Origin of the sequence: Streptomyces sp. MUM 203J (assembly GCF_022414595.1) — a bacterium.
GTDB lineage: Bacteria > Actinomycetota > Actinomycetes > Streptomycetales > Streptomycetaceae > Streptomyces.
The window spans coordinates 1-50189 of record NZ_JADWYO010000047.1 but is presented as its reverse complement, the minus strand read 5'-3'; the positions used below and the strand labels follow the sequence as shown (position 1 = coordinate 50189).

Below are 50189 nucleotides of genomic sequence, written 5' to 3'. Positions count from 1 at the left end.
CGACATCCTTCCCACCTGCCCTGTAGGGCAAGCCAGTTCAGATGTCACCCGATCGTGCATCAGACCCGCCTGGTCACGCGTGAGTTTGATGATCACTGGTTCTTCGTCCACATGGTGACCGTACAGCCGAGGTCGGAAGAGTGGCTCTGGACTGGAGTTGCTCTGGAGCGAGCGACCTACAGACGTCACCCGCGTCCGGCATGACGATTCCAGCCACGGACGTCAGTGCCGGTTGGTCGGAACCTCGTAGACGATCTCGCAGAGGGCGGCGGGCACAACAATGTCAGCGGTCTCCACGGGCTGCCCCTGGTCGCTGTAGTAGGTCCGCCGAATGTGTGTGACGAGCGCGGCTTTCGTAATCCCGAGGAGCGATGCTTCCTCGGCGGTCGCTTGCCGCGGCTCGGGCTGCTCCACGGCATGGCTGATGGTGACGCCAATCTGGGCCATCCGGTTCACGACGCCAGTCCCGGCGTGAGGCCCGCCCTCGGGAAGGACAACGAGAGTGCCGCCAGTGAGGTCATACGGCTCCCAACTCGTCGACAACTGCACGGGCCGACCGTCGGCAAGGAACTCGTACACCGTTCGGACGCACGGGTCACCCTCGGCGATGCCGAGCCGCGCCGCGATCTCCGCCGGCGCCGGAACCTTGGCCTCGGTCCGACTCTCCCAGTCACCCTGCTTGCCCAAGGCCTTCATGTCGGCCCGGAACGGCGAACCGCCACCCTGCTCGCGCGCTGACGAGCGGACTACACGCACACGCTGACGGGGCTCCGCGACGTACGTTCCGGATCCCGTCCGCCCCTCCAGGACCCCTTGGGAGATCAGCAGTTCCTGCGCCCGACGGACGACGTTCTCGCCGACGCCGCACTCCTGGCCGATCTGGGCACGCGAGGGGAGCCGGTCTCCGGGCTCCCACTCGTGCTCCGCGATCCTCCGCCGGAGTTCGTCAGCGATGCGGATATACGGCGGCTGCTGCTCAGGCATATGGAAAATCTAGTCCACTAGCCCTAATCTAGTTAACTAACTTCACGCAACGTGATCCCTTGGCGACGGAGGCTCTCCTGTGCCCGCTTCGGCAGCAAGCGCGGAAGACATCGCCGCCAGGTTGTCCACCCTCGGACTCACCACGCGCGTGGAGGAGCACGCCTGTCACACGTGGATCGAAGCGGAGGTGCCGGAATCGCTCCCCGCCGAAACATGGCGGGAGGCCTTGGAAGTGGTGACGGAGGCCGATCGATTCGGACTCCAGGCCAGCAGCTTAAACGGCCGCACCTTATGGGCCGCCATACACAGAACGGTCCCCGCGACGGGCGATGTCCGGGGACCTGGCCATCAGCGATAGGAGCTGATCAGCGTGTTGAACCGTATCTGCCGCGCAGTTGGGCGCACCAGAGTGCGCCCCTTAGGGCCGCCGCACCTTGTGCCGCCGGAGGTCTACTGATGCGAGCGAAAGCCGCCCCCTACCGATCGAGCTCGTGTCGGATCGGCACGCACCACGAGTGCGCGCAGTCCTCGCCCTCCCTGGCACCGGTCGGCGTCCCCGTGATCTACGAGGCGTGTAACTGCCCCTGCCACCCGGCGGCCGACCGGAAAGCGCCGAAGGAGGCGACCCCATGAGGAGCTGGACGCCGAGCGGCGCGCTGGCCTCCAACGTCGAGATCACCTCGGCCAACGTCCAGCGGGGCGACGTCATCCAGATTGGCGGCCAGCCGTGCCGCGTGGCCGACCTCATCCAACTTCCGGGCGGTGCAAAGCGCCTCCTCTTCGAGTCGGGCGAACTGCTGACCATGCACTCCCGAACCCGGCTCATCGCCCTGAGGATGCAGAGAGTTGGTGATCAGCGCCGTGGCCTCTCGCCGTCACGTCATCGCCGATGACCTCAGGGCCCAGATCTCAACCGGCCGCATCAAGGCCGGCGACCGCCTCCCCTCCGAAGCTCAACTCGCCGCCCGCTACACGGTTAGCACGCCGACCCTGCGGAGCGCCCTCGCGCTCCTCCAGGCCGAAGGCCTCGTCGAAAAGGTCCATGGCAAGGGCAACTTCGTTCGTCCCCCTCTTCGCAGGATCACGTACCTCGGCGGCGCCCCGACATTGCCGACTCCGGGCTTGCAGATCAGCGTCCGCACCACCAAAATCCGGGCGCGCGGCCACTTGCCCGTCTTGCTGCGGGTGCCCGCTGGCAGTCCCCTCACCGAATTCCAGTGTCTGAGTCACGACGGAACCTCGCCGCACAGCCTGTCCCGCGTCTACATCCCTCGCGATCTGGCGCCGGCTGTCATACCCGACGAGTCGACCTGGCCCACAACCGTGGCGACGCCACTGGCCGAGGTCGAGGAGAGACTCTGCGCTCGCCTCCCCACCCCGGTGGAAGCGGCAACCCTCCGAATCAGCCCGACCCTCGCCGTTCTGGCGATCACCCGCGTAGCGACCGACACCGCCGGCCGCGTCGTCGAGGCCGCGCTCCTGGCTCTCCCCGGCGACCGCGCGGAAGCCGTCTTCACCACCCACCACACGCCCGAAGACAGAAGGGCCGAAGGATGACGCCCCACAACGAGCTCCGACTCCTCCCATGGTCGGGCCCCGACGGCAAGCCCTGCTTCCTGAGCACCGACGGCACCGACAGCCCCTTGTCCCGCTTGGCCGACCGCACCGAAGCCGCCCAACTCGACATCGCCGCCGAGCTCCTGGAGCACGCCCATGAGGTACTCGCCGACGAGTCGTCGACCCCGGAAGAACTCCGTCTCGTAGCGTCAGACCTCACCGGCGCCCTGCGAGACGCACTCCGCGTAGCCGCAAGCCGCGGCCACCGCCTCCCGACGCCGGGCACCTCCGACCACGGAGACAGCAACGAGGTCCCCGACCTGCCGGCAGGCGCCTTCGGCTAACAGCCGCGCGCCACAACGACACGAAGCCCCGGGCCAAAGCCCGGGGCTTCGCGCACACGGCTCCGGAGGCCGCGTGTACTAAGCACGTCTCTGCCGGTCAGGGGACTGTCGGCCACCGCATGACACGAAGTCGTCCACGAATAGGCCACGTCCCCGCCAGCAACGTTGAGCGCCGAGGGCACCCGGCCGTCGCCCCGCATGCCCTCTTGTGGCACTCGCTGGTCCGTCTCAGTCGGTGAGGAACCTCCGCACGGTGATGCCAAGTGTGGCTGTGCCCAGGAATGCGGCGCCCCCTGCGCCGAGAGCCCCGGGGACCTGCGTGCCAGTGATCCAGAAGAGACCAGTTACAGCGAAGCCGATCGCCAGGGCACCAACCATGATGATCGCTGCCCACAGCCCACGCTGAGACGTGTCGTTGTTGCGCATATGAGTCCAATCGCCTTCATAACAGTCGTTAGAGGGAGCCTCCCCTGCCTCTGAGGTAGAGGCTGACAGGAGCAAAACTCCAGGTCAAACGGCATGACTTGCCATAGTGCAGGACTCCACAGCCATTTGTGTCGACGCTTAGTGCATGATGTGGCAGATTGAATCTTTCTCTGTACAGCAGTGCTCTGACCGTTGCACCGGAAGGCTATAAGGAAGAACAGCAGCACCCCCGTAACACCAGGACCCCCGCACCCCTGTTTCTCCTGCAAGAAGGCAAAAGATCATGGAAATGGACGAGTCGCGCGCTGCGGCAGTGCGCGAACTACGGATGGTGGCAAGCAAGTCACAGCGGACCGGGAACGTGCCCTTCCCGCCTGACTTCGTCATCGCTAAGGAGGGGCAAGACCGTCGCCCGCCGCTGGCTCGGATGATCCAGGGGGGCCAGGGCGGATCCGTGCGGCTGAGCCTCTATCTGTGCATCACGATGATGGCGACGAAGGAACCCTTCAACCTCAGGAAGCCGCCGACGCCGAAAGCGTGGGCGCGGATGCTGAACCTTGATCCACGGAAGGGTGATCGTCGCGTACAGCGCAACCTGAAGTGGCTTGCCGAGAACGATTTCATCAAGTTGGAGCCACGCTGGGGAGGCCCCGCAGAGATTAGGTTGCTGAGCGCTGCCGGCAATGGGCGTGAGTACGTCCGCCCCATCGAACAGAAGGAGAACCGGGGCCGGTATGTCGGGATTCCGGCCGAGTTCTGGACGCAGGGCTGGATCTTGGAGCTGACGCCGACAGCGGTAGCTCTCCTGCTCGTCCTCAGAGAGGCATTGGGCAAGCAAGAGGAGCCGCAGTACATCCCGACGGATAGGCAGCGGCGTTACGGCCTCTCCCCGGACACGTGGACCAAGGCCAACAAGGAGCTGCAGCGCCACGGACTGCTGACGGTCGCTCGGGAGATCCAAGGGAGCACATACGACTATGACAGGTGGAGGAACAGCTACCTGCTGGACCTCGATCGACTGAAGGAACCCCCCGAGGTCCCGTGACCTAGCGGTGCTGCCGACATGGCCGGGAGGCGCGGTCGCGTGTGGCGCCCCCGTCGACAGACCGCACCCGCACCGCGGCGAGAAACACCCCATCTTGCCGTACCGCCACCCCAGGGCGAAAACCGCGTGCTCCTGGGCCCACTACCTGGGGCTGACCTGCTGCCGCTCCCCCGCCCTCCCGTCGTCGTCTGTCACCGTTGGTCCGCCCTGAGCACCCCCGAACGGCCCCCAGACGGCCCGAGGACGGCCCCGCTTCCCCTGCCCACCACTCACCCCGGCTCCCATCCCGTATGCCGTCGACCCACACGTATGTGGAGCGGGCGCGGGTCCTGGCGTCCAGGTGGAGCGCCCCACTGGACGAACGACCTGGACGCCAGGGCTCGTGTCTGCTCGGCTCTGCCTGGGTCGATGGCATGCGGGATGGGAGCCTCCCTGCGCCCGCCACGACGTGCCCGCACCCGCAAGCGGCGCCCCCTCCATCCCGGCGTCGTTGCGCCCCCGCCGGAGGCATCGTTCTGACGTGCACCGGAACAGCCACCAGCACCAGCGCGGTCCTCCTCAGCCGCCACCGATCACCGGTCGCCGCGAACCGCAGTCGGGCAGTGGACCACCAACATCATGGATCTATCGCCGTAGCCTCAATCAGAAGGTAACTGTTCCGTCACTCTCCCTTCATGGCTGCCACCAGTGTCCGACGATGACGTGCAGGACTACACCACCGCACGTTCTTGGGGAACTATGCGCCAGACCAACATCGCTGTCGCAGCCATCAGTGCCGTCAGCCTCGTCCTCACAGGTTGTGGCAGCAATGGAAGCGTGTCAGACGCCAAGCCGCAGGCCGACAAGGAGATCACGCAGAGCAAGGCCCCTGCCACACCCACACCCACACCCACTGAAGAGGAGACACCCGAGGGGCCCTCGGTGTATGAGATCGGAGAGACAGCGCAGTGGGGTACGGACGACATGTCAACCACTGGTGACACAACCGTTGCCAGCTGGCGTCAGCCCGTTTCCAGTGTTGGCTCAGCTGCGGAGGTGAGCGGCGAACAAAGCTACGTGTGGGGCGCACTCGATATCAAAGTGTGCACCGGGAGGGGAGAGGTGTGGTCCTCACATACCGACTGGACCTTGGCTTACGAGGACGGCAGCCGCGTAGAACCTTCGTCGTTGACGTGGGGAGATTTCCCGAAGCCTGAGTTCCCGACCGAGACAAAGGTTCGAGCTGGCGATTGCGTGCGAGGCAAGTTGGTGTTTCCTGTACCTGGCAATCAGAAGCCCGAGCGAGCTCTGTACACCCCAAACGGCGACGGAGCGAGTATTGCGGAGTGGAAGGTCACCTCTCACTAGCCCGGGGTGACCGGGCCTGATGCTTGCATTTGAGAGGTCAGTGGAGCGGCTTTGGGCGGGAGGTGAAGCCGTGGAACCGACCAGCCTCAGCCGCAGAGGGGTTCTCCCACCATCAACCTGAGCCGGGAGGCGTGCGGGACGGCGGCCGGGCTGGAGCGGGGCGGAGACAGGAGCGGCGGCCCGGACGACGGGCCGCACGCGCCGCGCCGTGCGCGGCGAGTGCCTTGATGAAGTAGAGAAAGTCTTACCGCGCCGACTACTGGCGCTCAGCTTGGAACTGGTCGAGCAAGGTGAAGAACAGCTCAATGCCTGACGTGCTAGCAGTTTCGGCTTCGCGCTCGATCTCTACTGCCCAACCCGGCGGAGAGAGGCTGCCGTTCCGCTGGCCAAGCCAAGTGTCGAACGGGGATACATCTCCTGGAGTCCAGAAGGGGAAGTCCTCTTCGGAGTTGTACACCGCCATGGCCACCCTGTAGCCGGCGAGCATGGCGCCCAGGTGCTCAAGGAACCGTGCCGAACCCATCCTTCAGGACGGAGGCGGACCTGGCGCAGGAAGTCGTAGACGTTCTCGAACTTGTCCAGCCGCTTCGGCTCCGTCACGCGGACTTCTCCAGAAGGCGCCGCCCATCGTGGCTTCGGACGTGGGGGCCGTTTCCGTCCAGGGCGTCCAGGAGGCGGATCGCGTAGACCTCGGCCATTCGCTCCTCGACCTCGGCCGGCGTCAGCCAGTCGACTGCGGTGGACTCATCTGAGGTTCGCTCGGTGCCGCCGGAGGGCTTGCAGCGGAAGACCAGGGCGACGATGCCGCGGGTGGTGTTCTTGTAGACGCCGGTCAGCTCGTCCACCTCGACGTGGATGCCCGTCTCCTCCAGGACTTCGCGGGCTACGCCCGCTTCCGGTGCCTCGGTGAGTTCGAGGACTCCGCCCGGGAGTTCCCATGTGCCGTTGTCCGCTCGACGGATGGCCAGGAGGCGGCCGTCTTCGCGCACTACCGCTCCGGCCACGGACACCGAGTGGAGTGGCGTTGACTTTGTTCCCGCGCTCCCGTTACTCATGTACAGGAGCATATGAGAGTGGGTAGGACTGTGGGAACTCCAGCAGGAGCTGGCAGGGCCGTACCTCGGTACGTGCAGATCGCGGACGAGATTGTCCAGCAGATCCGCTCCGGCGTCCTCAAGGCCGGCGACATGGTTCCGAGTGAGTCAGAGCTCGTCGAGCGGTACGGGGTTGCTGGGGGGACTATTCGGAAGGCCATGGTCGAGGTTCGGGCCAGCGGGCTCGTCGAGACCCGTCACGGCAAGGGCTCGATCGTGAAGGACCGGCCTCCCGTACGGCTTCGGTCTTCGGATCGGTTCCGCGCTTCTCATCGGCGGGGCGGCAAGGCTGCCTACCTCGCCGAGTCCGAGCAGTCCGGTGCCACGGCCAAGGTGAGCGTCCTCTTCATCGGGCCTATGGAGGCGCCGGCGGACATCGCTGAGCGGCTTGGTGTCGACGTGGGGACGCAGGTGCTTGCGCGGCGGCGGCTGTACTTCCGGAACGGGACGCCCGTGGAGACCGCCTCGTCGTACCTGCCATGGGACGTGGTGAAGGACATCCCCGAGCTGTTCGCCGAGAACCCCGGCCCCGGTGGCATCTACGCCCGGCTCGAAGACCACGGCCACAGCTTCGCCGAGTTCGTGGAGACCCTTCAGGCTCGGCCAGCCGCGAAGGCGGAGGCGTCCGAGTTGGCTCTGAGCCCTGGCGCCCCCGTGATTCAGCTGGTGCGGGACGCGGTGACTACGAAGGGTCGCGTCGTGGAGGTCTGCGACACCCTCATGGCCGCTGACCAGTTCGTCTTCCAGTACCGGATCCCCGCGACCGACTGACGCTCGCTCAACTCCCCTCAACCCGCTGCGGATTCTTTCCGTGGCGGGTTGACTCATATATAGGAGTGATGCACTCTTCTTCATGTCACTCCTATACAGGAGTGGATGAGTCCAGCCTCTATAGAGGAGCGATCCACTGTGCGTCAGATCCCCGTCGACACCTCCGCCGCGATGGTGATGGTGGCCCAGCCCCCGGCCCCGAAGATCGCCAACCGCCAGACCGGCGAGATCGCCACCGACCGGGACACCGGTGCCCCGCTGATGACGGTCGACGTCATGTTCGTGATGGACGGCAACGCCGAGATCCTCAACCTGACTGTGCCCAAGACCGGCATCTCCGAGGAGCTGTCCATGGGCACCCCGGTCGCCCTGACCGGCGTCGTCGCCCGGCCGTGGGAGAACGAGTTCAACGGCCAGAAGCGCCACGGCATCAGCTTCCGCGCCGTCGCCGTCACCTCGCTCGCCGCCGCGAAGGTCGGCTGACCCATGACCGCCTTAACGGTCACCCTCGCACTGGTCGCCACGGCCGCACTGCTGCTGCGGTGGCAGCGTCCGGCCTGGTACTGGATGAGCTTCGGCGTCATCTTCGCCATGGTGCGGATCCTCGCCCGGTACGCGTCGGTCATGGACGCGTGCGGGCTGACCGTCCCGCCCTCGCGCTGGCGCCTGGCGCTGGCCAGGATGACCGGCCGGCCCATCCCCGACTCGCGGGCACCCCGGATCCTGCGACTGCGGCCGACACGTACCGGGCTCGTACTGCGAGTGAAGCTGCGCCCCGGTCAGGACGCCTTCGACTTCTCCGCCGCCTCAGACCGGCTACGGCACTCGTTCGTCATGCAGAACGTCACCGCCCGAGAGATCCGCTCGGGTGTGGTCGAACTGCGGATGACCGGTTACGACGTCCTCAAGCGGGTGCAGATGCCCGCGGCTGCCCGTGCTGGGGTGATGCGTGTTCCGGTCGCCATGCGGGAGGACGGAGAGGTCTACTACCGCGACTACCGCCAGACCCCGCACGCGCTGAACGTCGGTGCCACACAGTCCGGGAAGTCCGTCTACCAGCGCAATCTTGTTGCCGCGCTCGCTGCGCTGGACGTCGCCTTGGTCGGGATCGACTGCAAGCAAGGCGTTGAACTCGCCCCGCTCGCCCGGCGGTTCACTGCCCTGGGCGACAACCCTGACGCCGCCGCCGACCTCCTCGACGCCTTGGTCGAGCACATGGAGGACGTCTACCAACTGATTCGCCGCGAGCAGAGATTGAGTGCGGATCTACCGGATGCAGAGATCACGGCCGACATCTGGGACCTGCCCGATCACCTGCGACCGACCCCGATCGTGCTCCTGGTCGATGAGGTCGCCGAACTCGCCCTCTACGCCACGAAGGACGAAGAGAAGCGGCGAGATCGAATCATCAGCTCCCTCGTCCGGCTCGCCCAGCTCGGCCGCGCCGCCGGCATCTACCTGGAGATCTGCGGACAGCGCTTCGGCTCCGAGCTCGGCAAGGGCATCACCATGCTCCGTGCCCAGCTCACCGGCCGCACCGCCCACCGCGTCAACGACGAGACCTCCGCCAACATGGCCTTCGGCGACATCGCCCCGGACGCCGTCCTCGCCACGGTCCAGATCCGCACCGACCGGCCCGGCACCGCTGTCGCCGGCGACTCCTCCGGTGGGTGGGTCCGCATCCGCACTCCCCACCTCACGCTCCGGCGGGCCGTGAACATCGCGAACTCCCACGCCCACCGCACGCCCGAGATCCCCGCACTGGACGCCTTCCGGCCCGTCCTGCCGCCCCTGGGCAAAGCCGCGGCGTCCTCGACCGTCACGGCTCCCGCGATCGCCTGAATCCCCTCGCTCCACGGCGGCGTGACCGCATCACGCCAGGTCCCTACCCCGCCCATGCCCGAAACCGGAAGGAGGACCCCCCGATGCGTCCCATCCGCCGACCGGACGCCGTCCTCGTACAAGCCGTGATCGCCGGCGCCCTGTCCTTCGCTCATCTCCACGACCTGGCTGCGGCTGCCGGACAGTCCGGTTGGAAGGCTTGGGCCTATCCGGTCTCCGTGGATCTCCTGCTCGTCGCCGCCTGGCATCGGCTGCGGACCTCGCGGGCCGCCGGTGTGCCTGCCCGCTCGGCCTGGACGTGGTTCATGGTCGCCCTGGCCGCCTCGCTCGGCGCGAACGTCGCCACCGCCGGTCTCCTCGACCTCGGCCACGTTCCCGCCTGGCTGCGCATCCTCGTCGCGGGCTGGCCCGCCCTCGCGTTCCTCGGCGGCACGCTCCTCGTCCACTCCCCCGGGCATCCGGTGGCACCGGTCGAACTCGACACGGCCACCGAGGAGCCCTCGGCCGTGGAAGCCGTCATCGAGCGAAATGACGTAGCCGAACCGGAGCCGGAGCCTGCCACCGCACCGACCCTCCCTTCCCCAGAGCCGGTCCCAGAACCTGCACCGGAGCCCGAACCCGCCCCCGCGGCCGTACCGCCCGCCCTTGTCGCTCACGCCCGAAAGGTCGCCGACGACTACCGCGCCCGCACCGGCTACCCGATCGACGCCGACACCCTGCGCGCCCGCCTCGGCGTCCCGCCCCTGATGGCCAACGCCATCGCCGCCCAACTCACCTGAGAAGGAGATCGACCATGCGCGACTCGACCCGGCACGCCCTGGAGCGCGCCGCCGAACTGACGCGGAACAACCGCCTGTTGGAAGCCATGGCCACCGCCGAGCCGGTGATCACCGCCGCCGACGAGTACGAGTCGGCCGAGATCCGTCAGTGGCTCATCGACCACGCCGACGACTTCACCGGCGAGGCCTGAGCGATGGCCGCTCGCGACCACTTCCACTCCGTGATGCGGATCGGTCCGGTGCAGATCGGCACACACCGCGACCGCCACGGCCGCACCAAGTACGCCGCCGTGTGCACGTCCGACGGCTGCGGCTGGTCCACCGAGTACTCCAGTTCCTCGGCCGCCCAGCTCGCCGCCCGAACCCACCGCTGCAAGCCCCGCTGACCTCGAAGGAGTCCCGCGTCATGGACGTTCCGCTCTGGCTCGCCCTGATCGTCGTGGGCGCCCTCGGCATCAAGCTCATCCGCCCGCCCTGGTGGCTCGTCGCCGTGATCCTCCTCGGCGGCTACCTCCTCGCCGACAGCGTCCTCGCCCCGCTCATCGACAACACGATCAGCAAGTAGGGAGAACCGTCATGTTCCAGCCGCGCATCCCGGTCAACCCGCTTCCGACCGGCATCGTCACCCCGCTCGTCCAGCCGACCGTCACCGCCGACATCGCGCCCCGCCACACCGCCGATCCGGTGGCCTGCAACCACCACGCCCCGGCCCCTGCACACGTCCTGGCGACGTCTTCGGCCCTGCGCCTCACCCCGGCTGGCCTGGCTGTCGTAGTTGTCGGCGGCGCCGGAACCGTCCTCGTCGTCGGCACGGTCCTGGTCTCCATGCTCCTCGCCGTCGCCATCAGCGCCGCGTCGGTCGCCGTCTGCGCCGTCGTCCTGCGCTCGCTCCTCAACGGCCAGCGCCGACAGCGCTAGTCGTCGAACTCGAAGCCCGATGCCTCCGCACGGGCAATGATGTCGCGGACTGCCTCAGGGCTCGTGATGACGGCTCCAAGGGCAGCCTTGAGTCGTGCGAGGTCGCTCGGACTCCCGACCGCGCAGAACATGCCGCCCTCGCTGTCGAAGTCGAGGTCCTCGGCAATGTCCGGCCAGGCGAACTGCACGAGACCTTCCCAGAAGTACCCGTTCGGCTCATGCCCGGCGGCAGCTACGGCGTCATCGGCAGCCAAGCCGCCAGCGTTCAAGGTCAGCGAGTGCTCGCCGTCGAAGTCATGCAGGTTGATCGTCACGGCGTGATCCTCGCCCCGCCCTCTGACAGAGCTACCGATCCCTCGGGCCGCCTCATCCGGTCCCTCCCTCTGCCGGTCCGGTGGGCCTCTCCGGTCACCGCACTAGCCAGCTTCCGGGCGGCTCAACCGCCAAGTCTCCGCCGCCCGGAAGCCCCGCCCCTACCCAGTTCGCAGAACCAGAAGGAAGCACTCCATGATGACCGTCCCAGCCGCCTCGTCGGCGGGGTTCGACACCTCCACCCTGAGCGACATACTCCGAGTGGCCGGGTCCCCTAGCTTCGACCGTTGGCGCGAGCAGATCCACCGCACCGGCGGCTGCTCCCACCCCATCCACCTCCAGGGCTGGACCCTCACCCGGGACAAGACCACCGGCGAGACCCTCCACCGGTACTCCACCGACACCGAACCGGACGCCCGACTCCGGATCGCCTGCGGCAACCGCCGGGCCTCCCGCTGCCCCGCCTGCGCGTGGACCTACGCGGGCGACACCTACCACCTCATCCGCGCTGGCCTCGCCGGTGACAACGCCCGGGACATCCCCACCACCGTCCGCGAACACCCCCGCGTCTTCCTCACCCTCACCGCCCCGTCCTTCGGACCGGTCCACAACCGCCCCGGCACCCGGCCCTGCCGCTGCGGCATCCGCCACGCCGAGGACGACGCCGCCCTCGGCACGCCGCTCGACCCCGAGTCGTACGACTACGCCGCCGCCGTCCTCTTCAACAACCACGCCGGGCAGCTCTGGCAGAGGTTCACGAACCGTCTCCGCCGGGAGATCGCCGCCGCGGCCGGCCTCTCGCAGCGGGAGCTCAAGGCGGTCGCCCGGATCTCGTACGGGAAGGTCGCCGAGTTCCAGAAGAGGGGCGCCGTCCACTTCCACGCCGTCGTCCGCATCGACGGCCCGGACGGCCCCGACTCCCCGCCGCCGTCGTGGGCGACCACCGAGCACCTCACCAACGCCATCCGCGCCGCCGCCACCCACGCGTACACGACTGTCACCGTCCCCGCTGCCGGCAACCAGTCCACCCGCCGCCTCCGCTGGGGCAGCCAGCTCGACATCCGGCCCGTGAAGGCGTTCGGGGATGGCTCCGACATCACCGAGCAGGCCGTCGCCTCCTACATCGCCAAGTACGCCACCAAGGCCGCAGAGACCACCGGCAGCCTCGACCGCCGAATCGGCAACCGTGAGGCCCTGGTCCTCCTCGGCGTCCCCGACCACACCCGCCGCCTCGTCGAAGCCTGCTTCGACCTCGATCCGCTCTACCCCGACCGCCGGCTCCTGGCCTGGGCCCACATGCTCGGCTTCCGGGGGCACTTCTCCACCAAGTCCCGCCAGTACTCCACCACCCTGAGCGAACTCCGCCAAACCCGCGCCGACTACCGCGCCGCCCAGGAGCGCACCGCCCGCGGCCTGGACGACATCGAGCCGGACACCGTTCTCGTCCTCACCTCTTGGACGTACGCCGGCCAGGGCCACTCCCCCGGGGAGGCCGTCCTCGCCGCCTCCATCGCCCGGGACATCCAGCTCAATCGCGAAACCGCCCGCGAAGCCCTGCGCGACCAACTCGCCCTGGAAGGAGCAACCGCATGACTGACCGACTGCTGACCGTAGGCCAGGCCGCCGAACTCCTCGGCACCACCGAGAGGTTCCCGCGCCGGCTCATCGCCGAGCGCCGGATCGTCTTCGTCAAGGTGGGGCGGCATGTCCGCATTCCTGAGCGGGCCTTGGAGGAATTCGTCGCTGCTCACACCGTCCAGCCGATCACCACTCGTCGCCGATTTGCGGCGGTGGCCTGATGGCGAACAGCAAAGGCAAGCGCCGCCGCTTCGGTGCCGTGCGTAAGCTGCCGTCAGGACGATTCCAGGCTCGCTATCAGGGGCCCGACGGGCTGACGCGATCGGCTCCCGAGACGTTCGCCTCGCAGACCGATGCCGATCGGTGGCTCGTCCGCAAGGAAGCGGAGATCATCGACGGCAAGTGGAAGAACCCGGACGACAAGGTTCTCTTCGGGGTGTACGCGGATGCCTGGTTCAAGGAACGCGACTACGCGGCGACCACCCGCGAACGCAACGGCAGCGCGCTGCGCCTCCACATCCTGCCGACCTTCGCGGACTTGGCCCTGAGTGAGATCACGACGCCCCAGATCCGCCGCTGGCGTGCGGTACTCCTGGAGTCCGGTGTCGGTGAGCCGACCGTGGCCAAGGCTTATCAGATGCTCCGAGCCATCCTGAACACCGCGGTCGACGACGAGGTGATCCAGCGAAACCCCTGCCGGATCAAGGGCGCCGGGGCGGCCAAGACAGCCGAGCGACCTTTCCTCGAAGTCACCGAGGTCTTCCAGATCGCCGACGCTGTGCCGGCGCGTTTCCGGGTGCTCATCCTCCTGGCAGCCTTCACCGGTCTCCGCTTTGGGGAGCTGGCCGCGCTCCAGCGCCATGACATCGACCTCGACCGGCGAACCGTCGCCGTACGGCGCGCTCTGGCCGAGACCCGGACGGACGGCATCGTGGTGAAGACGCCCAAGAGCGCGGCGGGCGTGCGCACCGTGGCCTTCCCGGCCTCGCTGGCGGAGAGCTTGGCCACGCATCTCGCCGTCTACGTCAAGCCGGGTCGTGACGGGCTGCTCTTCACCGGGGCACGCGGTGGCCTGCTACGCAGGAACAACTTCCGCCGCCTGTGGCTCCAGGCTCTGAAGACCACCGGCCTCGGAGACGTCCACTTCCACGATCTGCGCCACACCGGGAACACCCTCGCCGCGACCGGCGGCGCCACGACGCGTGAGCTGATGCAGCGGATGGGGCACTCGTCGGTGCGGGCCGCGCTGATCTATCAGCACCTGGTGAACGGGCGTGACCACGCCATCGCCGCTCACGTCGACGAGCAGATCAGGAAGGTCCGGCCGGCCGAGTCCGGCGACGACCCATCTGGCACGTAACTGGCGCGACGCCTCTCCCCTGCCCCTGCGGCCGGGGAAAGAACAAGGCCCAGGTTCCCGGTTCAGTACCGGTGACCTGGGCCTTTGTCTATCTACCTGCTGGTGGGCGCGGACGGTTTCGAACCGCCGACATCTGCTTTGTAAGAGCAGCGCTCTACCCCTGAGCTACGCACCCGTGGAAGGAGTCAACAGCGTACATGGCGCACGGGTGGGGTTCGCAAACCGCGGGCGGGGAGGGGGTGGCCTCCGTCGCGGCGCGCGAACGGAACCGCTCTGTTGTTCGTCGTACCTGGTGGGAGAATGGACGCGGCCCGATGGGTCGGCGCGGACACGTACGGTGACGGGGAGCGGATGTGACGAGCGGGGCCGGTGGCGGTGGGCGGCGCTGGTTCGGGGGCGGGCGCGCCGAGAGCCAGCGGGCCGAGGCGCAGGCCGCGAAGGACGCGGCGGCGGCGGCCTTCTACGAGCTGGACACCGCCCAGCGGGGCCTGAGGATCTCCATCGAGACGATCACCGCCGTGGACGGCTCGCCCCCGGCGCGCCGTGCGGTGGAGGAGTTCACCGCGCTCGGGCACCGTATCGACGAGGTGAGCCACGCGTACATCACGGCCGTCGACTCCTACGACCTGGACCGCGACGGCCTGGACTCGTCCGTCGCCGCACGCGCGCGGACGGAGCTGACGCGGGCGCGCGACGAGCTGGTGCGGGTGCAGGGAGAGCTGGAGCGGTTCGAGCAGCGGCTCACCCCACTGCTGGACAAGGCCGAGACGCAGCTCGCCCGGCTGGCCCCGGCGGTCGAGCGGGCCCGCGCCGCGCTGCTCGGCGCCAGCAACGCGCTGGACACGGCCCGCGCCGCCGGGCTGCGCGCCGAGGATCTGGCCGCCCGGCTCGCCGCCCTCGGGCCCGAGCTGACCCTGCTCAACCAGGGCGCCGGGCGGCACGGCGTGCAGGAGACCCTGCACCGCGCCGACCGGGTGGTGCGGGACGCCGAGGTCATACGGGTGGAGGCGGAGCGGCTGCCGGAGCAGGCGGCCGAGACGGACAGACGGCTGGTGTCCCTCCGTACCCGCGCGCAGGCCCTCGCCCACCGGGCGGCGTCCGTCGAGCCGGTGCTCAGCGAGCTGCGCCGCCGGTTCAGCGCCGCCTGCTGGCAGGACCTCCAGCCGGTCCCGGCGCGGGCCGCCGAGAACGTGCGGCGCGCGGAGGAGAAGCTGGCGGAGGCCGCGCGGGCGCGCGCCGAGCAGCGCTGGGCCGACGCGACGGCGCTGCTCGCGACCGTACGGGCGTTGCTCAACGCGACGGACGAGGACGTGTCGGCCGCCGGTGAGCGGCTGCGGCGGCTGGACGCGGTCGCGAAGGACCCGCAGCAGGAGGTCGAGCGCACCCGGTTCGCGATCCGGGACGCACAGCGGTTCGCCATGGCCGGCCGCCACACCCCGGACCCGCGCCACGCCCGTCCCCTGGACGACGCGGTGGCCCGCCTCGACCGGGCGCTCGCCGGGCTGGAGGGGCGGCACCCGGACTACTGGCACTTCCTGACGGAGACGGAGGCGGTGCGGGCGACGGCGGCGCGGGTCGTGGACCAGATCCGTGAGGAGCGGTCGTCGTCTCAGTGAGCGGGGGCCGGGGCGCCCCCGACTACCCTGTCCCCATGCCTCGTTACGAGTACCGCTGCCGCACCTGCGGCGACACCTTCGAGCTCAGCCGCCCGATGGCGGAGTCCTCCGCCCCCGCCGACTGCCCCGCGGGGCACCCCGACACGGTCAAGCTCCTGTCCACCGTCGCCGTCGGCGGAACCGCGACCGCGACGGCCGCGCCGGGTCCCGCGGGCGGCGGGGGCTGCTGCGGCGGCGGGTGCTGCGGCGGCTGACCGGCCCGCCGCGGCCGGGTTCACCCCACCGCCGCCAGGAACCGCCGCAGAATCTCCTCCCCCGCCCCCACGCCCCGCACGGCCAGTGCCTCCACCTGGCCGGCACGCCACTGCGTGTCGGCCAGTTCGCCGTGCCCGGGACGCCAGGCCCGGTCCGCCGCCAGCAGCAGATCCGCGTCCAGCAGCGAGTCCCCCGCCGCGAGGACGGTGTCCGCGCCGGTGCGCCGCGCCACCTCCCGTACCGCCGCGCTCTTGGTCAGCGGCTTCGGCACCGCGTACACCTTGCGGCCCTGGAGCGACACCGTCCAGCCGCGTGCCTCCGCCCACACGGACAGCTCGGCCAGCCAGCCGTCCGGCAGCAGTTCGCGCTCCACGACCAGGTACGCGAACAGTTCCTCGGCCACCCGTTCCTTCAGCAGCCACGCCGGGTCGGCCACGGCCCGCAGGTGCGCCCGCACCTCGTCGAGCGGCGCGCACTCGGCGGCGAGCCGGGACGCGACGCCGGCCCGCCAGTCACGGTCCGGCTCGCCGTCGACCAGCAGGTGACCGCCGTTGGCGCAGATCGCGTACCGGGGCGGCGGCCCGGGCAGCCGGACCCGCCGGTACTGCTCGCGGGTCCGCGTCGTGACCGGCACGAACGTGGCCGTCTCCGCCTCCGCCAGTTCGGCCAGCAGACCGGCGGCGGTCTCGGTGACGTACGAGAGCGGCTTGCTCTGGTACACCTCCACGCACAGCAGCCGCGGCGCCTCCGCGTCGGGCACGGTGAGGGCGAGCGCGGGCGCCGAGTAGATGAGCGTCCGGTCGAGGTCGCTGGCGACCAGTGTCCGACGGGTCACGGTGCCGTCACCGCCCGGCCGTCGACGCCGGTGGCGCCGCGCGTGTACTTCGGGTGGATCAGGCCCACGCAGGTGTACGGCAGGCCGTCCACCTCCTCGACCGGGACGCCGCGCTGCTCCGCGAGGAGCCGTACGTGGTCGAGGTCGGCGCCCGCGCCGCGCTGGGCCAGGACCTTCCAGGGGACGCGGCGCAGCATGACCCGGGTGGTCTCCCCGACCCCCGGCTTGACCAGGTTCACGTCGTGGATGCCGTACTCCTCGCTGATCCGCTCGACGGCCGCCCAGCCCTCCCAGGTGGGGGTGCGGTCGGCGGCCAGGAGGTGCTCGACGTCCGCGTCGACGGCGGCGGCGACCTCGTCGAAGCGTTCACTGACGGTGTCCAGGAAGTCCGTGGACACGTCCACGTCCGCCAGCTCCCGGTAGAACTTGGCGCCGTGGTAGTCGTACCGGCCGACCAGGTCGGCACGCAGGACGGTACGGGAGACCAGGCCGGAGACCGTCGAGTTGAGGCATGCGGAGGGGATGAGGAAGTCCTCGCGGGTGCCGTAGGTGCGGACGCACGAGCCGGGGTCGGCCAGAACGGCGATCTCCGGGTTGAAGTCCGGGAAGTCCGCCAGGGCGGCGGCGAGTTCGCGGGTGATCGCGCCCTTCCCCGTCCAGCCGTCGACGAACACGACGTCGGCCGGGTCGTGACGGGCGCGCAGCCAGCGCAGGGCGTTGGTGTCGATGCCCCGGCCCCGCACGATGGACACCGCGTAGTGCGGCAGGTCCAGGCCGTGCCGGTGCAGCGCCCAGCGGCGCATGAGCACTCCGACGGGGGTGCCCGCCCGGGCCAGCGACACCAGCACGGGGCGCCGCGTGGGGGTCCCCCCGCCTGGGCGGAGCCGGGAGTGGGAACGTTCGGCCAGCACCGTCTCGGTGACCGTGCCGACGGCCCGGGCGATCCGGGCGGCGGAGGTGCCGAGGGCGGCGCGGAAGAGCTTCTGGTACCGGTCGCTGGGCTGGTACTCGATGGGCAGCGACTCGGCGTAGTGCGCGCCGCCGTTCTGGACGGCCTCCTCGCGCTCCTCCGTCGGCGCCTCCAGCTCGACGTCCGACAGGTCCTGGAGGAGCCAGCCGACCTCTTCGGGGGCGTAGGAGGAGAACGCGGGGCCGCGCAGCGGCTCGGGCAGCATGGGGGTTCTTTCCGGTGGGGACGGATCCTGGGCGGACGGACCCGGGGTGTACGAGGGGACCGTGGCCAGCACGACGTGCGGGATGTGCGCGGCGAGCTGCGCCGGCAGGCCGCCGGGGGCGTGGAGTCCGGGCGTGTCGGCGGCCGAGTCGACGACGAGGGCCACCGCGTCGAAGCCCATGCCCGCGACGTTGTAGGCGTACCGGTCGCCGGGGCCGTCGGCGGGGTCGTCGTGGGCGGGGAAGACCAGGCGGCTGCGGATCGCGTAGCCGGGGTCGTCCACAGCGAGGACGGGTGAGCGGGTGGTCGTGGAGAACCGTATGTGGGCGTGCGGGGCGCGTTCCTCCAGCGCGGCGGCCAGCGCGATGGGCGCGTACATCAGCTCTTCGCAGCCGAGGACCAGCACGCGGGGCGCCCGGGCGACCTGCCCCGAGGCGGGCTGTCCGAGGCCCAGCGCCTCGGCCAGCCGCCCACCCATCGCGGGCAGCGCGGCTTCCAGCCGGGCCCGGTGCTCGGGTGTGAAGCCGTGGCGTCCCCCGTCCGGCAGCCCGTCCGGCCAGCCGAGGTCCACCCGCCGTACCCGACCGGGTTCCCCTGCCTGCGCGGGTGCGGGCGTCTCGTGGGCGGCGACCAGATCCCGGCCCCGCTCCAGAACGTCCTCCGGCAGCCGGACCGTTCCCGCGGCGAGCGCAACCAGGTCCACGCGCGCGCCGATCTCGGCGGCGAACTCCGCCAGCCGCCCCCGGTCCGCCGCCGACCTCATGTCGACCAGCGCCACGATGACGTACCGCTCGCGGGGGAACCGTTCGTGCAGCGCGCGGACGGTGTTGAGGACGGTGTTGCCGGTCGAGAACTCGTCGTCGACCAGTACGAGCGGCCCGGGCCGGGAGAGCAGCTCCGGGTCCTCGGGGAGGAGGAGGTGCGAGGTGTGGTGCGAGTGCGACTCCTCGAAGCCTCCGGCCGGGGCGACCCCGGGCACGGGGCGACGGGTGGAGTGCAGGTACGGCGCGAGGGCCAGGCCGTCCGCCACACAGTGGCCCAGGCCGGTCGCCGTCTCCGCGTAGCCGAGCACGACGGCGCGGCGCGCCTCGGCGTCGCCCAGCAGCGCACGGACGCGGAGCCCGAGCCCGATTCCGGCGCGGCGCACGACGGCGGGGCTCTGCGGGACGTGCTTGCCCAGGACGTTGGAGACTAGGAGGTGGGCGCGCTTGGGGTTGCGGCGCAGGGCCAGCCCGAGGAGCCCGCGCAGTTCCTCGCTCCCGGAGGGTCCGTGGCCGTGGAGTTCCACCCCCAGCCGCTCGGCGACCCATGTTCCCGTCCAGGTGTCCCTCTGCCTCGTGCTCCGAATGACGTGCCTCTTCCCTCTCGGGTCCGGCGAGGAGTTCACCGGACCTCCAGTCCCGCCGCGAGCAGCTCCACGAACCCCACGTCCGCCTGGGCCACGCCGAACACCTCGGCCCGCCGGAGCGTGCGCTCCGCCCACGCGCGGTGCGGCTTCACCTCGTTCATCTTGTTGGTGTACGCGGACCGCATCACACCGCCGCCGTTCCGTTCGGGGTGCAGGATGTCCCGCGCGTCGCTGTACTCCTCGTGACTCACCACCGAGAGCGCGTGCACGGGCTGGACGTGCGACGGGTGGATGCAGGTCTTCCCGAGCAGCCCGTTGGCCCGGTCCAGTTCGATCTCGCGCAGCAGCCCGTCCATGTCGTGCTCGATGAGCGCGGTGCGCAGCGCGTCGGCGCTGCCCTCCATGAAGGGGCTGCGGCGCAGCATCGGCTTGAACATGCGCTCATGGAGCCGGAAGTACTCCCATACGGGCCCGGTGACGGTGAAGCCGGTGCCGTCGGCGCGGCCGAGGACGTTGACGACGTCCGCGATGACATGGGCGACGATCTGCACGTCGTACGCGGTCATGTCGGGGGAGCGGCGCAGGCCGTACGCGGAGCAGAAGTCGGTGACGCCGAGGCGCAGTGCGAGGACCCGGTCGCGGTGTGCGGAGACACAGCGGGCGATCCCGGCGAGGGCGTCGGCGCGGGTCTCCAGGTGCAGCAGTTCGGGCGACTCCAGGACCGGCATCGCGTACAGGGGCCGCCCGCCGAGCCTCTCGGCCGAGCGCGGGTCGGCCTCGGCCTCGGTCAGGGCCTCCAGGAAGGGCGCACCGCGCTTCTCGGTGAACTTGGGCAGTACGAATCCGGACAGCAGCCGCAGGGCCGGGCCGAGGCGCCGGGTGAGGTCCGGGATCTGCCCGGGTTCGCGGACGCGGACGAACAGCAGCGGCGGCTCGCTCCCACGTTCGTGGAGGTCGGTGAGCTGGCGGACCAGGTTGGCCTCGGCCGCCCCCACGTCGCCGTCGTCGATGGAGTCCTCCAGGCAGAGGACCATGGACACGACGCCGCGCGCGACCTGCTTGAGTATGTCGTCCGCGAGCCGGGGGCGGGTGGCCGGGCTGTAGAGGGTGGCACCGAGCGCCGTCGACAGCACGGGGGCCGGGGATCCGGAGTCGAATCGACAGGGCTCCCGGTGGAAGAGCCCAGCACGGGCAACTGACGAGATATGCCCGAAATGACGCATGCGGTGTCCCCGTACTGGTCCGGCGCGCACGGGGGTACGGTCCGGATCGCTGTGATGACGTGTGGCCGGTAATAGTACGTAAGGCCGGGTGTCGGCGGTTCCCCTCCGGTGTGAACGGCGGATGTCCTGCGGCAGTCGCTCCGCAGCCGTACGACAGTCGTACGGGAGCCGCAAGGCGTCAAGGCACCGTCACGGTGCCCTGTGACCGCGGCTCCCGGCGGCTCCCGCGTGGCGGACCGGCCCCGCGTTGTCCGCCGGGCCGGGCGCCAGGCAGGATGACGGCATGACGCACACGATGCTGAAGGGCTCGAACGTCCCGCTCGACGCCACGGCCGTACGGGCCGTACTGCACTGGACCCCCGGCACGGGGGTTCCCGACGTGGATGTGTCGGCCCTCCTGCTCGGCCCGGACGGGCGGGTGCGTTCCGACGAGGACTTCGTCTTCTACAACCAGCCGCGCCACCCGTCGGGGCTGGTGCGGCACCTGCCGAAGCAGCGAGTGGAGGACGGGCTGACGGACACCGTCCGGGTGGATCTGTCCGTTATGGACGTGTCCGTGGACCAGGTGGTGATCGCGGCGTCCTCGGACGGCGACACCTTCGCCCGCGTGCCGGACCTGCGGATCGCGCTGTTCGACGCCGCCGTGGACCCGGCGGACGAGGACGCCGAGCCGCTGGCGCTGTTCGAGGTGCGGCCGGAGACCGGCGAGGAGACGGCCATCATCTGCGGTGAGCTGTACCGCCGCGGCGAGGGCTGGAAGTTCCGCGCGGTGGGGCAGGGCTATCCGACCGGCCTCATCGGCCTGGCCACGGCGTTCGGCATCTCGGTGGACGAGGCGGAGGACGGCGCGGACGGCGGCGCGCCCCGGGCGGCAGGGCCCTTGGACGGGTCGGCGGACGCGGTAGGCGTCGACGAGGGCGCGGCGGGCGGCGGGGCGACAGGCGCCGCTCCCGGCGCGGATCGGAACCCTGCGGACTCCGGTGACACGGACTGGAGCCGCGCGGACTCCGGCGAGGGCCGGGGCGATGCGGGCGCGCCCGACGACGCCACTGCCGCGCTCCCGGCCCGCCCGTCGGCCCCGCCGCCCTCGGCGCCGGACCTCCCGCCCGCGCCGACGGCCCCGCCCGCGTACGGCTACCCGCATGCCGCAGCGGGGCCGGCCCAGCCCGCGTACGGGTATCCGCAGTCGGCCTCGGCACCCCCGTACGACTCCGCGCGGCCCGCGTACGGCTACCCGCATCCGCAGCCGGCCCACGCCGCCGCGGGGGCGGCGCCCGACGCCCCGGTGGCCGGGGCACCGGGGCCGGACGCGCAGTTCCAGCTTCCGCCGATGGGGCCGCAGTTCCTGCGCGCCTGACGGGCGGGGCGTCCCGGCGGTGCGGGGTCAGGCCTTTCCGGCCTTGACGCCCCTCCCCCACTGCATGCCCCACCCGTACATCCGGTCCAGTTCACCCTGGAAGCCGTAGACGAACTTCACCTCGCGCCGCACCAGCAGCTCGCCCTTGACGTTCTCCAGCAGGAACACGGCGCAGGAGCGGGCCTCGGGGGCACGCTCGTCGAGATCGATCTCGATGCGCGGGCCGTGGCCCGGGTAGAGCGTCATCTTGGCGTGCGTTCGGTCGAACGCCGGAGTCTGGTCGTAGATGTAGACGAAGAACAGCAGTCGCCGGATCTCCTCGCGGTGATCGAGGTTGACGAAGATCGTCTCACCGGAGCCGGAGCCGAACCGGTCGTCTCCGCTGTGCTTGACGTACGGCGCGCTGTTGAGGTCGCCGTAGAACTCACCGAGTGCCTGGACCACGCCCTTGCTGCCGTCCGCGAGTTCGTACAGGCAGCCGAGGTCGAGGTCGACGGTCGCCACGCCCTGGGTGTGCGCCTGGACGGGCTCGGGCTGGAAGAACTTGAGCGGGTGCCGCAGCAGCCGTCCGCTCTGCCGTCGGCGGTCCTCGATGTCGGAGGTCCGCATCTGCCAGGAGAGGTTGACACGGAGGTTGCCGACGGCGCCGCCCTGCTTGCTCAGCGAGATCGTCGGGCGCCGCCGTGTCAGGTCGATCGCATTGCCCGCCGCACCGACCAGATCGAACTGCGCGGCTCTGTTCGGCCGGAGACTGTCCAGGAAGCCCATGCCCACCCCCATCTTCATACGCCTACGCCACGGGGCGGCCGGGAGCACCCCGGCCGCCCCGTTCAGAAGCGTTCCGCATCGGCGGGGCGGTCACACCCGCCCCGGCCCCGGGTCTCAGACCCCGGACGAGACCTTGGCCTTCTCGTCGGGTCCTTCGGCGTTCCCCTCGGCCGCCTCGACCAGCTTGTTGCGGCGGATCGACGACAGGAAGGACGCAGCGATCAGGAAGACACCGATGAGACCGGTGATGACCTCGGGGATCTCGTACCGGATGGTGACGAGCAGGATCGCGGCGAGCGCGCCGATCGCGTAGTGCGCGCCGTGCTCCAGGTACACGTACTCGTCGAGGGTGCCCTGGCGGACCAGGTAGACGGTGAGCGACCGGACGTACATGGCGCCGATGCCGAGGCCGAGCGCCATCCAGAAGATGTGGTTGGTGATGGCGAAGGCACCGATGACGCCGTCGAAGGAGAACGAGGCGTCGAGGACCTCCAGGTACAGGAACAGGAAGAAGGCCGCCTTGCCGGCCAGGCCCACGGCGGAGACCTGCTTGCCCTCCCGTTTGGCCTTCTCCTCCTCCTCGTGCTCGCGCTCCTCCTCTTCCTCCAGCTTGTCCTCGAAGTAGCCGGAGAGACCGCCCACCACGAGGTACGTGATGAGGCCCGCGACACCGGAGAGCAGGACCGTGGACGTCTTGTCCATGGCGCCGGTGCTGGTGTGGGCGTGGTTGGCGAACATGAGGGCGCTGCCCAGCAGCACGATCAGGGCGATGCAGACCGACAGCATGTCGATCTTGCCGAGCTTGGCCAGCGGGCGCTCGATCCAGCGGAGCCAGGTGAACTCGCGCTCCTCGAAGATGAAGTCGAGGAAGATCATCAGGAGGAACATGCCACCGAACGCGGCGATGGCCGCGTGCGCGTCGGTGACCAGATCCTGGTACTGGTCCGGCTTGTCCAGGGCGAGCTGGACGGCCTCGATGGGCCCGACGCTGGCGCTGACGGCGACGATCACGACGGGGAAGACCAGCCGCATGCCGAAGACCGCGATCAGAATGCCGATGGTCAGGAAGATGCGCTGCCAGAAGGCGTTCATCTTCTTGAGGATCCCGGCGTTGACGACCGCATTGTCGAAGGAGAGGGAGATTTCGAGGACCGACAGGATCAGGACGATCCCGAACGCCTCCCAACCCCACGCCCAGGCGGCGAAGGCAAGGCCGGCCGCCGTCACGGCGAACGACCACCCGAAGGTTTTCAGAACCACTGGTTACCCCATCGTGTGTTGGAGGTTCTCGCGGACAGGACTCGGCGGAGAGGCCCCGGGTGGGACTCCTCCGCGGCGAGTGCACCGGTCCTTGATCGAACCCTGGAGCAAGCTTTACGCGACATTGACTCCGAAGTCTAGAGCGATGCCCCGGAGCCCCGAGGCGTACCCCTGACCCACGGCCCGGAACTTCCATTCGCCGCCATAGCGGTAGAGCTCACCGAAGATCATCGCGGTCTCGGTGGAGGCGTCCTCGCTGAGGTCGTAGCGCGCCAGCTCCTGACCGTCGGACTGGTTCACCACGCGGATGAACGCATTGCTGACCTGCCCGAAGGTCTGTCCCCGGTTATCGGCCTCGTGGATCGAGACCGGGAAAATAATCTTGTCGCAGTGGGCCGGGACCATGGTGAGGTCCACGATCAGGGACTCGTCGTCGCCGTCGCCCTCACCGGTGAGGTTGTCGCCCGTGTGCGTGACGGACCCGTCCGGGCTGACCAGGTTGTTGTAGAAGATGAACCACTCGTCGCCGAGGACCCTGCCGGCCTGGCAGAGGAGAGCGCTGGCGTCGAGATCGAAGGGCGCTCCGGTGGTGGAGCGCGCGTCCCAGCCGAGCCCGACCAGGACCTGGGTCAGGTTGGGTGCGGCTTTGGAGAGGGAGACATTGCCTCCCTTGGCGAGCGTGACGCCCATGAGATGTTCCTCCCCGATGACGTGCTGATGTGTCGTACATCCATATGACGCCGAAGCGCGTGGTCCGACTGCACCTGACTGGCTGTGCGCTGTCCCCCCGTGCGACGCGTCGCGTGGTGTGTCCCCATGGTGCCCTGTCCTGGCCCACCTGCACCGCACGGTACGCCAAAGCCCCGCCCGGACACCCCATCCCCCGCCTCAAACCCGAACACACGATCCCCCTTCGCCCCGAACCCCGGGGACGGGGACCCGGGCCCTGGTCTCCGGGCCCGGCGACCGGGGCCAGGACCTCGGGGCCCGGACCTCGCGCACACCGGAACTCCGCCAGCCGGTACCGCACCCAGCACCCCGGCACGCGAGCCCGGTCCCGGGGCCCGTCGGGTCACACCCGGCGGCCGGCGCCGCGGCCACCACCCGCCCGGACGCCCCGTCGAGGGCTCGGGAGCCGACCGGCCGGGAGGCGAGCCCCGGGTGGCCGCGCCCCGCGCCCGGGCGCACCTGCGTTCTGGGCCCCGGTCGACGGCGGTCGAGGGGCAGGCGGCCTCGCGTAGCTCGGGCGGGGGGGGCGAACACCCGGACGGCCCGCGCGGCCGGACTGTCCGCCGCGCGGCATCGGCCCGCCGGGATCCGGTCACCCCGCCGGACCCGGCCCACCGCGGCGGGCGCACGGACGGGCACGCCTACGGGCTGCCGGACAGCCCCATGGCCGACCGCCCCGGCAGCCTGCCCCGGAGGTTCCGGACGGGCTGCGGGCCGCCGTCCGCACAGCCGACCGGCACGGCAGCCCGGCGGCACGCCACCGGCCGGTGAAAGGCCGGCTGAGGCGAACGGCCCGACGGGCGAGCTGCCGGAGAGCCGGATGTCCCGAGGGCCGGAGAGCCGCGGACCGGGTGCGCGCCACCCGGGCAGCCGACGGGCTGCCCGGCAGCAGTCGGCAGCCGTGTGACCCCGGCGTCCGGACCCGGGCGTGCGGCCATGCGCGGCTCTGGGCGAGCGGCCGGGCGGCCGGGCGGCCGGATCGCCGCGCCGACAGCCCCGTCCGGTCCGAACGCCGAGGTAGGGCACGGCACCGCCCGGCGCGGCCGCTGCGCCGTCCCTGCTCAGACCGCTCGGTTCAGACGTTCACACCGAAGTCCTGCGCGATGCCACGCAGGCCCGACGCGTAGCCCTGGCCGATCGCGCGGAACTTCCACTCCGCGCCGTGCCGGTACAGCTCACCGAAGACCATCGCGGTCTCCGTGGACGCGTCCTCGCTCAGGTCGTACCGCGCCAGCTCCTCGCCGTTCGACTGGTTCACGACGCGGATGAACGCGTTGCGGACCTGGCCGAAGGACTGCTGGCGTGTCTCGGCGTCGTAGATCGAGACCGGGAAGACGATCTTGTCCACGTCGGCCGGAACCCCGGCCAGGTTGACCTTGATGGCCTCGTCGTCGCCCTCGCCCTCGCCGGTGAGGTTGTCACCGGTGTGTTCCACAGAGCCGTCGGGGCTCCGGAGGTTGTTGAAGAAGACGAAGTTGCCGTCGGTGCCGACCTTGCCCTGGGCGTTCAGCAGCAGAGCGCTGGCGTCCAGGTCGAAGTCCGTACCGGTGGTGGTACGGACGTCCCAGCCCAGGCCGACGGTGACGGCGGTCAGGTTGGGTGCGGCCTTGGTCAGTGAGACGTTGCCGCCCTTGCTGAGGCTGACTCCCACGAGTCCCTCCAGTGGTGTCCAGGGGCAGCGCCCCCGTGGTGCATTGGCATCGGATCAACGACTGGATCCTAGTGACGGGTTCCCGTCCTGAGCAGGCTCTTGGCCCGACACGTCACACCCGCCCCCGCCGGGCGCGGGCCGGTACGCCACTCAGAGCGTGTCGAGAGCCTTGACGTACTCGTTCAGGTCACGCGCGTCCGGCAGGCCGTTCACGACCGTCCAGCGCACGATGCCGTCCTTGTCGATGATGAAGGTGCCGCGTACCGCGCAGCCCTTCTCCTCGTCGAAGACCCCGTAGGCGCGGGAGACCTCGCCGTGCGGCCAGAAGTCGGACACCAGCGGGTAGTCCAGCCCCTCCTGCTCCGCGAAGACGCGCAGGCTGAAGATGGAGTCGGCGGAGACCGCGAGCAGCTGGGTGTCCTCGTTCACGAAGCGCGGCAGCTGGTCGCGCAGCGCGCACAGCTCGCCCGTGCAGACGCCGGTGAAGGCGAAGGGGTAGAAGAGCAGCACCACGTTCTTCTCGCCGCGGTAGTCGCTGAGCCGCACGGTGCGCCCGTGGTGGTCCTTCAGCTCGAAGTCCGGGGCCTTGGTGCCGACCTCGATCGCCATGGCAAACGCATCCCTTCGGTGGACTGACGCGTGCTGGACTGGCACGCGGGGTCCACCCTACGCACAGGGCCCCCGCCGATGTGCTCGGCGGGGGCCTCTCGACTGCGAAGCCTCGGCCACGGGTACCGGCGGGGACGCCGGTGGCGGTCAGCGCTTCTTTGCCGCCGCCTTCGGGGTGAGCAGGCGGCAGCCCGCCCAGTCCTTGCCTGCGCTGATGCTCTTGGTCTGGGACAGGCCGGCGGTGGTGGCGGCCTCACCGATGTCGCTCGGCTCGACGTATCCGTCGCGGCCGGTCTTCGGGGTGAGCAGCAGGATCGAGCCGCCCTCTTCCATGTACGCGATGGAGTCCACCAGCGCATCAGTAAGGTCCCCGTCGTCCTCGCGGAACCAGAGCACCACGGCGTCGGCCACGTCGTCGTAGTCCTCGTCGACGAGCTCGGTGCCGGTTGCGGCTTCGATGGCCTCGCGGAGCTCCTGGTCGACGTCTTCGTCGTAGCCGATCTCCTGGACCACCTGGTCGGGCTGGAAGCCCAGCCTTACGGCCAGGTTCGTCTCCGCGTGGTCCGCGGTCGCGCTCACGGCTTGCCTCCTGATCATGAATGGGAAAGTACTTCAGCCGCGCGCGTACGCGTGGCATGGGGCGTAGTCCACACGTGCTGGGCGGATCGCGCAAGTACCCGGCGACGTAGACCGCCGAAACGGTGACTTTTGGGGCCGTCCTGCCGCAACACCCGGCACCCTTGCGTCCGGGTCCGCGACATGCACCACACCTCTTGACCCACTTTAGGGCGTTGTATGCCGGACACCCTGCGCGGGGGCGCACGAGATACTCCTGCCCTCGGCGCGACCAGGGTGTTACCCCCCGGTAAAGATGACGTACGGGCCCCGGAGGTACACGATGGTGGCGACCACTCGTCCTCCTCTCCATATCTCCCTGTAGGCAACCGAGCAGCGAAGGAACAGCGTGGCTTCCGCATCCGATCGCAACCCGATCATCATTGGCGGCCTGCCCAGCCAGGTCCCGGACTTCGATCCCGAAGAGACCCGGGAGTGGCTCGACTCCCTCGACGCCGCCGTCGACGAGCGGGGCCGCGAACGTGCCCGCTATCTGATGCTCCGCCTGATCGAGCGGGCCCGTGAGAAGCGCGTGGCCGTGCCCGAGATGCGCAGCACGGACTACGTCAACACCATCGCCACCAAGGACGAGCCGTTCTTCCCCGGCAACGAGGAGATCGAACGGCGGATCCTCAACGCGACCCGTTGGAACGCCGCCGTGATGGTGTCCCGCGCTCAGCGCCCCGGCATCGGCGTCGGCGGCCACATCGCGACCTTCGCCTCCTCGGCCTCCCTCTACGACGTCGGCTTCAACCATTTCTTCCGGGGCAAGGACGGGGGAGACGGCGGAGACCAGATCTTCTTCCAGGGCCACGCGTCACCGGGCATCTACGCACGCGCCTTCCTGCTGGACCGGCTCTCCGACGAACACCTGGACGGCTTCCGCCAGGAGAAGTCGAAGGCACCCTACGGTCTGTCGTCGTATCCGCACCCCCGGCTGATGCCGGACTTCTGGGAGTTCCCGACGGTCTCCATGGGGCTGGGTCCGATCGGCGCGATCTACCAGGCCCGGATGAACCGCTATATGCACGCGCGGGGCATCGCCGACACCTCTCAGTCCCATGTCTGGGCGTTCCTGGGCGACGGTGAGATGGACGAGCCGGAGTCGCTGGGCCAGCTCACCCTGGCCGCCCGTGAGGGCCTGGACAACCTGACCTTCGTCGTCAACTGCAACCTCCAGCGGCTCGACGGCCCGGTGCGCGGCAACGGCAAGGTCATCCAGGAGCTGGAGTCGGTGTTCCGCGGCGCCGGCTGGAATGTGATCAAGCTGATCTGGGACCGCTCCTGGGACCCGCTGCTGGCGCAGGACCGGGACGGCATCCTGGTCAACAAGATGAACACCACTCCGGACGGCCAGTTCCAGACGTATGCCACGGAGACCGGCGCCTACATCCGGGAGCACTTCTTCGGGGACGACCACCGGCTGCGGGCCATGGTGGAGGGGATGACCGACGACCGGATCCTCCACCTGGGGCGCGGCGGTCACGACCACCGGAAGATCTACGCGGCCTATGCGGCGGCCCGGGCCCACAAGGGCCAGCCGACGGTGATCCTCGCCAAGACGATCAAGGGCTGGACGCTGGGTCCGAACTTCGAGGGCCGCAACGCGACGCACCAGATGAAGAAGCTGACGGTCGACGACCTGAAGCGTTTCCGGGACCGGCTTCACCTGCCGATCTCCGACAGTGACCTGGAGTCGGGCCCGCCCCCGTACTACCACCCGGGCCAGGACTCGGAGGAGATCCAGTACATGCACGACCGCCGCAATGCGCTGGGCGGGTATGTGCCGACCCGGGTCGTGCGGTCGAAGCCGCTGGTGCTGCCGGACGACAAGACGTACGCGGCGATGAAGAAGGGGTCCGGGCAGCAGTCGATCGCGACGACGATGGCGTTCGTCCGGCTTCTGAAGGACCTGATGCGGGACAAGGAGATCGGACGGCGTTTCGTCCTGATCGCGCCGGACGAGTACCGCACGTTCGGCATGGACTCGTTCTTCCCGAGCGCCAAGATCTACAACCCGCTGGGCCAGCAGTACGAGGCGGTGGACCGCGAACTGCTGCTGGCGTACAAGGAGTCCCCGACCGGGCAGATGCTGCATGACGGCATCTCGGAGGCGGGCTGCACGGCGTCGCTGATCGCGGCGGGTTCCGCGTACGCCACGCACGGCGAGCCGCTGATCCCGGTGTACGTCTTCTACTCGATGTTCGGTTTCCAGCGGACCGGCGACCAGTTCTGGCAGATGGCCGACCAGTTGGCGCGCGGTTTCGTTCTCGGCGCGACCGCGGGCCGTACGACGCTGACCGGCGAGGGCCTGCAGCACGCGGACGGCCACTCGCAGCTTCTGGCGTCGACGAACCCGGGGTGTGTCGCGTACGACCCGGCGTTCGGCTTCGAGATCGCGTACATCGTCAAGGACGGTCTGCGGCGGATGTACGGCTCGTCGGAGGAGCACCCGCACGGCGAGGACGTCTTCTACTACCTGACCGTCTACAACGAGCCGATCCAGCACCCGGCGGAGCCGGCGGACGTGGATGCCGAGGGCATCGTCCGGGGCATCCACCGCTTCCGGGCCGGGGAGTCCGGCGCGGTTCCGGCGCAGATCATGGCCTCCGGCGTGGCCGTGCCGTGGGCCCTGGAGGCGCAGCGGATCCTGGCGGAGGACTGGAACGTGCGCGCCGACGTGTGGTCCGCGACCTCCTGGAACGAGCTGCGTCGCGAGGCGGTGCAGGCGGAGGAGTACAACCTGCTGCACCCGGAGGAGGAGCCCCGCGTTCCGTACGTGACGCGCAAGCTGTCGCACGCCGAGGGCCCGTTCGTGGCCGTCTCGGACTGGATGCGGTCGGTCCCCGACCAGATCGCGCGCTGGGTGCCGGGGCCGTACACCTCGCTGGGCGCGGACGGCTTCGGTTTCGCGGACACCCGTGGTGCGGCCCGCCGGTTCTTCCACATCGACGCGGAGTCCATCGTGCTGGCGGTGCTCACGGAACTGTCCCGGCAGGGGCAGATGGACCGCTCGGTGCTGAAGCAGGCGGTGGACCGCTATCGGCTGCTGGATGTGACGGCCGCCGATCCCGGCGCGGCGGGCGGCGACGCCTGACGCGGGAGCCGGTGCGCCACTGCGCCGGCGCGGCGGGGAGTTCGAGCGCCCGGGCGCCCGGGCTCCCCGTTCACCCTGGCCGGTTCCCAGCGCTCCTCTACTATGCGCGGCATGACTGAACCGAGGACGCAGATCCGGTGGGAGGAGCGCACGCAGAGGCCGCTGTTCGCGCTGGCGCTGGCGTTCGGCATCGCGTACGCGGTGCCGATCGTCGCGCCGGACGCCGATCCGTGGGTGCGATCGCTGTGCACGGCGGTGGAGTGGGTGGTGTGGGGCGCCTTCGCCGTCGACTACATCGTGCGGCTCGTGGTGTCCCCGGCTCGTTGGGAGTTCGTACGCGGGCACTGGCTGGACCTCCTGTCGGTGCTGCTTCCGCTGCTGCAGCCGCTGCGGCTGCTGCGGCTGGTGTCGACGCTGATGCTGGTGGGGCGGCGGGCCCGGATGGCGTCGCAGATCCGGCTGACGACGTATGTGGCGGGCGCCGTCACGGGTCTGCTGATGTTCGGTTCGCTGGCGGTGCTCCAGGTGGAGCGGGACGCGCCGGACGGAAACATCAAGACGCTGGGTGACGCGGTCTGGTGGTCGTTCACGACGATGACGACCGTGGGCTACGGTGACCACTCCCCCACCACGGGCCTGGGGCGGCTTCTCGCGGTGGGGCTGATGCTGTCGGGCATCGCACTGCTCGGTGTGGTCACGGCGAACATCGCCGCGTGGTTCATCTCCCGTTTCGAGCGCGACGACGCCGAGGAGCGGCACCAGACGGCACTGCTGGAGGCCCTCACACTGGAGGTGCGGGAGTTGCGGGCCGAGGTCGCCCGGCTTTCCGGAGAACCGGGCGACGGTCAACGTCCGGGACTGCTGTCGGGATGTGCCCTTCCGGAGCAGGACGGCGACTCCGAGTTCAGTTCTCCCAGATCTTGAAGGCCCGCACCTGGTGGGTCGAGCGGGGCACCCAGGTGCCGCCGCCGGGGTAGGTGTCGAACTCGCCCGTCTCGGCGCAGGCAGCGGACTGATAGGTGGTGACGGGGCGACCGGTCCGGTTGGCGAATGACGTGGCGGTGGTTCCGTCGGGGAGCGGGACGCAGCTCTCGATGTCGGTGTCTGCCAGCTCGAAGGCGAGTCGATTCCCTTCGAACTCCTCCTTCGGCCAGAGGCAGAGCTGTCCGCTCCCGCAGGCGCCGAGAGGGGGCCCGGCGGCACCGGCCGGCGCGGCGGCGGGGAGGAGGGTGAGAGCCAGCGCACCGGCGGTGAGGGCGGTGGCCGTGAGGACGGTTCGTGTGGTCGTACGCATGGTGGTGAACCCCCGAGATCGTGACGCTCTGTATCGGAATCCTTCCCATAGCCTGACGCTGCGTGATGCCCGAGGGGAAGAGGGCGCGAGGTGATCCACTCGTACGGGTGACGACGGCAGACATGCGGCAGGCCCCGGCACGGGAGCGGGTGTGCCGGGGCCCGATGAGCCTGAAGTCAGATGTGGACGCCGCCTCCGCCCGCGCCCGCGTTGGCGCCGGGCTTGGTGAGGGTGGCGACGAGGGCGGCCACGACTGCGACGACTCCGGCGACTGTGAAGGCCGTCCCCATGCCGGACAGGAAGGTGTCGTGGATGACCTTCGTGACCGCGGCGAGCATGTCAGGGGTCATCCCGGGGGCCTGGGCCAGCTCGTCCGGGACGATGCCGAACTCAGCCGCCTGCTCGAGCCTGGGGTCCGGCGGAACGGGGATGCCCGCGGCCGTCCAGTTTCCCGCGAAGTCCGCACTGACCTTGGACGACATCACGGCGCCCAGCACGGCCGTACCCAGCGCGCCGCCGACCTGCATCGCCGCCTGCTGCAGACCACCGGCCACACCCGACAGCTCCAGCGGCGCGTTGCCGACGATGACCTCGGTCGCACCCACCATCACCGGAGCCAGGCCAAGGCCCAGCAGAGCGAACCACAGGGACGTGGCGAACGTGCCGGTCTCCGAGGCCAGGGAGAGCATCCCGAACATGGCCGCGGCCGTGAACACCATGCCGCCCACCAGCGGGATCCGCGGCCCGAACCTGGTGATGAGCGCCCCTGCGAGCGGTGAGGAGACGATCATCATGCCGGTCAGCGGCAGCAGCCGCAGTCCGCTGTCGACCGGACTCAGCCCCTTGACGCCCTGAAGGTAGAAGGTCACGAAGAACAGCCCGCCCATGAAGGCGAAGGCCATGAGGATCATCAGGACGACGCCCGCGGAGAGCGGGACGGAGCGGAACAGGCCCAGCGGGATGAGCGGCTCCCGTGCCCGCGTCTGCCAGAGGGCGAAGAGCGCGAAGAGGACGACGGCACCGATGAGGAAGCCCCACGTCTTGCCGCTGCCCCAGCCCCAGCTCTCACCGGCCTTGATGATGCCCCAGATGAGGGAGGCCATGGCTGCGGACAGCAGCAGGATGCCGAGGAGGTCGAAGGAGCGGGGCGCGTTCTGCGCCCGGTGGTCCCTGAGGATCACCAGCCCCATGAGCAGCGCGACCACGCCGACGGGCACGTTGATGAAGAACACCGACTGCCAGCTCACGTGCTCGACGAGCAGACCGCCGACGATCGGGCCGCCCGCGGTGGAGGCGCCGATGACCATGCCCCAGATGCCGATCGCCATGTTCAGCTTCTCGGCGGGGAAGGTGGCACGCAGCAGGCCGAGCGCCGCCGGCATCAGCAGTGCGCCGAACAGGCCCTGCAGCACGCGGAAGGCGATGACCAGGGCGATCGAGCCGGAAAGACCGATCGCGGCGGACGCGGCGGCGAACCCGGCGATGCCTATGAGGAAGGTCTGGCGGTGACCGAAGCGGTCACCGAGCTTGCCCGCGGTGACCAGCGCCACGGCAAGGGCGAGCAGATAGCCGTTGGTGATCCACTGGACGTCCGCGAGCGACGCGCCAAGGTCCTGCTGGATCGCGGGGTTGGCGATGGCGACGATGGTGCCGTCGAGCGCGACCATCATGACGCCCACAGCCACGGCGAAGAGGGTCCCCCACGGACGGCCGCGCAGACCGCCGGCCGGGGCGGGCGCCGGGTCGGGGCTGCCCGGCGCCTTGTCGAGGATGGTCTGACCAGTCATACCGGCGAGACTAGAGACAGTCGCTGACAATTGACAAAGCAATTCACACGTCAGTAGCTGTCACTTCGCTCACAGCTAGTCTGAGCAGCCGGAACCGCGAGAAGAGGACCATGAAGTGACGGCCGAGCCGCCGACCGCACCGCTGACCGAAACGCGGCCCATGACGCAGGGGTCCACCATGCAGCGGTCCACCGCTCAGGGGTCCACCGCTCAGGGCTCGAGCGCCGGGCTGCGCGAGCGGAAGAAGCAGCGGACCCGCGCCGCCCTGCTCCGCACCGCGCTGGAGCTCTTCATCACCCAGGGGTACGAGGAGACGACGGTCGACGAGATCGTCGACACCGTCGAGGTGTCACAGCGCACGTTCTTCCGTTACTTCGCGAGCAAGGAGGAGGTGGCGTTCGCCCTCCAGCACATGGCCGAGGAGCACTTCGTGGCGGCGCTGCGCGAGCGCCCCTCCGAAGAGGGGCCCTTCGACGCCCTCCGCAACGCCGTGCTGGCCGCCTGGGACACCATCGGCGAGGCCATCACGGAACTCGTACCGATCGAGGTGTATCTGCGGCAGCTGCGGGTCATCGAGTCGACCCCGGCGCTCCTCGCGGTCCACCTGCGCCGCTCTTTCGAGATGGAGGAGCGCATCGCCCGGCTGATCGCGGACCGCGAGGGTCTCGACATGGACCGCGACCCCAGGCCCCGCGTCGCTGTCGCGGCCTTCAGCGGAGTCATGCGCGTCACCGGACAGCTGTGGGTACAGGGCGAGGACAGCAGCCTGGAGGCGATCCGCGCCCTCACCGAGGGTTACCTGGACCACCTCGGCCCTTCCCTGGCTGCGGACTGGCGCACGTAACCGGAAGAGCCCCCGAGCGGCACTTCCCCAGCCGGCCCCTCCGAATCGTGATCCTCGTCACCCTGAGTCCGTCCCTCTCCGGCCGTCTCCTAGTGTGTCTCGCAGTGACTTCCCGCATCCTCTCCCCCACACTCCCCGTCGGCCGCACCCTGCTCGCTCTCGCGGTGGTCTTCGTACTCCTCGCGACGACCGGCTGGACCACGGCGCATCGCGCCCGCGGAGACACGGGAACGGCGACCGGCTCCTGGCGGAACGCGACCGCGGAATGGCGCACGGACCGGATCGGTGGCCGCTCCCTGCCCGACCCCGACGCGCCCCCGCACGCCGTCGCCGCGTTCTTCGCCGGGCTTACGACCGCCGAGCGCTCCCGGCTCACCGAACGGCACCCGCTCGTCGTCGGCAACCTCGACGGCGTACCCCTCACCCTGCGCTACCGTGCCAACCGGCGCTCCCTCGGCCGCGCCCTTGCCGCCGAACGACCGCGCGTCGACGACCGGCGACTGTCCGCCGCGGGACGCCACGAGGCCGTGCGACGCGTCCACCGGTTCTCCTCCCTCATGAAGGAGAACCGTCAGATCCTCGCCTTCGACCCCAGCGGTGCGGGCCGGGTCGCTGAGGTTCTGGGAAGCCTGGAGCACGCCGAGCGCGTGTCCGTGATCGTCCCCGGGGTGGACACGAACCTGCTCACGTTCCAGCGGACCGCCCGCCGTTACGAGGCACCGGTCGGCATGGCCGAGGCGCTCTACGCCGCCGAACGCGAGACCGCGCCCGGTGTCCGAACCGCCGTCATCGCCTGGGCCGACTACACCGCGCCGAGCGGGGTGGGCATGGATGCGGCCACCGGGCGTCTCGCGCGGGAAGGCGCCCAACGGCTCGTGTCCCTCACCGCGTCTCTGCCCGGCACCTCCCCTGTCTCCTGGTTCTGCCACAGCTACGGCTCCGTGGTGTGCGGACTGGCAGCGCGGCACCAGCCCGGCCGGGTCACCGACATCGCTGTGGCCGGAAGCCCCGGCATACGGGCCGACAGCGCCGCCGAACTCGGCGGCCACGCGCGCGTATGGGCCCTGCTGGACGACGACGACTGGATCGCGGACGTGCCGCACCTGGACGTCGGCGGACTCGGCCACGGACCTGATCCGAACGCACCCGAGTTCGGGGCACGTCGCCTCTCTACTTCCGGCGCCGGGGGTCACGGCGGCTACTTCGAGCCCGGCACCGAGAGCCTGCGCAACCTCGCCGGAATAGGTGTCGGCTCATACGCGACGCTGCTCTGTGCGGACCCCGAGGACTCCTGCAGAAACGGAATTTCCGGCACCGGCCTGGTCTGACCCGCGTAGACGGCGGGAGCATAGTGCGTTTCGGCAGTCCTTCCAGGGGCGACGCGCGGGCGTGCGCCGCATACGATGAGGCGCATGGGTGATGTGCTGGCCGGAATTCATGCCACCTGGGAGTTCGAACCGGACGCCGTGCTCATCCGCTTCGAACGGGGGATCCGCGCGCCGAAGCTGTTCCAGGCGCTGCGCGAAAGACGCGTTCCGCACGAGGCTCTGGCGTCGGTGACGCTGGTCCCGGGCAAGCGCGGCACGGTGGTGCTGCACGCGGAGCCGCGTGCCGGGGCCGACCCGTTGGCGGATGTGGCCGCGGGTCAGCTCAAGGAGGGCAGTGACCCGTACCGGCTGGTGCTGCCCGCCGACCGGGAGACCCTCGCCGCTCACCACGCGGAAGCACTGCGGGCACTGCTGGGGCCGGATCGCGTGGAACCCGCCGCGCGGTTCCTCGTCGCCGCCCCGGAGATCCCTCTCCAGTTCAAGGCGTATGACGGGAAAGCGTCGTTCGACGGCCGGGACGTCTCGTTCCGCTGGTCACGGACCGGGGCCTCGTCAGCGAAGTGGAAGGCCGGGGACCAGACCTTCGCGGTGAGCGAGCTGTGCGGCGTCGAGTGGCGGTCCCCGAACCTCGTGGAGGGTCACCTCCGGCTGGTGCGACGCAGCCAGGACGGGGATCCGGTGCAGGCCGACAAGGACCCGGCGGCTGTCGTCCTGGGTCCCCGGTACGGCCCGGTGCACGAGTCGCTGCCCTTCGCCGCGGCGGTGCTCGAGGCGGTACGGAACTGCAACGACGCGGTGCCCGTGACCGTGGGATCGGGGCGCCGCGACCCGGCGGACATCGCCGACCGGATCCGCCACCTCGGGGAGCTGCACCAGGCAGGTCTCGTGACCGACGAGGAGTTCACGGCGAAGAAGGCGGAGCTGCTGGCGGAGCTGTGAGGGCGGCTCCGCCGGGCCGCGTGTCATACCGGGGTATGAGGTCGTGATCTGGCTCCCCGGTATGACGCGCCTCCGCTGCGGTGACACCTAGGCTGGCGGGATCATGAGCAGCGTCTCCCCGCCCCCGTCCGGACCCGCCTCAGCGCCCGGCACGCCCGGCACCCCGGGCGGTTCCGACCTGGCCGTCAGGCTGGCGCGGCGTGCCCGCCGCTCCACCCGCGAGGGACTGCACGCACTGGGTACGGCTCTGTCGACGCCGACGGAGGCAGGCGCCCCGCTGCTCGGGCAGGCGAACTCCCTGTGGGTGCGTCTGCTGCCGTACGTCGCGGCGGTCGCCCTGATCGCCTCGCTGCTGCCGGTCACGGTCGTGACCCTGGTGGAGAGCTACGGACTGAACGGCGGGATCGCCGGGGTACTGGCCACGGCGCAGACCGCTCCGCTGCTGATGGCGGTGACCCGGCCGCTTCAGGCCTGGTGGATCGTCTTCACGGCCGATGTGGCCGGTGCGGTGGCGATGATGAACCCCGGGGGACCGCCTGGTGCGGATCCGTCGGACAACCCCGCCGCCATGCCGTGGCCATGGACACCCATGGTCATCATCGGATACGTGGCGCTGATGGTGGCCGTCGGGCTGAGGGAGCACCGGCGCACCCTGCTCAGCGTATGGGTGGTGACGGGCGGGGTCGGCTTCGGCTTCGCCCTGGTCCCGGGCCATGGCGGCGAGAACACCCATGTCGTGCTGTTCCTGCTGAGCGGGGTCACCCTGCTGATAACGGGCATGCTGCGGGAGCGCAGTGACGCCCAGCGGCGGCTGGTGGAACAGGAGACGATCAGCGAGGCGGAGCGGGCCCGGCGCACGTTGCTGGAGGAGCGTGCCCGGATCGCGCGGGAACTGCACGACGTGGTGGCCCATCACATGTCGGTGATCACGGTGCAGGCGGATTCGGCGCCGTACCGGATCGAGGGGATTCCGCCGGCCGCACGCGAGGAGTTCACGGCGATCGCCGCGTCGGCCCGGGAGTCGCTGGCCGAGATGCGGCGGCTGCTTTCGGTGCTGCGCAGCGAGCGGGCGGGGGGAGAGCGGGAACCGCAGCCCGGGATCGACCGGCTGCCGCACCTGGTGGAGGCGACGATACGGGCCGGGGTCCCGGTCCAGTTGTCGCTCGCGGAGGAGCTGGGACGGATGTCCCCGGCGGTGGAGCTGTCGGCGTACCGGATGGTGCAGGAGGCGCTGGCCAATGTGGTGCGGCATGCGCCGGGCGCCCGGACCCGGGTGTCGGTGTCGCGCTCCCCGAACCAGGAGTGGCTGATCGTCCTGGTGGTCAACGGGCCGCCGACGAAGCCGACTTCTCTGCTGGAGACGTCCGGTACGGGACTTGGTCTGGTAGGCATGCGGGAGCGCGTACGGTTGACCGGCGGATGGCTGGACAGCGGGCCGCTACCGGATGGCGGGTTCCGGGTGGCCGCGCGCCTGCCGCTGGACACGCCGCCATAGACCGTCCGAAGGGGGATCTCCGTGACCATCCGCGTGATCATCGTCGACGACCAGGCCATGGTGCGGGCAGGGTTCGCCGCGCTGCTGTCCGCGCAGCCCGACATCGACGTGGTCGGGGAGGCGGCGGACGGCCGGGCCGGGGTCGAGGTGGGCCGGTCCGCGCATCCGGACGTGGTGCTGATGGACGTACGGATGCCGGAGCTGGACGGTTTGGCCGCGGCCCGCGAGCTGCTGGACCCGCCGCCGGGGGTGACGCACCGGCCCAAGGTGCTGATGCTGACCACGTTCGACGTCGACGACTACGTGTACGAGGCGCTGCGTGCCGGGGCGTCGGGCTTTCTGCTGAAGGACGCGCCACCGGCGGATCTGATCGCGGCGGTCCGCATTGTCGCCGCCGGCGAGGCCCTGCTGGCACCGTCGGTGACGAGGCGTCTGATCGAGGACTTCGCGGCGCAGCGGCCTGCGACCCGCCGTGAACGGTCCACACGGCTCAACGGACTGACGCCGCGTGAGACCGAGGTCCTGGAACTGGTCGCCCGGGGGCTGTCGAACCAGGAGATCGCGGAGCGGCTCGTTCTTGCGGAGCAGACGGTGAAGACACATGTCGGCCGGGTGCTGGCGAAGCTGGGACTGAGGGACCGGGCACAGGCAGTGGTCTTCGCCTACGAGTCGGGGCTGGTCACTCCCGGCGACCCCGTGTAGCAACGGCCTTGGCGGAGCACGGGTGGGGCGGGCGCACCGCCGTCGGGTAACTCACCCCCTACCCCGGTATCACTTCGCGGTTGGCTCCGTGGGGTGACGATCGAGCAGTCGTCTTCCTTCTAGCTTCCTCCCCGTCACACCGGACGAAGTGAGTTGGGGGGGCGTCATGCGCCGCTACAAGAGGACTCTGGTCTCCACCGCGCTGGCGACGGCGGTGGTAGCCGGGACTGCGGGATGGGCGTCGGGGACAGCGCAGCGGGCCGCGGAGGGGCCGCCCCCGGGCAGCGCGGCCTGGCGGGCCGACCGCTCGCTGGGGCGGGAACTCCCCGATCCCGAGCGGGCGTCGCCCGCCGAGGTCGCGGCGTTCTTCCGGGGGCTGCCGGAGCAGCAGCGGCTGCGGCTGACGCATCGCCATCCCGGCGTGGTGGGCAACCTGGACGGCGTACCGACGGCCCTCCGGTACGAGGCGAACTCCCTCGCGGTACGCGCTGACAGCAGGTACGCGCATTTGGCGGACCACCGGCTTCTCGCGTTCGATCCCCGCGGCCGGGGGCAGGTGGCCGAGGTGTTCGGGGACCTGGAGCACAGCAGTCGGGTGGCGGTGATAGTGCCCGGGTCCGACATCGACGCAGGCTCGTACGACAACCCCCGCAACCCATACGGAAGTGCGGCGGGGATGGCTCGGCAGCTGCGCGCCGCGACGGGCGAGCGTACAGCGGTGATCGCCTGGGCGGGGTACACCACTCCGGAAGGGGTGGGACTGGACGCGGCGACCGGGAGTCTGGCCGTGGTGGGCGCCGAGCGGCTGGTGCGGCTGGGCGACGGTCTCGCCGCCGGGGGTGTGGCCGCACCCTCCGTGTTCTGCCACAGCTACGGGTCGGTGGTGTGCGGGCTCGCCGCGGACCGGCTGAAGGCCAAGGACCTGGTCGTGTTCGGCTCGCCCGGCATGCGGGCCGGCAATGTCGCGGAGCTGGGGACGTCCGCCCGGGTGTGGGCGGCGAAGGATCCGACGGACTGGATCTCCAAGGTGCCCAACGTACGGTTCATGGGCCTCGGTCACGGTCCGGACCCGGCATCGGCGGAGTTCGGGGCCCGGCATGTCCCTGCTTGGGACGCCCGGGGCCACTCCGGCTACTTCGCCCCGGGCACCGCGTCTCTCCGCGCGTTCGCGGCGATCTCTCTGAAGGGTGAGGGGGAATGACCCTCGCCGCACAGATCGGGCGGATCGAGGAGAGGACCCCTCCGCACCGGGACCGGGCGATCGACGGACTGCGTGCTCTCGCCCTGCTGGCCGTACCGGCCGGGCACTGGCTGGTCGGCGGATTCACGGTGGACACGCAGGGTGCGCTCCATAACGCCAGCCCCCTGTCCGCACTGGGCTTCCTCGCGCCCGCGAGCTGGGTTCTGCAGATGCTCGGCGTCTTCTTCCTCGTCGGCGGCTACGCGTCAGCCCTCTCCTACCGGCGCCGGACGGGGAGCGCCGGAGAGTGGCTGCGGGACAGGATGGCCCGGCTGGGCCGGCCGGTACTGGGGGTGACGGCGGTCTGGGCCGTGCTCATCGCCCTGGGCCGTGTGCGGGGGGTGCCCGAGGACACACTGCGAACTGCCGCGACCCTGGTCGTCCAGCCCCTGTGGTTCGTGGGTGTGTACGCGGTGGTGACCGCGCTCACCCCGTGGTGTGTGCGGATGGCGCGGGCCGTGGGCGGCTGGGCGGCGCTCCCGCTGCTGGCCTCGGTCGCGGTGGTCGACTTCCTGCGGTACGGCCCGCCCGGCCCGGACATGCCGGGCTGGCTGAGTCTGCTCAACGTGCTGCCGGGCTGGCTGTTCGCCTACCAACTGGGCGTGGCCTGGGCTGAGCGTCGGCTCGGCCGGCGGGCGGCCTGGGCGCTGCTCGTGGGCGGCGGGCTGCTCTTCGCGGTGCTGCTGGCCCTCTTCCACTACCCGGCGTCCATGGTCGGGGTGCCCGGTGAAGCACGGACCAACTCACACCCGCCGTCACTGCTCGTTCTGGCTCTGGCAGCGGTGCAGAGCGGGGCAGCGGTCCTGCTCCACGACCGGATAGGCGCGCTGCTGCGCAGGCCGGCCCTGTGGGCGCCGGTCGCGGTGGTGAATCTGTCCGCGATGACGGTGCTGTGCTGGCACCAGACGGCGATGCTGGCGGCGGCCGTGCCGGCGTCGTTGACGGTGGGCGCGGTCCCGGGGCTGACGACCGCTCCGGACACGGTCGGGTGGCTGGTGGTGCGTCTGGCGTGGCTGCCGCTGTTCGCGGGACTGCTTGTTCTGACGACCCGGTACGCACGGCGGTTCGAGGCTCCGTGGACGGGGGCCACCAGGAGCCGCCGCGCGGCGGCGGGCGTCCTGGCGGCCGGGTTCGCGGTCTTCGCCCTGGGGCTTGCGTGACCGCCGGGGTCACTCCTCCCGGGCGGCGGAGGTGAAGGTCATGTCGGGATACCGGTCACCGGCGACCTGGGAGGCGACCGGTTCGAGCAGGGCGAGCTGCGCCTCGGTCAGGGTGATCCGGGTGGCGGCGGCGTTCTCCAGGAGGCGGGCCCTCTTGCGGGTGCCGGGGATCGGCACGACGGTCAGGCCGTGTACGGCGGCCCGCTGGTGGACCCATGCCAGAGCCACCTGGGCGGGCGTGGCGCCCTGGGCGGCGGCCACGGTGCGAAGCGGATGGAGAAGGGAGGTGTTGTGGCGGGCGTTGTCGCCGGTGAACCGCGGATTCATACGCCGGAAGTCGTCGTCCGAGAGGACGTTGGCAGGGTCGCTGAACGCTCCGGTCAGGAAGCCCCTGCCGAGCGGTGAGTACGGGACGAAGGCGACGCCCAGTTCGGCGGCGGCGGTCACGGCGCTGCGCTCCACGTCGCGGGAGAACAGCGACCACTCGGACTGCAGCGCGGCGATGGGGTGCACGGCGTGGGCCTCGCGCAGTTCGGGGCCGGTGACCTCGCTGAGGCCGAGGTGCCTGACCTTGCCCTCCGCGACCAGCTCAGCCATGGCACCGACGGACTCGGCCAGGGGCACGGCCGGATCGCGGCGGTGCATGTAGTACAGGTCGATGACGTCGAGGTCCAGACGGCGCAGGCTCGCTTCGACGGCCGACCGGATGTAGGCGCGGTCGTTGCGGATGGGCCGGGCACGCGGGTCGTCCGTGCGGAGTATGGCGAACTTGGTGGCGATGGTGATCTCATCGCGATGGGCGGCGACGAACGGAGCGAGGAACTCCTCGTTGGCGCCGCTGCCGTACATGTCGGCGGTGTCGATGAGGGTGACGCCCGCGTCGAGGGCGGCGTCGAGGGTGTCACGGGCCTGGGCCTCGTCGGTGGCCCCGTAGAACTCGCTCATCCCCATGGCGCCCAGCCCCTGCACCCCGACGGCCGGCCCGTCGGCACCGAGCCGCACCCGGTCGATCCGCGTACCGCGCTCCGTGCGGCCGCCCCCGGAGACGGTCGGGGACGGGACGGGGCCGGGGCTGACGCGGGCGGAGTCGGAGGAAGAGGAGGTGGACGTGGTGGAAGGGGAGATGCCCCCGGGGGTGGTCATGGGTGTATGCCTCCGTGGACGGCCCGTCGGCCGCCCCTGTAGATGTCGATCTTGCAGTTGAGGACGTCGAGCGCATCCTGCAGCTCCGCGATCCGGGCCAGCGCGTCTTCGCGGGTGGCTTCCAGGAGTTCCCGGCGGGCGTCGAAGGTGTGCTCGCCTTCGCGTACGAGCTCGGCGTACCGCACCATGGCCGCCACCGACATGCCGGTAAGCCGGAGCTTGCCGACCAGGACCAGCCAGTCCAGGTCCCGGTTGGTGAACCGGCGCTGGCCGGTGGCGGACCGGTCGACGTGCGGCATCAGCCCGATGCGCTCGTACCAGCGGAGGGTGTGGGCGGTGAGTCCCGTCCAGGCGGCGACCTCGCTGATCGTGTAGTGGTCCTGGCCGTCCGGGCGGGGGTGCCGGATGGGTGCCTTGTCGCCGGTGCCGGGGGGCCGGGGCTGGGTGCTCTCGATCACCGTCATGCGTCCTCACGGTAGGAGGTTGGAGTGCACTCCAGGCAAATGCCGGGGGTGGTGGGCGGGCAAGTACGCTCGTCGGCATGCAGAGCCTGGCGTTGATCGAGAACTGGCCGGTGCCCGCCGCCGCGGCGGCGGTCGTACGGGTGGACGGCACCGTGGTGGGGTCCCACGGCCCGACGGGGCGGCGTTTCCCGCTGGCCTCGGTGACCAAGCCGCTCGCGGCGTACGCGGTGCTGGTGGCGTACGAGGAGGGAGCCTTGGAGCTGGACGAGCCTGCCGGGCCCGAGGGCGCCACGGTGCGGCATCTGCTGGCACACACCTCGGGGCTGGCGTTCGACGAGCACCGGGTCATGGCGACGCCGGGCACCCGGCGGATCTACTCCAACGCCGGGTTCGAGGTGCTGGCGGACCATGTGGCGAAGGCGACGGACATCCCGTTCGCGGAGTATCTGCGGCAGGCCGTGCTGGAGCCGCTGGGGATGACGGCGACGTCCCTGGACGGCTCTGCCGCGAAGGACGCGGTGTCGACGGTCGACGACCTGGTGCGGTTCGCGGCGGAGGTGCAGGCGCCCCGGCTGCTGGACCCGCGCACGGTCCTGGAGGCCATGACCGTCACGTACCCCGGGGTGACCGGGATCCTGCCCGGATACGGGCACCAGAAGCCGAACGACTGGGGGCTCGGCTTCGAGATCAGGGGCGGCAAGTCACCGCACTGGACGGGTAGTTCGTCGTCGCCGCGGACCTTCGGGCACTTCGGCCAGTCCGGGACGTTCCTGTGGGTGGACCCGGATGCCGGGGCGGCCTGTGCGGCCCTGACGGACCGGGCGTTCGGGCCGTGGGCGATCGAGGCGTGGCCGCGTTTCACCGATGCGGTGCTTGCGGAGCTGCGGGGCACGGGCGGCTGACGGAGGCGAACCGGGCGGGGGGGGTGACAGCACCCTCCGCCCGGGGCTGACTACGCCCGGGCCGTCATCTCCCACACCAGGGCCTCGGCCGTTCCTTCCCCCTCCGCCGCCAGTTCCAGGCCACGTCCCGCCGTGACCCTGGCCGCGTCACCGGGGCCCAGCTCCCGCGCGTCCAGCCGCAGTCGCCCCCGTACGACATGGACGTACACGAAGTCGGCGTCCGGGAGAGCCGTGCGCTCCCCCGCCGCGAGGCGCCGTACACGCAGCACGGCACCGGCGGCGGGCACCGCGTACGGCACGGCGTCCGCCAGAGCGGGCACGCGCGCGTAGGACGGTTCGCCGCCCGGCTCGCGCGGGGCCAGCCACATCTGAACGAACGTCAGCGGCGCGGTGCCGTCGTTGCGCTCCACGTGCCGCACGCCCGCCGCCGCGCTCAGGTGCTGGAGGTCCCCGGGACGGACGACCGTCTCGTGGCCGGTCGAGTCGCGGTGCGTGAGTTCGCCCTCCGCCACCCAGGTGACGATCTCGGTGTGGCTGTGCGGGTGCTCGTCGAAGCCCGCGCCGGGCGCGAGCCGCTCCTCGTTGCAGGCGATGATCGCCCCGAAGCGCAGGTTGCCGGGGTCGTAGTGGGGCCCGAAGGAGAACGCGTGCCGGGTCTCGATCCCGGCCTCCGCGTCCCCGCCGGGGTAGCGCTCCCCGGCCCTCTGGATGGTCAGCTGCGTGTACGTCACGGCCTCACCGTATGACGGTTGCGGCGGACCACCCCGGCGGACCGCGGGACGGCCCCTCCCTCCCCACACCCGCGCCGCCCTGCCAGGGCGCCGCCCGCACGGCAAGCCCCTCTCCGCCACCCCTCGCCCGGGCCACCTCGAACCGCCCCACACAGGGCAAGGGCGGACCGCCTGGGCAGGGCCCCGTCCCGATAAGGCAGTCTTGTTCCGTGCCTGAACCAGCAGCAAACGACGCCCACCCGCACGCAGCGACCCTCAAGCGCCTGGAGCAGTCCTCGGGGCGGCTCGCCGCGAGCGCCATCGCCCGCATGGACGAGACGCTGCCGTGGTACCGGGCGATGCCCCCGGAGAACCGGTCCTGGATCGGCCTGGTCGCCCAGGCCGGCATCGCTGCCTTCACCGAGTGGTTCCGGCATCCCGAGACCCCTCAGGCGATCTCCACCGACGTCTTCGGCACCGCGCCCCGCGAGCTGACCCGGGCGATCACGCTGCGGCAGACCGTGGAGATGGTGCGGACCACGATCGAGGTGATGGAGTCCGCGATCGAGGAGGTCGCCGCGCCCGGCGACGAGTCGGTGCTGCGCGAAGCGCTGCTCGTGTACGCGCGGGAGATCGCCTTCGCGACGGCCCAGGTGTACGCCCAGGCCGCCGAGGCGCGCGGTGCGTGGGACGCGCGGCTGGAGTCGCTGGTCGTGAACGCGGTGCTGTCGGGCGAGGCCGACGAGGGCGCGGTCAGCAGGGCGGCGGCGCTGGGCTGGAACGCGCCGGAGCATGTGTGTGTGATCCTGGGCACCGCCCCGGACGGGGACAGCGAGCTGACGGTGGAGGCGATCCGTCGTGCGGCCCGGCACGCGAAGCTCCAGGTCCTCACCGGTGTGCTGGGCGACCGTCTGGTGGTGATCGCCGGCGGCAGCGACAATCCGCTGGCCGTGGCGAAGGCGCTGATCGGCCCGTACGCCGCGGGTCCGGTGGTGGCGGGCCCGGTGGTGCCGGACCTGCAGACGGCGACACGGTCCGCGCAGGCGGCGGCGGCCGGGCTGAAGGCGTGTTCCGCCTGGCAGGACGCGCCGCGCCCGGTGCTGGCGGACGATCTCCTGCCGGAGCGGGCGATCGCCTCCGATCCGGCTGCCCGTGAGCAGCTGGTGGAGGAGATCTACAGTCCGCTGAAGGAGGCCGGCTCGGCTCTGCTGGAGACACTGAGTGTCTACCTGGAGCAGGCGAGCAGCCTGGAGGGCGCGGCACGAATGCTGTTCGTCCATCCCAACACCGTGCGCTACCGGCTTCGACGTGTGACGGATGTCACCGGATGGTCACCCTCCGATGTACGGTCGGCGTTCACCCTCCGCATCGCTCTCATCCTGGGGCGTCTGGCGGACGCCGACGGCCAGCTCTAGAGTTTTGTGGATTGTCAACAATTCGTCCGACGGTTCTTCGTCCCAGTCCCCACGGGCGCTCAGGACCGTCCACAAGAGAGAGTGTGAGAGTGCTCGTACTCGTCGCTCCCGGCCAGGGTGCTCAGACCCCTGGCTTCCTGACTCCCTGGCTCGATCTGCCCGGCGCCACCGACCGTGTCGGCGCGTGGTCGGAGACGATCGGCCTGGATCTCGTGCACTACGGCACGAAGGCCGACGCGGAGGAGATCCGCGACACCGCGGTGGCACAGCCGCTGCTGGTGGCAGCCGGTCTGCTGTCCGCCTCGGCACTGGGTGACATCGCGCCGGACGCAGTCGCCGGACACAGTGTCGGTGAGATCACCGCCGCCTCGTTCGCGGGTGTGCTGGACGAGCTGGCCGCGCTCCGTCTCGTGCGGGCGCGTGGGCTGGCGATGGCCGAGGCCGCCGCGATCACCGAGACCGGTATGTCGGCGCTGCTCGGCGGTGACCCGGAGACCACCGTCGCGCACCTGGAAAAGCTGGGTCTGACTCCGGCGAACGTGAACGGCGCGGGCCAGATCGTGGCCGCGGGCACCATGGAGCAGCTGGCCGCGCTGGAGGCGGACAAGCCCGAGGGTGTCCGCCGCGTGGTGGCCCTGAAGGTGGCCGGCGCGTTCCACACGCACCACATGGCACCCGCGGTGGCGAAGCTGGAGGAGGCCGCTCAGGGCCTCGCCCCGGCGGATCCGAAGGTGCCGTACGTCTCCAACAAGGACGGCGAGTCCGTCGCCACGGGCGCCGACGTCGTCGCCCGGCTCGTGGGCCAGGTGGCCAACCCGGTCCGCTGGGACCTGTGCATGGAAACGTTCCAGCGGCTCGGCGCCACGGCGCTGGTGGAGGTGTGCCCGGGCGGCACGCTGACCGGCATCGCCAAGCGTGCGCTGCCCGGGGTGAAGACGCTCGCGCTGAAGACCCCCGACGACCTCGACGCGGCCCGCGCGCTCATCGCCGAGCACGCCGGCGCCGACGCCGCCGCCTGAGACCGGAGCACCGGAGCAAGGAGCCGTAGAGCATGGCGAAGATCAGGCCCAGCAGGGGCGCCCCGTACGCGCGCATTCTCGGTGTGGGCGGCTACCGTCCGGCCCGCGTGGTGCCGAACGAGGTGATCCTCGAGACGATCGACTCGTCCGACGAGTGGATCCGCTCGCGCTCCGGCATCGCCACCCGCCACTGGGCGTCGGCCGAGGAGACCGTGACGGCCATGTCGGTCGAGGCGGCCGGGAAGGCCATCGTCGACGCGGGTCTCACTCCGGACCGGATCGGCGCGGTCGTCGTGGCCACGGTGTCGCACTTCAGGCAGACCCCGGCGGTCGCCACGGAGATCGCGCACCAGGTCGGCACCGACAAGGCGGCGGCGTTCGACATCTCGGCGGGCTGTGCCGGCTTCGGCTACGGCCTGACCCTCGCCAAGGGCATGGTCGTGGAGGGCTCGGCGGAGCACGTGCTCGTCATCGGTGTCGAGCGGCTCAGCGATCTGACCGACCTGGAGGACCGGGCCACGGCCTTCCTGTTCGGTGACGGCGCGGGCGCGGTCGTCGTCGGTCCTTCGGACGAGCCGGCCATCGGCCCGACCGTCTGGGGCTCCGAGGGCGACAAGTCCGAGACGATCAAGCAGACCGTGCCGTGGACGGACTTCCGTATCGGTGACGTCGCGCAGCTTCCGCTGGACGAGCGGGGCGGGGTGAAGTTCCCGGCCATCACCCAGGAGGGCCAGACGGTCTTCCGCTGGGCCGTCTTCGAGATGGCGAAGGTCGCGCAGCAGGCGCTGGACGAGGCCGGGATCAGCGCGGCCGACCTGGATGTCTTCATTCCGCACCAGGCCAACATGCGGATCATCGACTCGATGGTGAAGACGCTGAAGCTGCCGGAGCATGTCACGGTCGCCCGTGACATCGAGACCACCGGCAACACCTCGGCCGCCTCGATCCCGCTCGCGATGGAGCGGCTTCTGGCGACCGGCCAGGCGAAGAGCGGTGACACCGCGCTCGTCATCGGCTTCGGGGCGGGTCTCGTGTACGCCGCGACGGTCGTTACCCTCCCCTAGGGCACGTCCGGATCTTCCGGCCCGCAGCCCACCCCCTCTGAGAAAACTCTCTGAGAAACCTCTCTGAGTCACTTTTCTGAGTAACACAGAGCTACACACCGAAGGAGCGCCACCATGGCCGCCACGCAGGAAGAAATCGTCGAGGGTCTCGCCGAGATCGTCAACGAGATCGCCGGTATCCCGACCGAGGAAGTCCAGCTGGACAAGTCCTTCACCGACGACCTGGACGTCGACTCGCTGTCCATGGTCGAGGTGGTCGTCGCCGCCGAGGAGCGCTTCGACGTGAAGATCCCGGACGAGGACGTCAAGGGCCTCAAGACCGTCGGCGACGCCGCCGACTACATCCTCAAGCACCAGGCTTGATCGGGTTCGCCACCCGGCGGTGGCGCCGCTCGCCTTACCTCTGACACGTGGAGAGAAGAATTCCTGTGAACTCGACCAATCGCACCGTGGTCGTCACCGGTATCGGCGCAACCACACCGCTGGGTGGCGACTCCGCCACGACCTGGGAAGGTCTGCTGGCGGGACGCTCCGGGGTCCGCCCCCTGGAGGGTGACCGCTTCGCGGAGCTGCCCGTCACCATCGCCGCCCGGGTGGCCGTGGAGCCGTCCGAGGTCCTGCCCCGGCCGCTGGCCCGGAAGCTGGACCGGTCGGCGCAGTTCGCGCTGATCGCCGCGCGTGAGGCGTGGGCGGACGCCGGGTTCACCGGCCCGGCGGGCGACGACGAGCGGGTGCAGCCGGACCGGCTGGGCGCCGTCATCGCCTCCGGTATCGGCGGTGTGACGACCCTGCTCGACCAGTACGACGTGCTGAAGGAGAAGGGCTCGCGCCGGGTCTCCCCGCACACCGTGCCCATGCTCATGCCGAACAGCCCCGCCGCCAACGTCGGCCTGGAGGTGAACGCCCGGTCCGGCGTCCACACCCCGGTGTCCGCCTGCGCGTCGGGCGCCGAGGCCATCGGCTACGCCATCGAGATGATCCGTACCGGCCGCGCCGACGTGGTCGTGGCGGGCGGCACCGAGGCGGCCATCCATCCGCTGCCCATCGCGGCGTTCGCCAACATGATGGCGATGTCCAAGAACAACGACGAGCCCGAGAAGGCCTCGCGTCCGTACGACAAGGCCCGTGACGGCTTCGTCCTGGGCGAGGGTGCCGGTGTGGTCGTCCTGGAGTCGGCCGAGCACGCCGCCGCACGCGGCGCCCGCGTGTACTGCGAGGCGCTGGGCCAGGGCCTGTCCGCCGACAGCCACCACATCGCACAGCCCGAGCCGACCGGCCGCGGTATCGCCGCCGCGCTGCAGAACCTGCTGGACACCACGGACCTGAAGCCGGCGGAGGTCGTGCACCTGAACGCGCACGCCACGTCGACCCCGCAGGGCGATGTCGCCGAGGTGAAGGCGCTGCGCAAGGTGCTGGGCGAGGACCTGGACCACGTGGCGATCTCGGCCACGAAGTCGATGACGGGCCACCTGCTGGGCGGTGCGGGCGGCATCGAGACCGTCGCGACGGTCCTGGCGCTGCACCACCGTACGGCTCCGCCGACCATCAACGTCGACGACCCGGACGAGGATGTGGACGCCGACATCGTGCGCGGTGAGCCCCGCGCCCTGCCGGAGGGCACGGTCGCGGCGATCAACAACTCGTTCGGCTTCGGCGGCCACAACGTGGTCCTGGCGTTCCGGACGGTCTGAAAGCCGGTACGAGGAGGCCCCCGCCCGTGACCTTGGGTTCCAGGGGTCGTCGCAACACCACTTGGTTTCAGGTGGTGAGTAGATCACGTAGACGCTCG

The 50189-nt window shown here is 70.4% G+C and carries 53 protein-coding genes and 1 tRNA gene; 34 read left to right on the top strand and 20 right to left on the bottom strand.

Annotated features, from left to right (window positions below):
• Nucleotides 1–222: 222 nt before the first annotated feature.
• On the bottom strand, nt 223–984 hold the full coding sequence (locus tag I3F58_RS21595; protein ID WP_240110313.1) for a GntR family transcriptional regulator: 762 nt from the start codon (nt 982–984) through the stop codon (nt 223–225).
• A gap of 79 nt (nt 985–1063) precedes the next feature.
• Between I3F58_RS21595 and I3F58_RS21590 the strand changes: the two genes are divergently transcribed.
• From I3F58_RS21590 to I3F58_RS21575, 4 genes are all read left to right on the top strand, one after another.
• Nucleotides 1064–1342 (top strand): hypothetical protein, encoded by a 279-nt coding sequence (locus tag I3F58_RS21590; RefSeq protein WP_240110312.1) that lies wholly within the window; start codon nt 1064–1066, stop codon nt 1340–1342.
• A gap of 271 nt (nt 1343–1613) precedes the next feature.
• Nucleotides 1614–1877 (top strand): hypothetical protein, encoded by a 264-nt coding sequence (locus tag I3F58_RS21585; protein WP_184929974.1) that lies wholly within the window; start codon nt 1614–1616, stop codon nt 1875–1877.
• Nucleotides 1834–2541, top strand: a complete 708-nt coding sequence (locus I3F58_RS21580) for a GntR family transcriptional regulator (protein WP_240110317.1) — start codon at nt 1834–1836, stop codon at nt 2539–2541. Before I3F58_RS21585 ends, I3F58_RS21580 begins: the two co-directional genes overlap by 44 nt.
• Nucleotides 2538–2885: a hypothetical protein gene (locus tag I3F58_RS21575; protein ID WP_240110311.1), complete on the top strand. Its 348-nt coding sequence runs from the start codon at nt 2538–2540 to the stop codon at nt 2883–2885. The genes I3F58_RS21580 and I3F58_RS21575 overlap by 4 nt, the downstream gene beginning before the upstream one ends.
• A 228-nt stretch (nt 2886–3113) precedes the next feature.
• Here the strand turns inward: I3F58_RS21575 and I3F58_RS21570 are convergent, their stop codons facing one another.
• Entirely contained in the window at nt 3114–3311 is a 198-nt protein-coding gene (locus tag I3F58_RS21570; protein WP_240110310.1) for a hypothetical protein, read from the bottom strand.
• Between the two features lie 283 nt (nt 3312–3594).
• Between I3F58_RS21570 and I3F58_RS21565 the strand changes: the two genes are divergently transcribed.
• Nucleotides 3595–4356, top strand: coding sequence for a hypothetical protein (locus I3F58_RS21565; RefSeq protein ID WP_240110309.1), 762 nt, complete (start codon nt 3595–3597; stop codon nt 4354–4356).
• A 1603-nt stretch (nt 4357–5959) separates the two neighbouring features.
• On the opposite strand, the gene I3F58_RS21560 is transcribed toward I3F58_RS21565, so the two are convergent.
• Together I3F58_RS21560 and I3F58_RS21555 are read right to left on the bottom strand one after the other, a co-directional pair.
• Nucleotides 5960–6166: a hypothetical protein gene (locus tag I3F58_RS21560; RefSeq protein ID WP_240110308.1), complete on the bottom strand. Its 207-nt coding sequence runs from the start codon at nt 6164–6166 to the stop codon at nt 5960–5962.
• A gap of 133 nt (nt 6167–6299) precedes the next feature.
• Nucleotides 6300–6770, bottom strand: a complete 471-nt coding sequence (locus I3F58_RS21555; protein WP_240110307.1) for an NUDIX hydrolase — start codon at nt 6768–6770, stop codon at nt 6300–6302.
• Here I3F58_RS21555 and I3F58_RS21550 point away from each other — a divergent pair, their 5' ends adjacent.
• The 8 genes from I3F58_RS21550 to I3F58_RS21515 all read left to right on the top strand — a co-directional run bounded on the left by I3F58_RS21550 (nt 6771) and on the right by I3F58_RS21515 (nt 11107).
• A complete protein-coding gene (locus I3F58_RS21550; protein WP_240110306.1) occupies nt 6771–7568 on the top strand; it encodes a GntR family transcriptional regulator in 798 nt (265 codons plus the stop codon). It begins immediately after the preceding gene.
• Nucleotides 7569–7706: 138 nt separating this feature from the next.
• Nucleotides 7707–8051: a hypothetical protein gene (locus I3F58_RS21545; RefSeq protein WP_030688073.1), complete on the top strand. Its 345-nt coding sequence runs from the start codon at nt 7707–7709 to the stop codon at nt 8049–8051.
• 3 nt (nt 8052–8054) lie between these two features.
• Nucleotides 8055–9410 (top strand): FtsK/SpoIIIE domain-containing protein, encoded by a 1356-nt coding sequence (locus I3F58_RS21540; protein ID WP_240110305.1) that lies wholly within the window; start codon nt 8055–8057, stop codon nt 9408–9410.
• Between the two features lie 83 nt (nt 9411–9493).
• Complete coding sequence (locus I3F58_RS21535; protein WP_240110304.1) at nt 9494–10189, top strand: DUF2637 domain-containing protein; 696 nt, start codon at nt 9494–9496, stop codon at nt 10187–10189.
• A gap of 14 nt (nt 10190–10203) precedes the next feature.
• Nucleotides 10204–10380, top strand: coding sequence for a hypothetical protein (locus tag I3F58_RS21530; RefSeq protein WP_240110303.1), 177 nt, complete (start codon nt 10204–10206; stop codon nt 10378–10380).
• Between the two features lie 3 nt (nt 10381–10383).
• Nucleotides 10384–10575 carry a mobile element transfer protein gene (locus I3F58_RS21525; protein WP_240110302.1) on the top strand — a complete coding sequence of 64 codons (192 nt, stop codon included), beginning with the start codon at nt 10384–10386 and terminating at the stop codon, nt 10573–10575.
• Between the two features lie 20 nt (nt 10576–10595).
• Entirely contained in the window at nt 10596–10754 is a 159-nt protein-coding gene (locus tag I3F58_RS21520; RefSeq protein WP_240110301.1) for a hypothetical protein, read from the top strand.
• Nucleotides 10755–10765: 11 nt separating this feature from the next.
• A complete protein-coding gene (locus tag I3F58_RS21515) occupies nt 10766–11107 on the top strand; it encodes a SpdD-like protein (protein ID WP_240110300.1) in 342 nt (113 codons plus the stop codon).
• Here I3F58_RS21515 and I3F58_RS21510 read toward each other — a convergent pair.
• Nucleotides 11104–11421: an Imm51 family immunity protein gene (locus I3F58_RS21510; RefSeq protein WP_240110299.1), complete on the bottom strand. Its 318-nt coding sequence runs from the start codon at nt 11419–11421 to the stop codon at nt 11104–11106. The two genes, I3F58_RS21515 and I3F58_RS21510, sit on opposite strands and share 4 nt — an antisense overlap.
• A 193-nt stretch (nt 11422–11614) precedes the next feature.
• Between I3F58_RS21510 and repSA the strand changes: the two genes are divergently transcribed.
• The 3 genes from repSA to I3F58_RS21495 are packed head-to-tail and all read left to right on the top strand — an operon-like array spanning nt 11615 to nt 14357.
• Nucleotides 11615–13012: a replication initiator protein RepSA gene (gene repSA, locus I3F58_RS21505; protein ID WP_240110298.1), complete on the top strand. Its 1398-nt coding sequence runs from the start codon at nt 11615–11617 to the stop codon at nt 13010–13012.
• On the top strand, nt 13009–13218 hold the full coding sequence (locus I3F58_RS21500; RefSeq protein ID WP_240110297.1) for an excisionase family DNA-binding protein: 210 nt from the start codon (nt 13009–13011) through the stop codon (nt 13216–13218). The genes repSA and I3F58_RS21500 overlap by 4 nt, the downstream gene beginning before the upstream one ends.
• Nucleotides 13218–14357 carry a tyrosine-type recombinase/integrase gene (locus tag I3F58_RS21495; protein WP_240110296.1) on the top strand — a complete coding sequence of 380 codons (1140 nt, stop codon included), beginning with the start codon at nt 13218–13220 and terminating at the stop codon, nt 14355–14357. Before I3F58_RS21500 ends, I3F58_RS21495 begins: the two co-directional genes overlap by 1 nt.
• A gap of 100 nt (nt 14358–14457) precedes the next feature.
• Here the strand turns inward: I3F58_RS21495 and I3F58_RS21490 are convergent.
• Nucleotides 14458–14532, bottom strand: a tRNA-Val gene (locus tag I3F58_RS21490).
• 178 nt (nt 14533–14710) lie between these two features.
• Between I3F58_RS21490 and I3F58_RS21485 the strand changes: the two genes are divergently transcribed.
• Together I3F58_RS21485 and I3F58_RS21480 are read left to right on the top strand one after the other, a co-directional pair.
• On the top strand, nt 14711–15973 hold the full coding sequence (locus I3F58_RS21485) for a hypothetical protein (protein WP_240110295.1): 1263 nt from the start codon (nt 14711–14713) through the stop codon (nt 15971–15973).
• Between the two features lie 35 nt (nt 15974–16008).
• The gene (locus I3F58_RS21480; protein WP_240110294.1) at nt 16009–16227 is read left to right on the top strand and encodes a zinc ribbon domain-containing protein; all 219 of its coding nucleotides are present in this window, start codon (nt 16009–16011) and stop codon (nt 16225–16227) included.
• A gap of 20 nt (nt 16228–16247) precedes the next feature.
• On the opposite strand, the gene I3F58_RS21475 is transcribed toward I3F58_RS21480, so the two are convergent.
• The 3 genes from I3F58_RS21475 to I3F58_RS21465 all read right to left on the bottom strand — a co-directional run bounded on the left by I3F58_RS21475 (nt 16248) and on the right by I3F58_RS21465 (nt 20808).
• A complete protein-coding gene (locus I3F58_RS21475) occupies nt 16248–17063 on the bottom strand; it encodes an HAD family hydrolase (protein ID WP_240110293.1) in 816 nt (271 codons plus the stop codon).
• A complete protein-coding gene (locus tag I3F58_RS21470) occupies nt 17060–19525 on the bottom strand; it encodes a phosphoribosyltransferase (protein ID WP_374208018.1) in 2466 nt (821 codons plus the stop codon). The genes I3F58_RS21475 and I3F58_RS21470 overlap by 4 nt, the downstream gene beginning before the upstream one ends.
• A 95-nt stretch (nt 19526–19620) precedes the next feature.
• A complete protein-coding gene (locus I3F58_RS21465; RefSeq protein ID WP_240110292.1) occupies nt 19621–20808 on the bottom strand; it encodes an HpcH/HpaI aldolase/citrate lyase family protein in 1188 nt (395 codons plus the stop codon).
• Nucleotides 20809–21091: 283 nt separating this feature from the next.
• Between I3F58_RS21465 and I3F58_RS21460 the strand changes: the two genes are divergently transcribed.
• A complete protein-coding gene (locus I3F58_RS21460; protein ID WP_240110291.1) occupies nt 21092–22165 on the top strand; it encodes a TerD family protein in 1074 nt (357 codons plus the stop codon).
• A 27-nt stretch (nt 22166–22192) separates the two neighbouring features.
• Here I3F58_RS21460 and I3F58_RS21455 read toward each other — a convergent pair whose 3' ends face one another.
• The 6 genes from I3F58_RS21455 to I3F58_RS21430 form a co-directional block, all read right to left on the bottom strand.
• Entirely contained in the window at nt 22193–22933 is a 741-nt protein-coding gene (locus I3F58_RS21455) for a TerD family protein (RefSeq protein ID WP_240110315.1), read from the bottom strand.
• Nucleotides 22934–23047: 114 nt separating this feature from the next.
• Nucleotides 23048–24193, bottom strand: a complete 1146-nt coding sequence (locus tag I3F58_RS21450; protein WP_240110290.1) for a DUF475 domain-containing protein — start codon at nt 24191–24193, stop codon at nt 23048–23050.
• A gap of 114 nt (nt 24194–24307) precedes the next feature.
• Nucleotides 24308–24883 carry a TerD family protein gene (locus I3F58_RS21445; protein WP_240110289.1) on the bottom strand — a complete coding sequence of 192 codons (576 nt, stop codon included), beginning with the start codon at nt 24881–24883 and terminating at the stop codon, nt 24308–24310.
• Nucleotides 24884–25997: 1114 nt separating this feature from the next.
• On the bottom strand, nt 25998–26573 hold the full coding sequence (locus I3F58_RS21440) for a TerD family protein (protein WP_240110288.1): 576 nt from the start codon (nt 26571–26573) through the stop codon (nt 25998–26000).
• Nucleotides 26574–26723: 150 nt separating this feature from the next.
• Nucleotides 26724–27182, bottom strand: a complete 459-nt coding sequence (locus I3F58_RS21435) for a peroxiredoxin (protein WP_240110287.1) — start codon at nt 27180–27182, stop codon at nt 26724–26726.
• Nucleotides 27183–27329: 147 nt separating this feature from the next.
• Nucleotides 27330–27761 carry a DUF3052 domain-containing protein gene (locus tag I3F58_RS21430; RefSeq protein ID WP_240110286.1) on the bottom strand — a complete coding sequence of 144 codons (432 nt, stop codon included), beginning with the start codon at nt 27759–27761 and terminating at the stop codon, nt 27330–27332.
• A gap of 385 nt (nt 27762–28146) precedes the next feature.
• Between I3F58_RS21430 and aceE the strand changes: the two genes are divergently transcribed.
• Both aceE and I3F58_RS21420 read left to right on the top strand, forming a co-directional pair.
• A complete protein-coding gene (aceE, locus tag I3F58_RS21425; protein WP_240110285.1) occupies nt 28147–30894 on the top strand; it encodes a pyruvate dehydrogenase (acetyl-transferring), homodimeric type in 2748 nt (915 codons plus the stop codon).
• Between the two features lie 102 nt (nt 30895–30996).
• A complete protein-coding gene (locus I3F58_RS21420; protein WP_374208017.1) occupies nt 30997–31818 on the top strand; it encodes a potassium channel family protein in 822 nt (273 codons plus the stop codon).
• Here the strand turns inward: I3F58_RS21420 and I3F58_RS21415 are convergent.
• Together I3F58_RS21415 and I3F58_RS21410 are read right to left on the bottom strand one after the other, a co-directional pair.
• A complete protein-coding gene (locus I3F58_RS21415; RefSeq protein WP_240110283.1) occupies nt 31799–32188 on the bottom strand; it encodes a peptidase inhibitor family I36 protein in 390 nt (129 codons plus the stop codon). The genes I3F58_RS21420 and I3F58_RS21415 overlap by 20 nt on opposite strands.
• A 176-nt stretch (nt 32189–32364) precedes the next feature.
• Nucleotides 32365–33975, bottom strand: coding sequence for an MFS transporter (locus I3F58_RS21410; protein ID WP_240110282.1), 1611 nt, complete (start codon nt 33973–33975; stop codon nt 32365–32367).
• Between the two features lie 178 nt (nt 33976–34153).
• Here I3F58_RS21410 and I3F58_RS21405 point away from each other — a divergent pair, with 178 nt between their 5' ends.
• From I3F58_RS21405 to I3F58_RS21375, 7 genes are all read left to right on the top strand, one after another.
• Complete coding sequence (locus I3F58_RS21405; RefSeq protein ID WP_240110281.1) at nt 34154–34819, top strand: TetR family transcriptional regulator; 666 nt, start codon at nt 34154–34156, stop codon at nt 34817–34819.
• A 104-nt stretch (nt 34820–34923) separates the two neighbouring features.
• Nucleotides 34924–36147 (top strand): alpha/beta hydrolase, encoded by a 1224-nt coding sequence (locus tag I3F58_RS21400; protein ID WP_240110280.1) that lies wholly within the window; start codon nt 34924–34926, stop codon nt 36145–36147.
• Nucleotides 36148–36231: 84 nt separating this feature from the next.
• Entirely contained in the window at nt 36232–37086 is an 855-nt protein-coding gene (locus I3F58_RS21395) for a DUF4429 domain-containing protein (protein WP_240110279.1), read from the top strand.
• A 103-nt stretch (nt 37087–37189) separates the two neighbouring features.
• Nucleotides 37190–38581 carry a sensor histidine kinase gene (locus I3F58_RS21390; RefSeq protein ID WP_240110278.1) on the top strand — a complete coding sequence of 464 codons (1392 nt, stop codon included), beginning with the start codon at nt 37190–37192 and terminating at the stop codon, nt 38579–38581.
• Nucleotides 38582–38602: 21 nt separating this feature from the next.
• Nucleotides 38603–39283: a response regulator transcription factor gene (locus I3F58_RS21385; protein ID WP_240110277.1), complete on the top strand. Its 681-nt coding sequence runs from the start codon at nt 38603–38605 to the stop codon at nt 39281–39283.
• Between the two features lie 166 nt (nt 39284–39449).
• Complete coding sequence (locus I3F58_RS21380) at nt 39450–40484, top strand: alpha/beta hydrolase (RefSeq protein WP_240110276.1); 1035 nt, start codon at nt 39450–39452, stop codon at nt 40482–40484.
• Nucleotides 40481–41683 (top strand): acyltransferase, encoded by a 1203-nt coding sequence (locus I3F58_RS21375; protein ID WP_240110275.1) that lies wholly within the window; start codon nt 40481–40483, stop codon nt 41681–41683. Before I3F58_RS21380 ends, I3F58_RS21375 begins: the two co-directional genes overlap by 4 nt.
• A 9-nt stretch (nt 41684–41692) precedes the next feature.
• Here I3F58_RS21375 and I3F58_RS21370 read toward each other — a convergent pair whose 3' ends face one another.
• Nucleotides 41693–42826, bottom strand: a complete 1134-nt coding sequence (locus I3F58_RS21370; RefSeq protein ID WP_240110274.1) for an aldo/keto reductase — start codon at nt 42824–42826, stop codon at nt 41693–41695.
• Nucleotides 42823–43290: a MerR family transcriptional regulator gene (locus I3F58_RS21365; RefSeq protein ID WP_240110273.1), complete on the bottom strand. Its 468-nt coding sequence runs from the start codon at nt 43288–43290 to the stop codon at nt 42823–42825. The genes I3F58_RS21370 and I3F58_RS21365 overlap by 4 nt, the downstream gene beginning before the upstream one ends.
• A 77-nt stretch (nt 43291–43367) precedes the next feature.
• Here I3F58_RS21365 and I3F58_RS21360 point away from each other — a divergent pair, with 77 nt between their 5' ends.
• Entirely contained in the window at nt 43368–44192 is an 825-nt protein-coding gene (locus I3F58_RS21360) for a serine hydrolase (RefSeq protein WP_240110272.1), read from the top strand.
• Nucleotides 44193–44242: 50 nt separating this feature from the next.
• Here I3F58_RS21360 and I3F58_RS21355 read toward each other — a convergent pair whose 3' ends face one another.
• Entirely contained in the window at nt 44243–44908 is a 666-nt protein-coding gene (locus I3F58_RS21355; protein WP_240110314.1) for a pirin family protein, read from the bottom strand.
• Between the two features lie 224 nt (nt 44909–45132).
• Here I3F58_RS21355 and I3F58_RS21350 point away from each other — a divergent pair, with 224 nt between their 5' ends.
• From I3F58_RS21350 to fabF, 5 genes are all read left to right on the top strand, one after another.
• The gene (locus I3F58_RS21350) at nt 45133–46317 is read left to right on the top strand and encodes a CdaR family transcriptional regulator (RefSeq protein ID WP_240110271.1); all 1185 of its coding nucleotides are present in this window, start codon (nt 45133–45135) and stop codon (nt 46315–46317) included.
• Nucleotides 46318–46406: 89 nt separating this feature from the next.
• Nucleotides 46407–47336: an ACP S-malonyltransferase gene (locus tag I3F58_RS21345; protein WP_240110270.1), complete on the top strand. Its 930-nt coding sequence runs from the start codon at nt 46407–46409 to the stop codon at nt 47334–47336.
• A gap of 32 nt (nt 47337–47368) precedes the next feature.
• Nucleotides 47369–48400 carry a ketoacyl-ACP synthase III gene (locus I3F58_RS21340; RefSeq protein WP_240110269.1) on the top strand — a complete coding sequence of 344 codons (1032 nt, stop codon included), beginning with the start codon at nt 47369–47371 and terminating at the stop codon, nt 48398–48400.
• Between the two features lie 114 nt (nt 48401–48514).
• Nucleotides 48515–48763, top strand: coding sequence for an acyl carrier protein (locus tag I3F58_RS21335; RefSeq protein WP_240110268.1), 249 nt, complete (start codon nt 48515–48517; stop codon nt 48761–48763).
• Nucleotides 48764–48828: 65 nt separating this feature from the next.
• Nucleotides 48829–50091, top strand: a complete 1263-nt coding sequence (fabF, locus tag I3F58_RS21330; protein WP_240110267.1) for a beta-ketoacyl-ACP synthase II — start codon at nt 48829–48831, stop codon at nt 50089–50091.
• The last annotated feature ends 98 nt before the right edge of the window (nt 50092–50189 follow it).

Excerpts from the sequence above, each read along its gene's own strand:
- I3F58_RS21375 (WP_240110275.1), top strand. The coding sequence starts at position 40,481 with ATGACCCTCGCCGCACAGATCGGGCGGATCGAGGAGAGGACCCCTCCG.
- I3F58_RS21520 (WP_240110301.1), top strand. The coding sequence starts at position 10,596 with ATGGACGTTCCGCTCTGGCTCGCCCTGATCGTCGTGGGCGCCCTCGGC.
- I3F58_RS21390 (WP_240110278.1), top strand. The coding sequence starts at position 37,190 with ATGAGCAGCGTCTCCCCGCCCCCGTCCGGACCCGCCTCAGCGCCCGGC.
- I3F58_RS21575 (WP_240110311.1), top strand. The coding sequence starts at position 2,538 with ATGACGCCCCACAACGAGCTCCGACTCCTCCCATGGTCGGGCCCCGAC.
- I3F58_RS21555 (WP_240110307.1), bottom strand. The coding sequence starts at position 6,770 with ATGCTCCTGTACATGAGTAACGGGAGCGCGGGAACAAAGTCAACGCCA.
- I3F58_RS21455 (WP_240110315.1), bottom strand. The coding sequence starts at position 22,933 with ATGGGCTTCCTGGACAGTCTCCGGCCGAACAGAGCCGCGCAGTTCGAT.
- I3F58_RS21525 (WP_240110302.1), top strand. The coding sequence starts at position 10,384 with ATGGCCGCTCGCGACCACTTCCACTCCGTGATGCGGATCGGTCCGGTG.
- I3F58_RS21340 (WP_240110269.1), top strand. The coding sequence starts at position 47,369 with ATGGCGAAGATCAGGCCCAGCAGGGGCGCCCCGTACGCGCGCATTCTC.
- I3F58_RS21395 (WP_240110279.1), top strand. The coding sequence starts at position 36,232 with ATGGGTGATGTGCTGGCCGGAATTCATGCCACCTGGGAGTTCGAACCG.
- I3F58_RS21560 (WP_240110308.1), bottom strand. The coding sequence starts at position 6,166 with ATGGCGGTGTACAACTCCGAAGAGGACTTCCCCTTCTGGACTCCAGGA.
- I3F58_RS21365 (WP_240110273.1), bottom strand. The coding sequence starts at position 43,290 with ATGACGGTGATCGAGAGCACCCAGCCCCGGCCCCCCGGCACCGGCGAC.
- I3F58_RS21405 (WP_240110281.1), top strand. The coding sequence starts at position 34,154 with ATGCAGCGGTCCACCGCTCAGGGGTCCACCGCTCAGGGCTCGAGCGCC.
- I3F58_RS21410 (WP_240110282.1), bottom strand. The coding sequence starts at position 33,975 with ATGACTGGTCAGACCATCCTCGACAAGGCGCCGGGCAGCCCCGACCCG.
- I3F58_RS21460 (WP_240110291.1), top strand. The coding sequence starts at position 21,092 with ATGACGCACACGATGCTGAAGGGCTCGAACGTCCCGCTCGACGCCACG.
- I3F58_RS21420 (WP_374208017.1), top strand. The coding sequence starts at position 30,997 with ATGCGCGGCATGACTGAACCGAGGACGCAGATCCGGTGGGAGGAGCGC.
- I3F58_RS21465 (WP_240110292.1), bottom strand. The coding sequence starts at position 20,808 with ATGCGTCATTTCGGGCATATCTCGTCAGTTGCCCGTGCTGGGCTCTTC.
- I3F58_RS21445 (WP_240110289.1), bottom strand. The coding sequence starts at position 24,883 with ATGGGCGTCACGCTCGCCAAGGGAGGCAATGTCTCCCTCTCCAAAGCC.
- I3F58_RS21565 (WP_240110309.1), top strand. The coding sequence starts at position 3,595 with ATGGAAATGGACGAGTCGCGCGCTGCGGCAGTGCGCGAACTACGGATG.
- I3F58_RS21515 (WP_240110300.1), top strand. The coding sequence starts at position 10,766 with ATGTTCCAGCCGCGCATCCCGGTCAACCCGCTTCCGACCGGCATCGTC.
- I3F58_RS21535 (WP_240110304.1), top strand. The coding sequence starts at position 9,494 with ATGCGTCCCATCCGCCGACCGGACGCCGTCCTCGTACAAGCCGTGATC.
- I3F58_RS21495 (WP_240110296.1), top strand. The coding sequence starts at position 13,218 with ATGGCGAACAGCAAAGGCAAGCGCCGCCGCTTCGGTGCCGTGCGTAAG.
- I3F58_RS21550 (WP_240110306.1), top strand. The coding sequence starts at position 6,771 with ATGAGAGTGGGTAGGACTGTGGGAACTCCAGCAGGAGCTGGCAGGGCC.
- I3F58_RS21570 (WP_240110310.1), bottom strand. The coding sequence starts at position 3,311 with ATGCGCAACAACGACACGTCTCAGCGTGGGCTGTGGGCAGCGATCATC.
- I3F58_RS21540 (WP_240110305.1), top strand. The coding sequence starts at position 8,055 with ATGACCGCCTTAACGGTCACCCTCGCACTGGTCGCCACGGCCGCACTG.
- I3F58_RS21435 (WP_240110287.1), bottom strand. The coding sequence starts at position 27,182 with ATGGCGATCGAGGTCGGCACCAAGGCCCCGGACTTCGAGCTGAAGGAC.
- I3F58_RS21595 (WP_240110313.1), bottom strand. The coding sequence starts at position 984 with ATGCCTGAGCAGCAGCCGCCGTATATCCGCATCGCTGACGAACTCCGG.
- I3F58_RS21500 (WP_240110297.1), top strand. The coding sequence starts at position 13,009 with ATGACTGACCGACTGCTGACCGTAGGCCAGGCCGCCGAACTCCTCGGC.
- I3F58_RS21335 (WP_240110268.1), top strand. The coding sequence starts at position 48,515 with ATGGCCGCCACGCAGGAAGAAATCGTCGAGGGTCTCGCCGAGATCGTC.
- I3F58_RS21480 (WP_240110294.1), top strand. The coding sequence starts at position 16,009 with ATGCCTCGTTACGAGTACCGCTGCCGCACCTGCGGCGACACCTTCGAG.
- I3F58_RS21370 (WP_240110274.1), bottom strand. The coding sequence starts at position 42,826 with ATGACCACCCCCGGGGGCATCTCCCCTTCCACCACGTCCACCTCCTCT.
- I3F58_RS21530 (WP_240110303.1), top strand. The coding sequence starts at position 10,204 with ATGCGCGACTCGACCCGGCACGCCCTGGAGCGCGCCGCCGAACTGACG.
- I3F58_RS21360 (WP_240110272.1), top strand. The coding sequence starts at position 43,368 with ATGCAGAGCCTGGCGTTGATCGAGAACTGGCCGGTGCCCGCCGCCGCG.
- I3F58_RS21585 (WP_184929974.1), top strand. The coding sequence starts at position 1,614 with ATGAGGAGCTGGACGCCGAGCGGCGCGCTGGCCTCCAACGTCGAGATC.
- I3F58_RS21380 (WP_240110276.1), top strand. The coding sequence starts at position 39,450 with ATGCGCCGCTACAAGAGGACTCTGGTCTCCACCGCGCTGGCGACGGCG.
- I3F58_RS21415 (WP_240110283.1), bottom strand. The coding sequence starts at position 32,188 with ATGCGTACGACCACACGAACCGTCCTCACGGCCACCGCCCTCACCGCC.
- repSA (WP_240110298.1), top strand. The coding sequence starts at position 11,615 with ATGATGACCGTCCCAGCCGCCTCGTCGGCGGGGTTCGACACCTCCACC.